Here is a 57,671-nt window from a genome sequence, read left to right on the forward strand (position 1 = left end):
GCCTCTGGCGTCTGCCAGCGGTAGTCGTCATGCTGAGAATCAGGCAGATGCAGATCTGCCTCACTCACCTTCAGGCGGAACCCCAGCACGATGTAGTGCGTGGAGAACCCGGTGCCTGAAAAGTTATCGTCATAGAAGTGCTGCCAGACCCCGTAAAACTGGCCTGCCGCCATCGGCAGCTGCAGGCCCAGCTCCGCCAGAGTGAGACGCTCAAACGCATCGGTCAGCGTCTCATCCTTCTGCACGCGCCCGCCGGGCACGAACCAAAAGCCCTGTGCAGGACGATTGGTTCGTTTCCCCAGCAAGAACTCGCCGCGCTCGTTCTCCACGATCAAATCGATTGAGATCAGCGGAGTAGAACGCACTACCGTGGCAAAATCTTCCTGACTTAAAAACATCATTACCCCCGGAAGCGGTGCTGGTTTTCCAGGAACCACTGGTAGGTGCTGGCCAGCCCCTGCTCCAGTGACACCTCGTGATACCAGCCCAGCTGATGCAGGCGGGTCACGTCCAGCAGTTTGCGCGGCGTGCCGTCCGGCTTGGTGGCGTCAAACACCACGCGGCCTTTGTAGCCCACCACCTGCGCGATAGTCTGCGCCAGCTCGCGGATGGTGCAGTCAACGCCGGTACCGACGTTGATGTGCGACAGCATCGGCTCGGTGTTCTCCTGCCACACCTCGCGATCCAGCTCCATTACGTGAATGCTGGCCGCAGCCATGTCGTCCACATGCAGGAACTCGCGCATTGGCGTACCGCTGCCCCACACCACCACGTCCGGCGCGTTCTCGGCGGTCGCCTCGTGGAAGCGGCGCAGCAGCGCCGGGATCACGTGCGAATTGCTCGGGTGGAAGTTGTCGTGCGGTCCGTACAGGTTGGTCGGCATCACCGAACGATAGTCGCGGTTGTACTGACGGTTGTAGGACTCACACAGCTTGATCCCGGCAATTTTGGCAATCGCGTACGGCTCGTTGGTCGCTTCCAGCGTGCCCTGCAGCAGTTCGCTTTCCGCGATGGGCTGCTTCGCCATTTTTGGGTAAATACAGGATGAACCGAGGAACAGCAGCTTATTCACGTTGTGCAGGTGCGCCGCGTGAATGATGTTGCTCTCGATCATCATGTTCTCGTAGATGAAATCTGCCGGGTAGGTGTTGTTGGCAACAATGCCGCCCACTTTCGCCGCCGCCAGATACACCTGGTCAATACGTTCGTTGGCAAAGAAGTCCTGTACCGCTTTGCTGTCTAGCAGGTTCAGCTCGTCGCGGGTGCGGACAATCACCTCTACATCACCGCGCTGCTCCAGCTGGCGAACAATCGCGGAACCCACCATTCCGCGATGACCGGCGACAAAAATACGTTGTTTTGTCATTCTCAGGACTCCAGCGCGATGGCAACCTCGTAGCCATGAGACTTGAGCAGGGAGTGTTTTTTCGCTGCCTCAAGATCTTTGGCCACCATCTCGGAAACCATCTCCTGCAGAGTGGTCTCCGGTTTCCAGCCCAGGGTTTCGTGCGCTTTGGTTGGGTCGCCCAGCAGGGTTTCCACTTCAGCAGGACGGAAGTAGCGTGGGTCAACCTGAACGATAACGTCGCCCGGCTTCACGCCCGGTGCGTCGTGACCCGTCACGGAAACCACAATGCCCTTCTCTTCCACGCCGGTACCTTCGAAGCGAAGTTTGATGCCCAGCTGCGCGGCAGCCATTTCAACGAACTGACGCACGGAATACTGCACGCCGGTCGCGATCACGAAGTCTTCTGGTTTGTCCTGCTGCAGCATCATCCACTGCATTTTCACGTAGTCTTTCGCATGGCCCCAGTCACGCAGGGAGTCCATGTTGCCGAGGTGCAGGCAAGATTCCAGCCCCTGAGCGATGTTGGCGATCGCACGGGTGATTTTACGGGTCACGAAGGTTTCGCCGCGACGCGGGGACTCGTGGTTGAACAGAATGCCGTTACAGGCGTACATGCCGTAGGATTCACGGTAGTTTACGGTGATCCAGTAGGCGTACAGTTTAGCGACCGCATACGGAGAGCGCGGGTAGAACGGCGTGGTCTCTTTCTGTGGAATTTCCTGCACCAGGCCGTACAGCTCGGAGGTGGACGCCTGGTAGAAACGGGTTTTCTTCTCGAGGCCCAGGAAGCGAATGGCTTCCAGCAGACGCAGGGTGCCCATGGCGTCAACGTCGGCGGTGTATTCCGGGGATTCGAAGGAGACCGCAACGTGGCTCATCGCACCCAGGTTGTACACTTCGTCCGGCTGCACTTCCTGCAGGATACGGGTCAGGTTTGAGGAATCGGTCAGATCGCCGTAATGCAGATGGAATTTCGGGTTCGCGGAGTGAGGATCCTGGTAGATATGGTCAACACGCTCGGTGTTGAACGAAGAGGCACGACGTTTAATACCGTGTACTTCATACCCTTTTTCCAGCAGCAGTTCTGCCAGGTAAGAACCATCTTGTCCGGTAACGCCGGTGATGAGAGCGACTTTAGACATGTTTATATTCCTCTGTACTTATCAAAGTTTTTCAGTTTCAACGCGTTCGCGTATCACCACTGCGGGGTTGCCACGGCAAATTGTATTTGCCGGTAGCGATTTAAAAACGCTGCTGCGGGCACCGACTACCGTGCCATCGCCAACAGAAACACCAGGTGCAACAAAGACATCTGTTGCCAGCCAGCATTTTTCACCAATCACAATTGGCGAAGCGGTAATATCAAAATGCTGACTCATAAAATCATGGCTGCCGGTGCACAAATAACACTTCTGCGACACCACCGAATTTGCGCCAATCGTAATCTCACCCAGGGTATATAACACCGCGTCATCCCCTACCCAGGCGTAATCCCCAAGCGTTAATTTCCAGGGATAGGTAATTTTCACCGAGGGGCGAATCACTACGTTTTTTCCGATTTTTGCGCCAAAGAGACGCAATAAAAAGGCTCGCCAGCGGTACAGTATTTGCGGAGACCAGGCAAATAATGTCGCCTGAACCGCCCACCACAACTGCACCTTAATACCGTTCCCGCCCCGAAAGCCTTTCGGCACGGAGAATCCGTTAAGTTCCTGCATTAGGCTTCCTTATATTTCAGGCTTTGTTATATAAGGCTTTCGCTTTACCTGTCGTTTTCAGGCGTAAAAAATAAGACAATTCCGCCCAGAACCCCGGCACGCGTAATATTTTACGCTGCACGTTTTTTGCATCCTGGCACAATTCCAGATTATTTGAAGTTGACACACCGCCCATGGAAAATTCAGATACCAGTCCTTTAATACGACGGAATGGATAACCTGATTTGTACAAGCTGGCAGTCAGTGCATAATCTGAAGACACTTTATACTGCAAATCGTAAGGCTGTTTTTTCAGGCCCTCGACCGGAAAGAAAATGGCCTGATGGCTGGCCGGCAGGCTATGGTAGATATACCAGCCCGGCTTGGCGCTGCGCAGCACTTTATTTCCGTCACCAAAATCGAGCAGGGCATCGCCAATATACAAGGCGTCCTCTTTCTGGCGGGCGAGCTGACGGGCAAACAGAGCCACGTCGTCATGGAACACATCGCCAGAATTCAGGAAGATGGCGTAACGCCCCTGCGCCATCGCGATGCCTTTATTCATCGCGTCATAAATGCCTTTATCTTTCTCGCTGATGTAACGTAAGTTGAACTCACCGTTGAGTTTTTCCAGAAACTCAGCCGTACCGTCGTTCGAACCGCCATCAACCACGATCCACTCAAAGGTGAGGCTCGGATCGCGCGCCAGGTTGCGCAGCGAGCGCCAGGTTTTTACCACCCCTTCGTAGTTACGAAAGGCGACAGTAATGACGCTAAGAAACATAAATCACCTCATTTCGTCATACGCGCGTAATATTGAGCGCTTTGCGCAAAATAAACGGGCAGACAATCAAGAAAGCATATTCCGGGCTAAATATTGACCCCGTAAAGAACAACGATACTGGCGTAAAAAGATAAAGCTGCACGCGAAAGTTTTGGTTATCACCAAACGCGTTAATCATCATTTTGAAAACTTTAAACAGATACCAGATCGTCAACAGTACGGCGAACCACGAAAAATAAATAATTAACAGATACAGACCATTGTCTATGGTTTTACCGACATCCGCACCGTTAAAGATTCCGAATGATGCAACATATTCGTAAAGTGAGCCGAATCTTACTACCCCATCAATATGGGTTAAGGAATAACCCACCATCACCAGTGGCCCGATGATGCGATAATAGGACGAAGACCCTTCCGTTCCCAAATCTCCCAGACGTTCTGAGATGTACGGGAAGGCAAATATCACGCCAACCATAAATACCGTCAGGGAGATAATCGCCAGCGGCAGTTTTTTCTTAATCGCATCTTTGTTCAGGTACTGGAATGCCCACTCCAGGAGGTAAAACAGGATAAATGTCATTACCCCTGAGAACGATCCAGACAGAACAATTCCTGCAAGAATCATAGCATCGGTCTTGGGGGTTTTGATACCAAACTGTTTGATGCTGAGCCAAATTGAGATTAACGCCAGAGCGAAAAACGCCGGTTCAAAATAGAGCGCAGTAGTACGCTTACCACCAAACTTAATGAAGTTCAGTACATAGCTGTTACTGTATATGAGATATTTCGAAATTATCTCCATCAGGCTGCTGCCGCCAGTCAAAATAATTTGCGCCATTTCCATCGCGGCAAGCATAACAATGACCCCAACAACAATATAAAAGAACCTAAGGATTTTCTTATAATTGTGCGGGGAAATAGTTTTAAAGCGAATGCTCCACACCATGCCAATAATGATAACGATATAAACAAACAGCATGGTTGAGGTGACGTATTTGCTGGCATCCAGCGACTGACCAAAGATGTAGTTAAACGCGGTCAGACCCACCCCGAGTCCTAACGCAATCATCAGCTTCTTCAGACTGATTTTCTCAACGTAGAGTAAAAGCAGAACGGGCAAGAAGGTGACGATGGTAATCGGGAAGCTCTCTCCCAGCTGGGCAATCTTGACGTTGACCAGCAGGTAGATCAGCGGCAGCAGCAGATAACTACAGATTCTGATAGAACGAGACATACTCCTCCAGCATCTGTTGTCCACTATAGGCCTTGCGGCTGCGGTTGCGGAACGATTCCAGGTCAGTGCCAAAAACGGCCTGCGCAATCGCGGCCTTCGGCAGCTGCACCAGCGGCAGCACCTCCTGCTCCGCGAAGGTTTTTCCGCCGGATTTCTCCAGCACTTCGCGCGCGGCGTCGCTGTGGGTGGCAATGACAGGCACGCCAATAGAGAGCGCTTCGCAGAGGATCAGCGGATAGTTGTCCACGCGGGAGCTGAACACCAGCGCGTCCATCCCGTTCAGGGCGCTCATCAGCTTGCGCTTGTCGGTTTCAAATCCGTGGTTCACCACGTTCGCCCCTTCAAACGGGGAAAACTTGCCAAAGGTGTGCAGTTCAACCTTGTCGCCGAGCGCCATGATGTCGCGCACCAGCTGCTGGTTGGTTTTGCCGTCGTAGCGCAGGTCATGCGCAACAATGGCAATTTTCGGTTTGCCCGGCGTTTCGGCTACGGGCGTCAGTTCCGCCAGAATCTCTTCCGTTGCCACGTCGATACCGTTGTTAATGATCTTGCAGCGCCCTGCCCCGTACAGGCTGTTGAAGGCATCCGCCACGTGCTGGCTTGGGGAAATAAAGGTGCAGCCGAGCGAGAGCATGTCGCGGAACAGCTGACGCTTGCCCTCAACCAGCTGATGCGCGCGATCCACCTTCACAGGCGGATAATTGTTCAGCGTCGGACATTTCTGGCAGTTATCTTTCCAGCCTTCGCAGCCGTCGGTAAAGGCGCAGCGTCCGGTCACGCTCCAGTGATCGTGCAGCGTCCAGACGAATCGGGTGTCCGGCTTGTGCGCTTTCACCTTCTCACAAAACGCCACCACCTCTTCCAGATTCAGCCAGTAGCTGTGCAAAACGTGAAAATGCAGCACAACCGGACCGGTCGTGCGCGTCACGGTGCGGTAAAGGTTGTTCAGGTTGCCAAACAGATCGCGGTTAAACAGGCGGAACAGCGCGATGTTGGCAATGGAGGTCAGACGCGGGGTCTGCTTCAGCACCTGAGGATAGTTATCATGGCTAACGCTTTTCTTGCCGCCTTTGCCGTAGCCGTAAACAAAACGCGACTGTAATCCTTTTTGCAGCGCGCGCTGGTGCAGATCCAGCGCCACGCCAGCCGCCCCGCCTTCTGCGAGGCGTACGTTAAATTGCAGAATGTTCATTTAATCACCTTCACGCGGGCTTTCTCTCCCACCACCAGCGCATTGTCCGGAATGCTGTCCAGCACCACGCTACCTGCGCCAATCGTGACGTTGTTACCGATCGTGATGTCACCGATGATCACCACGTTGGCACCCAGCTCGACGTTATTGCCAATCACCGGACAGGCCAGGCTTTCTGGCCCACGGTTGCCGATGGTGACCGCGTGGCGAATAGTGAAATCATCCCCCGCCACGACGAACTTATTGATCACCACGGCATACCCGTGGTGGATGGTGAAGCGTCGGCCAATGGTGGCAGCGGCCTGAATTTCATAGCCAAAAAAGCATTCGGTAATGATGCGGTACAGCACCAGTACGGGTGCCGCCCAGATATTGTTTAAAACGTTTTTCTTACGCCACACCGAGCAAAAGTGCGCGATGCGGTACGCCAGAACCATGCAGCACGGACGCAGGCTCCAGCTGTTAGCGCGGCAATCTTCCAGAAACATTATTTCCCCCGAAGCCCGTCGGCCAGACGCTTGCCGTTACGCACGGAAAGCAGCGTCAGCAGCGTGCGCCAGTTCATGCGCTTGTTGCGGATCTGATACAGGGTAAAGAGCTGATACTTCCGGCTGGCACGGTCAAACTTGTTCTTGTGCTTGCGGTAGAAGTGGAAGTAGCCCGAGAATTTCTTCGGTGACGAGGTGATTTGCATCTCCCCGTGGTTGATGTGCAGGATCTGCGTGGCCTCTTCCACTTTCCACGGCTCGCCGTACTCCACCACCATCCGCAGGAAGATGTCGTAATCCTGCGCGGCCTTCAGTTCGGTATCGAACAGGCACTCTTTGAAGCGCCATGCCCAGGTGAAGACCTGATTACCGATAATGTTGCGCTTGTAGAACAGGCGGCGGGAGTACGGTGATTTCGGGTACAGCGGCAGGCTGGCCGGCTGCGAGTACACTTCACCCTGGCAAACGTAGTCGTTGGCATACAGGAACGCGTGCGTCCCCAGCTGCGCTTTGTGAGAGAGGAAGATGGACAGACGGTTTGGCGTCCATTCGTCATCGTCGTCAATCCCGGTCAGATACTGCCCTTTCGCCTGCATAATCGCCTGATTACGCACCGCACATGCGCCGGAGTTAATGGCGTTATGCGTATAGACCACCCGCGGGTCGTTGAGGTCAGTCACAAACTTTTGCAGCTGTTCATACGAGGAAGAGCAGTCATCAACGATGATCAGCTCCCAGTTATCGTAATCCTGTCGCAGGACGGATTTGATTGCGCGGATCGCCAGCTGCTGACGATTCCATGTCGGCATATAGATTGAAACTAAAGGGCGTTGTGTGGTCATATTTTCCCCTCACCCCGGCCCTCTCCCCAAGGGGGAGAGGGTGAAAGGCAGCCAGTGGTTATCATTACGTTCGTCCCCCAAATCCAGCACCGAACAGTCCCCTCTCCCCTTTGGGGAGAGGGTTAGGGTGAGGGGTGTGGGGTGTGTTTTGTTATTTACTGTCAGATTTATATTCGTACTCGTAATACCCGTAATCCTGGTATCCGGTCGCGCGGCGGAAGATGGAGTTCAGGATCACCCCTTTCACCTCAATGCCGTTCTGCTCGAAGCGGCTCAGGCTGGTCTCGACTTCCTTCAGCGTGTTCACCGCGTAGCGCGCCACCATCAGCGTGGTGCCTGCATGACGGCCCACCACGGCGGCATCGGTCACGGCCAGAATTGGCGGCGTATCGATCAGCACCAGGTCGTAATGCTTACTCGCCCACTCCACCAGCTCGGTGAAGCGTTCGCTCATCAGCAGCTCGGACGGGTTCGGCGGCACCTGACCACGCGGGATCAGGTCAAATTTCGGGATAGAGGTCGGTTTCGCGCTTTCGCTAATCTCCCCTTTGCCGAGCAGAATTTCCGACAGGCCGTTAACGTTGTTGGTGCCCAGCAGCTCATGGGTGTAGCCCTTACGCATATCGCAGTCGATCAGCAGCACGCGCTTGTTGGTCTGGCTTACCACCGCCGCCAGGTTGGCACAGACGAAGGTTTTACCGATTGATGGGCTAACGCCGGTCATCATCAGGACGTTGTTTTTCGCCTGCATCATGGCGAAGTGAAGGCTGGTACGCAGGCTGCGCACTGCTTCAATCGCCAGGTCAGTCGGGTTACCCACGGCCAGCAGCTGGCTCTGTTTGTAACGCTTAACCCCTTTGATGGTTTTGACGCTGTCACGCGATTTTTGCCATTCGGAAAGCGGGATGCTGGCGTACACGTTGATGCCGTGCTCTTCCAGCACCTGCGGACTTTCGATACCGCGGTTGAACAGCGAGCGCAGCAGCACACCCACGATGGAGAGCATCAGGCCGAGAATAATGCTGCCGAGAATAATCAGCGCTTTCTTCGGCTTCAGCACGCCGGGCTGGGTGATGGCAGGGTCGACGATACGCACATCACCCACCGTACTGGCTTCGGTGATCTTCAGCTCCTGCTGTTTGTTCAGCAATTGCATATAGACCTGCTGACCGGATTCCACATCGCGGGTCAGACGCACAATTTCCTGCTGCGTCTTCGGCATGGCGGTCACGCGGTTGTTCAGCTTGGCCTTCTCTTCTTCCAGCGTCTGGCGTTTTTCCAGCAGCGTGCGGTAGGCCGGGTGGCGTTTGGTGTAGAGCTTGGAGATTTCCGCCTCTTTGAAGGTCAGTTCATTGAGCTGCGCATCAATGTTCACCATCGAATCAAGAACGGATTTCGCTTCCAGCGGCAGGTCAACGGAGTCTTTGTCCTGACGATAGGCATTCAGCTTGTTCTCTGCGGCATCCAGACGGGAGCGCACTTCCGGCAGCTGTTTGGCGAGGAAGGCGAGGCTTTTTGCGGCTTCCGCAGATTTACGCTCGACGTTCTGCTCAAGGTAGTTGCGGGTAATGCTGTTCAGGATATCGCGGATTTTGTCCTTATCTTCACCGGTGAAGGTCATGCTCAGGACGCCGGTGTCCTTCCCATTTTCGGTGACGGTAAGGTTGTTTTGCAGGTTATTGATCATCCCCAGCGTGGAGAATTTGGTGACGGTAAACTCACCGCCTTCCTGGGCGTGGATTGCACTCACCATCATGCTGACGCCGTCTTTGGTCAACATCTGCCCCACTTCACCGCGCGCGCTAAGGCCCGCATCGCTGGTCAGCTGGTACTGCTTCGGACCCAGCACCGTCAGGGTAAAGGTCTGATCGCCCGCCCCTTTTGGCAGCACGAAGTCCGTCACTTTGACAGTGTCATTGCTGCGCCCCATCAGACGATCCCAGCCCGCCCCGAATATCGGGAAGGTGTTTTTGGTGACGGAGATATCCAGCCCGAGGTCGTGCACCGTTTTACCCAGTACCAGACGCGACTGGATCAGCTGAATTTCAGCGTCAGATGCGGGCGGTTTGTTCGCCAGCGCAGAGCCGATATCCTGTACCAGCGAGTTACCGGTGTTCTGTTCAATTTGCACCAGCGCGTCAGCGCTGTAGATAGGCGTCGCGAACAGCGTATAAACGATCGCCGCCACGGCAAACACGGCGGTGATCCCTATCACCCACCACTTCGCTTCAACAACGGTGCCGACCAGGCGACCAATATCGATTTCATCACTGCCCGAAGTCGGGGCGGCAGAAGGTTTTGTTTTTTCTGTCATTGTTATCCCTGCTGAGCTTTCAGTGCCTGCGCCCACTGACGGGCAGACTGGTCAAGTAAGGTATATACCGCCTCAAATGCCTCACGGCTCTTGCGATACGGATCGGGGATTTCACGCTCGCCATCCCAGTGACCAAACAGCATCACCTTGCCGCGCATCTCCGGTGCGATCTCGCACAGCGCGTGAATGTGGCGTCTTTCCATCGTGAGGATCAGGTCATATTCCCGGCACATCCGGCCTGAGACCTGACGGGCAACATGCCCGTCAAGGGAGAGGTTATGAGCCTGCGCAACGCTCGTCGCACGCTCGTCGGCCCCTTTGCCAACCAGCGCGCCAAGCCCTGCGGACTCAACCGTTAACGCTGGCTCGTACTGCTTCAGCAGCCGCTCAGCCGTGGGGGAACGGCAAATGTTCCCCACGCATACCACCAGAATTTTGTTAAACATCGCGGATTACCAGGTATGAATGTCGCGCGCCGTATCCGTCATGTAGCGAACGCCACTGATGGTTGGCAGCAACTGGTTGATCAGGCGGTTCCAGCGAGCAACCGGCGCGGTGGTAACGTAGACCACATCGTATGGCTGGAGGCGGAACTCCGTTGCCATCACCAGCGACGTCGCATCAGACATATCCAGCTGGTAGATGTTGGCAATCTTGCCTTTCGTGCCCTCGCCTTTCAGCGGACGGATAACGAAGATACCGCTGGCGTTCGACGAGGTCAGGTCGATGCCTTCCGCGTTGCCCAGCGCTTCGGTCAGGGTCATACCGCTGAAGTCCATCTTGAGGGTGCTCTGTTTCTTCACTTCACCCATCACGAACACTTTTAGATCGTCGTTGCGTGGCACATACAGAATGTCACCCGGATAGAGCAATCGGTTCTGCGTCAGGTCGCCATTCTGCATCAGCGCCTGCAGCGAAATGCGCTGCTCTTTGCCTTCGTGGGTCAGGACAACGTTGCGCCAGTCGGCACCGTCGGTTAAGCCGCCTGCGGCGTTGATGGCATCCAGAACCGTCAGCGGGACGTTAGTGATGGCCTGCTGGCCGGATTTGTTCACCTGGCCGGAGATATAGGCTTTCTGCGAGCGGAAGGCGGCGATATTAACGTCCACCTGCGGGTCAGCGATGTACTGCGCTAAGCGGCCGGTAATATCACTACGGATCTCGGCCAGCGTCTTGCCAACCACATGCACTTTGCCGATGTACGGATAGAACATCGTGCCATCAGACTGAACCCAGTTACCGGTGTCGCTTGAGCTGCGGTACTGGCCCGCTGGGGTCGTCAGTTCCGGGTGGTCCCATACGGTCACGTTGATCACGTCACCCGGTCCTACGCGGTACTGATAAGAGGCGATTTCCTGGTCCAGCGACATATTCGGCTGGGCAACATTGGGACGCGGGCGTAATTGTTCCACCAGACGTGGGGTCAATGGATAAACATTCACCATTTTGTCGAGGTCAAAATCGGCGTCCTGCTGTTTGATCACATCCTTGCCCATAGTTGACATATTGCTGCCGGGAAAGACCGTGCAACCACTCATCAAGGTCACAGACACCAATAATGGCATCAATTTCATTTTGGATTTCATCATTGATTATTTATCACTTTGGCAGAGTAATTATCCTGTGCAATTTAAATAAGCGCGGGTCGTTTTGGCATTCAGAATGCAGTTAAGCAATTAGAAATATAACTGGCATCAGTCCTAAAAAAAGCTTATTCATCCATTGGCTATTGACAGAATAATCGAGGCTGATTCACACGCTTTCAGGCACGCTACCGCCCTTGGCTTTCAGTTACCAATCCACTGACTAAACAATGTGTTATGGATAGACACCCTCTTAAACAAGGTCTTATGGGGAATATTTCAGCCACGTTAAATAGCCCGTTGGCAATGAATTGCCACACCATAAGAACGAAACAAAAATAGCAACAAAGAAATTTAACATTTGATGCTGGGAGAATTGTTGCAGCTAACCTAATAGCAGGCAAGGAGACAACCCTCCTAATATCTGTTTTTAAGATTAATATTAATAGCAAAGTTTTGAGGTTTTAGGATTTTCTTTATATTGACAATATATGCGTTAAAGCCATTTACTGCGATATATCCTAAATGTGGCCCAGTGTAATTAAATCTTCTCCATTACCTTATTTACACGGCTCAATTTTTCACTCGTTTTATCCTCTCTTCTATTAAGAGAAATCTCAGCCTGGCATTGCAATTTCGGTCAGCTTTATCCATGATCGAAGTGTGACATTGCTCATATAACTGAAGGTATTGCTATTACTATGGAATGGATTGCCGATCCATCAATCTGGGCCGGGCTGGTTACGCTGGTCGTCATCGAATTAGTGCTCGGTATTGATAATCTGGTCTTTATCGCCATCCTCGCCGAAAAGCTGCCACCTGCGCAGCGCGACCGTGCGCGCGTTACGGGTTTGCTGCTGGCGATGGTGATGCGTTTGCTGCTGCTGGCCTCAATCTCCTGGCTGGTTACCCTCACCACACCGCTGTTTACGCTCTACGGCCTGAGCTTCAGCGCGCGTGACCTGATCATGCTCTTTGGCGGGTTGTTCCTTCTTTTCAAAGCCACGGTTGAACTCAATGAGCGGCTCGAAGGCAAAGACAGCGATAGCCCCACGCAGCGGCGCGGGGCGAAATTCTGGCCGGTGGTGGCGCAGATTGTGGTGCTCGACGCAGTTTTCTCCCTGGACTCCGTCATCACCGCCGTGGGCATGGTCGATCACCTCGCGGTGATGATGGCCGCCGTGATCATCGCCATCACGCTGATGGTAATGGCAAGTAAAGCGCTCACGCGGTTTGTGAACAGCCACCCGACCATCGTGATCCTGTGTCTGAGCTTCCTGCTGATGATTGGTTTCAGCCTGGTCGCCGACGGATTTGGTTTCCACATTCCTAAAGGCTACCTGTACGCGGCGATTGGCTTCTCGGTCATGATCGAATCGCTAAATCAGCTGGCAATCTTTAACCGTCGCCGTTTTCTCTCTGCAAATCAGACGCTGCGCCAGCGCACCGCCGATACGGTAATGCGCCTGCTGAGCGGGCGAAAAGAGGATGCCGAGCTGGATGCCGAATCCTCTGCGATGCTGGCCGATCACAGCGACGGGCAGATCTTCGATCCGCAGGAACGACGGATGATTGAGCGGGTGCTCAACCTGAACCAGCGCTCCGTCAGCAGCATCATGACCTCGCGTCATGATATCGAGCACATCGATTTGACGGCGCCGGAAGAGCAAATCCGCACCCTGCTGGATAAAAACCAGCACACTCGGGTCGTGGTGACGGGCGGTGAAGAGGAAGAGGAGCTGCTGGGCGTGGTGCACGTCATTGACCTGCTACAGCAGCAGCTGCACGGCGAGCCGCTTAATCTGCGCATGCTGGTACGCCAGCCGCTGGTGTTCCCGGAAGGGCTGCCGTTGCTCTCTGCACTTGAGCAGTTCCGTAACGCGCGGACCCACTTCGCGTTTGTCGTTGATGAGTTTGGTTCTGTGGAAGGGCTGGTGACGCTCAGCGACGTTATGGAAACCATCGCCGGTAATCTGCCGAATGAGGTGGATGAAATCGATGCGCGCCATGACATTCAGAAAAACGCAGACGGTACGTGGACGGCTAACGGCCATATGCCGCTGGAAGACCTGGTGCAGTTTGTGCCGTTGCCGCTGGATGAGAAGCGTGAGTATCACACCATTGCGGGTCTGCTGATGGAGTATTTACAGCGTATCCCGCAGCCGGGGGAAGAGGTTCAGGTGGGTGAGTACATGATTAAAACGCTTCAGGTTGAAAGCCACCGCGTGCAGAAGGTACAACTGATACCGCTACGCAGTGAGGATGAGATGGATTTTGAGGTGTAAAAAACCCGGGTGGCGCTTCGCTTACCCGGCCTACGGTGTCTGGTTTTTGTAGGCCGGGTAAGGCGTAGCCGCTACCCGGCACCACTGACATCAAAGCTTATCTAACAGCTTCTTCACGTCCTTGCCGGTTTGGGAATCTTTATTGCGGTCCGCCCAGCTATTCAGCCGACGTTTTGCTTCGTCTTGCAGATGCTTACGCAAGATCTGATCGACCTGCAGGCTGTAATTCAGCGCCTGCCATTTACCGTAAACGTTCAGCGGGATCGGCGTCTCTTTCAGGAAATCGATAAGCTCGCCTTCGCCTTCCCATCCGGAAAGCACGCGAACGTTAAACCGCGTATCCGCCGTCTCTTTCACTAAATCCAGCTTGCCCTCACCCGTCAACGACAGCAGAGAAGATGTTCCCTGCATCTCGTCCAGGGACAGCTTGCCGTTATCCAGGGTCAGCTCACTGGTAAAGTTATCGAGACGCGTTGCGCTATCGTAGTTTTCCTGCGCTTTGACATTGCTGCTGCGCTCTACCGCCTGTTGCACCAGCTGCTGGAAGTTGAGGCCTTCCATTCGGGTGTCTTTCAGCTCAACGTGCGCCTGACCCTGCCAGTCGCGGCGAAATGCCTCCGCGTCAATCTTCGTGCCGGAGAAATCCCCCGCCAGCGTCAGCTGCCCCGTGAGGTCAATCGGATAATTGAAGGCTTTGAGGATCGCGCCGATCTCAATGTTTTCAAGGCGTGGCTGGAATTCGGCGCTGGCCACATCTTTGCGCACGTCCAGCGTACCCGGCAGCGACATGTACCCCGTCCCCATCTTGCCGCTGAGTTCAGAGATCACCAGCAGGCCGTTATGGTTGAACATCTGGCTGCTGACGTCGGTGAAATCAATACCGCGCCAGCGTACGCTGTTGGCTTTCAGCAGTATGTCGGCGGAAAATCCGCGCAGACCGTTGTAATTGGGCTGATCGAGATTTGAGGAGATCACCGGACGCGGTTTCGCGGCCTGGCTTTGCCCTGTCTGCGCGACATCGCCGTCAGCCGCAGCGTTCGGCTGCGGTGGCAGCAGGTTTTCCAGGTTCAGCTTGTCGAACTGCAGGTCAAAAACCCATTTCGGTTTTTCAGCAAGCGAGACGCTCGCCTGCCCTTTCAGGGTACTGTCGTTGGCCTGCAGGTTGAGCGCGTTTAGCTCCAGCTGCTTGTTTTCTTCATGCCAGACGGCCTGCAGCGTACCCTGACCGGTAATCCCTGCTGTCGGCAGGTCTGCACCCGTCAGCTGCCAGTTCAGCTGCTGGACATCCGCCGTCAGACGATGGGGATAGTCCGACGCGTTCACGTTAGCGTTCATGGAGAGGTTCAAATCGCGCTGATCGCGGTTGACCCGCCCGGAGAACTCCACGGTGGCGATATGGTTGGCGTCCTGCTCCATCTTGAGGTTGATGTTGCGCACGGTGACCTGCTCGTCACCTTCATGCTGGAAGACCAGCACGCTGTCGGCCACTTTCAGGTTACCAATATCGAACGACCAGCCGGTATCAGACGGCTCATCCGGTAAGGTATTTTCGCGTGGTGCGACGGGGGCATCCGCTTTACGCACTGCCTCAGTTTGGGGAGTCAGCTGGATCACCGCCCCTTTCAGCATCACCTGGTCAACCTGAAGCTGATGCGAGAAGAGCGGGATCAAAGCCACATCAAGGCGCATATTGTCTGCCGACACCAGCGGCTGAGACGCCCCTGGCGCGGTTAACGACATACGCCCCGAGAGAATGCTGAGTTGCGGCCAGACGTGCCAGCGCAGCGGCCCGTCCAGCTTCAGTTCATACCCGCTGCGTGCTTCGACCTGCCGCACCATATAAGCACGGAAATCATTGGGGTTAACCAGCAGCACCAACGCAGAAAGGCCAGCCACCAGTACCACCAGCAAAATCATCAGCGTTGTCAGAACTCTTCTCATGGCATCCTCAGTGAACGAACAATCAGTCTTTATCAATACGACTGGCAACCGCACCCTGCTGGTCGCGATATTTCGCGTCCTGACGGCGGTTGTAAGGACGATCTGCCGGGCCCGTCAACGGCTCAAAGCTCAACGCGCCAATCATCATGCCCGGGCGCAGCGCCAGAGGCAATTTACCGGCGTTGAAGAACTCCAGTACGATGCGGCCAGACCAGCCGGGATCGATACGATGAGCGGTAACGTGAACCATCAGGCCCAGGCGCGCCAGCGAAGAGCGGCCATCCAGCCAGCCCACCAGATCGGCAGGCAGCGTCACCGACTCAAAGGTCACTGCCAGCGCCAGCTCACCGGGATGCAGATAAAACGCCTCGCCCTCATCAAGGACGATTTCGTCACTCATCACGCGATCGAGCGCGGCGCTGACTTCATCTTTCGGCCCGCTGAGATCGATAAACGGTGCCGTGTGGCCGCTGAAGGTGCGGAATTTATTCCCCAGGCGCACGTCAACGGTGACACCGTTAATGCGCTCTACCGGCGGACGCGGGGTGATAGACAGGCGGCCTTCATCCAGCCAGGCTTCTATATCGCGGTCACAAAGACGCATGGCACTTTCTCCTTTCGTGCATCGTGCCCCGCAACCGTAGGGTCACAGGGCAAAACCAGGTTATCTCTGAACGGTACACAATTCGCGCGGCTTATTCAAAAAACTGGCTGATTTTCGCTTTTAAGATATCAATAGCAATACGGTTTTTACCGCCACGAGGTACGATAATATCGGCGTATTGCTTAGATGGCTCGATAAATTGCAGGAACATTGGACGCACGGTTTTCTGGTATTGCGCCATGACGGAGTCCATGGAACGACCGCGTTCGTTAACGTCGCGCTTGATGCGGCGCATCAGACAGATATCCAGCGGGGTATCGACGAAAATGGAGAAATTCATCGACTCACGCAGACGCGCATCCGTCAGCAGCAGGATGCCTTCAAGGATAATGACTTTTTTCGGTTCAATGTGAACCGTTTCCTGCGTGCGGGTGTGTTCTACGTAGCTGTAGACCGGCAGTTCAATGGCCGTACCGTTTTTAAGCGACTGAAGATGCTGGAACAACAAGCTGTGATCCATCGCACTGGGGTGGTCGTAGTTGGTTTTGACGCGCTCTTCCATCGAAAGATGGGATTGGTCTTTGTAATAGCTGTCTTCGGGAATGACGCCGATGTGCTCATCACCGACTTGTTCACGCAATTCGCGATAAAGCGTACTGGCAATTAGACTCTTACCTGAAGCCGATGCGCCGGCGATGCCTATGATGACGCACTGATGAGACTTATCAGTCATAAATTTAGCGACCTGATTAACCTGGATGTTAAGGAAGGACGACGCCGGAGCGTCAAACGCGGCAATTATAGGGATTTCGCGGGCGTGATACCAGTCGAAAGCGCAGGTTATGCGAGACTGCCTGAAAAGTCTCTTTTTACTCCCTGAGTGAAATTTTAATGCCTGCTTTTTCGGCGTTCACCCGGAATTTTTCCCGGAGTAACTATTTAATAAGTCTATGATGTCAAAATCTGAGCAGTCAGCATATGATTTGTAAATTGTTTGTACTAGCATAAACGAAATTAATCCTTTCACGCGCCCGGACCTCGCTCCTGACGGCATGGCGTCCCTGGATAGAGCGGTAATGAATAAACAATACCAACGGGTTTTGGTTACCACCCCACATCCTTTATTACGACTTGTCTGCCTGGGCCTGGTCACCTTCATTTTTACCCTATTTTCACTCGAGCTGACCCGCTTTGGTACGCTGCTGGCACCGCTGTGGTTCCCGACGTCCATCATGATGGTGGCCTTTTATCGCCACGCCGGGAAAATGTGGCCGGGCATTGCGCTGGCCTGTTCGTTCGGCAATATTCTGGCCTCGTGGATGCTGTTCTCATGGGGTTCCCTAAACCTCGCCTATACCTTTGTGAATATTATCGAGGCGTGCGTTGGGGCGTTACTGTTACGCAAACTCCTCCCCTGGTACAACCCGCTGCAGAACCTTAACGACTGGATCCGCCTGGCCGTGGGCAGTGCGTTGATCCCGCCTCTTGTGGGCGGGGTACTGGTTTATTTACTGGTACCGAGCACTGAACCCCTGCGTAATTTCCTCATCTGGGTGTTGTCGGAATCCATCGGCGCGCTGGCGCTGGTGCCACTAGGACTGCTGTTTAAACCACACTACCTGCTGCGTCACCGTAACCCGAAACTGCTGCTGGAAACGCTGGTGACAACGGTGATAACGCTGGTTCTCTGTTGGGCGGCGATCACCTGGCTCCCGTGGCCTTTCACCTGCGTCATCGTTCTGCTGATGTGGAGCGCCGTTCGCCTGCCGCGAATGGAAGCCTACCTGGTATTTTTAGCCACTATCATGATGGTCTCCCTGATGATGGCAAGAAATCCGGCATCCATAACGCCGCAGAATGTTATCGTTGCGTTCAACGCCCCCTGGCTCCCCTTCCTGATGATGCTGCTGCCCGCCAACGTCATGACGATGGTGATGTACGCGTTTCGCGCCGAACGCAAGCACATTACCGAAAGCGAAGAGCGTTTTCGTAATGCGATGGAGTATTCCGCCATCGGTATGGCGCTGGTGGGGATCGAAGGCCAGTGGCTGCAGGCCAACAAAGCGTTATGCAATTTCCTTGGCTATAGTCAGACGGAGCTTCAGTCCCTCACCTTCCAGCAGTTGACCTGGCCTGAGGATTTGAACACCGACCTGGAGCAACTTGAGCAACTGGTAAGCGGCGAAATTAATACCTACACGCTGGAAAAACGCTATTACACCCGTAACGGCGAGGTTGTCTGGGCGCTGCTCGCCGTCTCCGTTGTCCGTCATGCTGACGGCACGCCGCTCTATTTTATCGCCCAGATTGAAGATATTAACGACCTGAAACAAACCGAGTGGGTCAACAAACGCCTGATGGAGCGCATTACGCTCGCCAACGAAGCGGGCGGGATTGGCATCTGGGAGTGGGATCTGGAGCCGGATATTATTAGCTGGGACAAGCGGATGTTCGAGCTTTACGAAATCCCGCCGCACATCAAACCAACCTGGCAGCTCTGGCATGACGCCATGGTGCCAGAAGACCGGGAGCATGCTGAAAAAGTGCTGCGCGATTCATTAATCGCAAGGCTGCCGTTTAAGCTGGAATTTCGCATTCGGGTGAAGGACGGCATTCGCCACATTCGTTCGCTGGCCAATCGGGTGCTGAACAAGCAGGGCGAGGTGGAACGCCTGCTCGGCATCAATATGGATATGACCGAGGTGAAGCAGCTTAACGAAGCGCTGTTCCAGGAAAAGGAGCGTCTGCATATTACGCTCGACTCCATCGGCGAAGCGGTGATCTGTACCGACATCGACATGAACGTCACCTTTATGAACCCGGTCGCCGAGAAGATGAGCGGCTGGCCGCAAACCGAGGCCATCGGGCAACCGATCCTGCGCGTGCTGCACATTACCTTTGGCGAAAATGGACCGTTGATGGAGAACATCCACAGCGGCGATATGTCACGGTCCGATATCGAACAGGACGTGGTGCTCAACTGCCGCAACGGCGGGAGCTTTGACATTCACTACAGCATCACGCCATTAAGTACCCTGGACGGGCACAATATAGGCTCCGTCCTGGTCATTCAGGACGTGACCGAGTCGCGCAAAATGCTGCGCCAGCTGAGCTATAGCGCCTCCCATGATGCGCTAACCCGGCTCGCAAACCGCGTCAGTTTCGAGAACCATCTCAAACGCCTGCTGCAAACGGTGCAGGAGACGCACCAGCGTCATGCGCTGGTGTTTATCGATCTCGATCGCTTCAAAGCCGTTAACGATACGGCAGGTCATGCCGCGGGCGACGCCCTTCTGCGGGAACTCTCATCCCTCATGCTGACCATGCTGCGCTCCAGCGATGTTCTGGCGCGGCTGGGCGGGGATGAGTTTGGCCTCCTGCTGCCGGACTGCAATCTCGAAAGCGCGCGCTATATCGCGGGACGGCTGATTAACACCATCAATAACTATCACTTCACGTGGGAAGGACGGCTGCACCGGATCGGCGCCAGCGCGGGTATCACGCTGATTGATGAGAGTAACCATCAGGCGGCGGAAGTGATGTCTCAGGCAGATATCGCCTGTTATGCCTCAAAAAACAGCGGACGTGGTGTGGTAACGCTCTACGAGCCACAGCAGGAGCGGATCCACAGCAACCGCAGCATGATGTCACTGGACGAGCAGTGGCATATGATCAAAGACAATCATCTGATGATGATTGCCCGCAGCGTCGCCTCCCCGCGCATTCCGGAAAGCGCCAGCTTCTGGCTGCTGTCGCTCCGCCTGTGGACCAGCCAGGGTGAAATGCAGGAAGAGCATGCCTTCCGCTCAGGTCTGGCGGAGCCTGAACTGCTGCACGCCCTCGACAGGCGGATCTTCAACGAGTTCTTCCGTACCTTTGCCGCGCCCGTTGCCGCAAAAGGCATGGGCGTTGCCCTTCCGCTCTCGGAAGCCGGATTAGCCAGCGTCACGCTGGTGGATGAACTGCTCGATTTGCTTGAGAAAAGCCCGCTGCCCGGCCGTCTGCTGCATCTGGTTATCCCGGTTGACGTGGTGCGCAACCCGGATGAAAACGCGCAGCGTAATTTGCAAAAACTCCGCCATGCGGGCTGCCGCGTGGTGTTAAGCCACGTGGGACGCGATATGAATGACGTTAACCACCTGAGCCCCAACATGGCTGATTATCTGATGCTGGATACCGACGTGGTTAACAACGTTCACGGCAATTTGATGGACGAAATGATGGTGACCATTATCCAGGGGCACGCTCAGCGTCTGGGGATGAAAACCCTGGCGGGACCCTGTCATCAGCCGATCGTCATGGATACGCTTTCAGGCATTGGTATCGACTTCATCTACGGCGATACCATCGCTGAAGCGCAGCCGCTGGAGCTACTGCTGAATACCAGTTACTTCGCCATCAATTAAGGGTGACCAGCCGTCGGTATACCAGATGTGTAACAGCGCATAGGAGCGCCACGGCTGCCAGCGTTCGGCATAGCGACGGATTTGCGCGGGCGTCATGCCCGCGAAGCGCTGCTTAATCAGATAATCATCCGGCAGAAAGACATCTTTCGCCTGCCAGCCGCGCAGGGCCAGATAGTTTGCCGTCCAGCGACCAATTCCCGGCCGCTGCTGTAGCGCCTTCATTCCGGCCTCAATGTCCGCGGGCGGGGAAAGCGGAAACGTCCCGTCGATCGCCGACTGTGCCAGATGAATCAACGACTCCGCCCGCTTTACCGGCATGCCTAAGGCTTTCAGCGCCATCGGATCCGCTGCGGCCAGCGCGTCCGGCGTGGGGAAACAGAGATAGCCCGGACAATCCGCCACCGGTTCGCCGCACAGCGCCACCACGCGCGACGCCAGTTTCGCCGCCATCGCCACGCTCACCAGCTGTCCGAGAATGGCCCGAACGCCCTGTTCGTAGGCATCCATTGCCCCTGGCAAACGCAAGCCCGGCCGCGCGGCACCGAGATCGCCCAGCGTATCCGCGATGAGCTGTGGGTTACAGGCGAGATCGAACAGGCGCGCTATACGTTCAAGGCAGGTCTGCGCAACCGGGATAAGTCCCGGACTGAGCGTCACGACCAGCGTATGGGCCGCGGTATCTGGCGTCACGCGAAAGACACCCCGATGACCATCGCAGGCAAAACTGCGCTCGTAGTAGTCGCCCGTGACGGTTTCAATGCCCGTGACCGCACGCGCGCCAAGAAAGCTAAACATCCACTGCCAGTCGTAAGGGGGTTGCCAGGTCAGGGTGTACATCGTCTCTCCTTTTGGGTTCTCCACAGCATAAACGGAAAGGTCCTGTTTCGCCTTGCTTTCATATTCCTGTTGTCGCCATGAAGACATTTCGTTAAAGTCTCGCCCCTTCTCACTGGCATGGGGATTTATCGTGTTTATTGGATTCGACTACGGTACGGCAAACTGCTCGGTTGCAATTATGCAAAACGGACAACCGCAGCTCCTGAAAATGGAGAAAGAGAGCACGCTGCTGCCGTCAATGCTCTGCGCGCCAACGCGCGAAGCGGTCAGCGAATGGCTGTTCCGCCATCACCAGGTTCCCGCTACCGCAGCGGAAACCCAGGCGCTGCTGCGCCGTGCGGTCAGCTTTAACCGTGAAGAAGATATCGACGTTACGCCATCCAGCGTGCAGTTCGGCCTCTCCTCGCTCGGTCACTATATTGAAGATCCGGAAGAGGTTTACTTCGTCAAATCACCGAAATCCTTCCTGGGTGCCAGCGGCCTGAAGCCGCAGCAGGTGGCGATGTTTGAAGATCTGGTGTGCGCCATGATGCTGCACATCCGCAATCAGGCGCAGACCCAGGTGCCGGATGCCATCACCCAGGCGGTGATTGGTCGCCCGATTAACTTCCAGGGGCTGGGCGGCGATGAGGCCAACCAGCAGGCGCAGGGGATCCTTGAGCGTGCGGCGCACCGCGCGGGCTTCCGCGACGTGGTGTTCCAGTATGAGCCCGTTGCCGCCGGGCTGGATTTTGAAGCCACGCTGACGGAAGAAAAACGCGTATTAGTCGTGGATATCGGCGGGGGTACCACGGACTGCTCGCTGCTGCTAATGGGGCCAGAGTGGCATAACCGTCGCGATCGTGAAAACAGCCTGCTGGGGCACAGCGGGTGCCGCGTAGGCGGTAACGATCTGGATATCGCGCTGGCATTTAAGAGCCTGATGCCGCTGCTCGGCATGGGCGGCCAAACGGAAAAAGGCATCGCCCTGCCGATCCTGCCGTGGTGGAACGCGATTGCCATTAACGACGTGCCTGCGCAAAGTGATTTTTACAGCACCGCGAACGGCCGCTTCCTGAACGACCTGGTGCGCGACGCGCAGGACGCCGACAAGGTCGCGCTGCTGTATAAAGTGTGGCGTCAGCGCCTGAGCTACCGCGTGGTACGTACTGCGGAAGAGAGTAAAATTGCGCTTTCCGACCGCGCAGAACATGCGGTCTCGCTGCCGTTTATCAGCGACGATCTGGCTACGGCGATTTCGCAGGACGGGCTGGAAACCGCACTTGCTCAGCCGCTGCAGCGCATTCTGGAACAGGTGCAGCTGGCGCTGGAAAACGGCAAAGAGAAGCCGGACGTTATCTACCTGACCGGCGGTAGCGCCCGTTCGCCGCTGATCAAGAAAGCGCTGGCGGAACAGCTGCCGGGCATTCCGAATGCCGGTGGGGATGACTTTGGCTCCGTTACCGCAGGGCTTGCGCGCTGGGCGCAGGTGATGTTTAGGTAGTGCTGCTGTGCCNACAAAATCCTCGAACCGTAGGCCGGGTAAGCGAAGCGCCACCCGGCTAAAAAGATCGCCACACTCAGACCATTCCTGACAGTCTTCCATATTTCCTCCATTTTTCCGCTGTGTTAGCTGACTAAACTAGTATCATTCCCCGAAGTGTTTCAGGATGAGAACGTATAACGATGAAAGGCAGTAACAAATCCCGCTGGGCAATCGCCGCTGGCGTCATTGTGGTGGTCCTTGCCGCCGCCTGGTACTGGCACAGCCAATCCGCTAACGCCCCGGTACCCGCCGGTGCCAGGAGCGCGTCGCAGGACCCAGCCGCCGGAGGCCGTCGCGGTATGCGCGGCGGTGCGCTGGCACCGGTACAGGCGGCAACGGCGGTGAACAAGGCCGTTCCTCGCTATCTTACCGGCCTCGGGACCATTACCGCCGCCAACACCGTGACGGTGCGCAGCCGCGTCGACGGTCAGCTTCAGGCCATTCACTTCCAGGAAGGGCAGCAGGTCAAAGCCGGTGATTTACTGGCGGAAATCGACCCGAGCCAGTTCAAGGTTGCCCTCGCCCAGGCGCAGGGCCAGCTCGCGAAAGACAAAGCCACCCTCGCCAACGCTCGCCGCGATTTAGCGCGCTACCAGCAGCTGGTGAAAACCAACCTCGTGTCACGTCAGGAGCTGGACACCCAGCAGTCGCTGGTCAGCGAAACGCAGGGCACCATCAAAGCCGACGAAGCCGCCGTCGCCAGCGCACAGCTGCAGCTGGACTGGAGCCGCATTACCGCGCCGATTGACGGACGCGTGGGCCTGAAACAGGTCGATATCGGCAACCAGATCTCCAGCGGCGACACCACGGGCATCGTAGTCATCACCCAGACTCACCCTATCGATTTGGTCTTTACCCTGCCGGAAAGCGAAATTGCCACCGTGGTGCAGGCGCAAAAAGCCGGAAAGGGGCTGATGGTGGAAGCCTGGGACCGCACCAACAAGCAGAAGCTGAGCGAAGGTACTCTGCTCAGCCTGGATAACCAGATCGACACCACCACCGGCACCATCAAGCTGAAGGCGCGCTTTAACAACCAGGACGATGCCCTCTTCCCGAACCAGTTCGTCAATGCGCGAATGCTGGTCGCGACCGAAGAGAACGCGGTGGTGATCCCAACGGCTGCGCTGCAGATGGGTAACGAAGGTAACTTCGTCTGGGTACTGAACAGCGACAATAAAGTCAGTAAACATCTGGTGAAAACCGGGATTCAGGACAGCCAGATGGTGGTGATCGCCGCCGGGCTTTCCGCTGGCGACCGTGTGGTGACAGACGGCATCGACCGCCTGACCGAAGGTGCAAAAGTGGAAGTGGTTGAACCGGCGAAACAGGGAGCGAAAGCCTGATGCAGGTGATGCCACCAGGCTCTACAGGTGGGCCTTCACGCCTGTTTATTTTGCGCCCTGTCGCCACCACGCTGTTGATGGTAGCGATCCTGCTGGCCGGGATTATCGGCTACCGATTCTTGCCCGTGTCGGCGCTGCCGGAAGTGGATTATCCAACCATTCAGGTGGTAACGCTCTATCCGGGTGCCAGCCCGGACGTGGTGACGTCCGCCATTACCGCACCGCTGGAGCGCCAGTTTGGGCAGATGTCTGGCCTGAAGCAGATGTCCTCGCAAAGCTCCGGTGGGGCATCCGTCGTGACGCTGCAGTTCCAGCTGACGCTCTCGCTGGACGTCGCCGAGCAGGAGGTACAGGCCGCCATCAACGCCGCCACCAACCTGCTGCCGTCTGACCTGCCTAACCCGCCGGTCTACAGCAAGGTGAACCCGGCGGATCCGCCGATCATGACGCTCGCCGTCACCTCCTCCGCCATGCCGATGACGCAGGTGGAAGACATGGTTGAAACACGCGTGGCGCAGAAAATTTCGCAGGTCTCGGGCGTGGGCCTCGTTACGCTGGCAGGCGGCCAGCGCCCGGCCGTTCGCGTGAAGCTGAACGCGCAGGCCATTGCCGCGCTGGGCCTGACCAGCGAAACCATCCGCACTGCCATCAGCAATGCTAACGTCAACTCGGCGAAAGGCTCGCTGGACGGCCCAACCCGCGCCGTGACGCTTTCCGCCAACGACCAGATGCAGTCTGCCGATGAATACCGTCAGCTCATTGTGGCCTACCAGAACGGTGCGCCGATCCGTCTGGGCGACGTGGCGACAGTTGAGCAAGGGGCGGAAAACAGCTGGCTGGGGGCGTGGGCCAACAAGCAGCAGGCGATCGTGATGAACGTGCAGCGCCAGCCTGGCGCGAACATCATCGACACCGCCGACAGCATTCGCACCATGCTGCCGCAGCTGATCGAAAGCCTGCCGAAATCGGTCAGCGTGAAGGTCCTTTCCGACCGCACCACCAACATTCGCGCGTCGGTTACCGACACCCAGTTTGAGCTAATGCTGGCGATTGCGCTGGTCGTCATGATCATCTACCTGTTCCTGCGCAACGTCCCGGCAACCATTATCCCTGCCGTCGCCGTGCCGCTCTCGCTGGTCGGCACCTTTGCGGTGATGGTGTTCCTCGATTTTTCGATCAACAACCTGACGCTGATGGCGCTCACTATCGCCACCGGGTTCGTGGTGGATGACGCCATCGTCGTTATCGAGAACATTTCGCGCTACATCGAAAAAGGTGAGAAGCCCTTAGCCGCCGCGCTGAAGGGCGCGGGCGAAATCGGCTTTACCATCATCTCGCTGACCTTCTCGCTGATTGCGGTGCTGATCCCGCTGCTGTTTATGGGCGATATCGTCGGACGTCTGTTCCGCGAGTTTGCCGTGACGCTGGCGGTCGCCATTTTGATCTCCGCCGTGGTCTCGCTGACCCTGACGCCGATGATGTGCGCCCGCATGCTGAGCCACGAGTCCCTGCGCAAACAAAACCGCTTCTCGCGCGCCTCCGAGCGCATGTTCGAGCGGATTATTGCCGCCTACGGTCGCGTGCTGGCGAAAGTCCTGAACCATCCGTGGGCAACGCTCGGCGTGGCGCTGGGTACCCTGGCGCTCAGCGTGATGCTGTGGATTTTCATTCCGAAAGGCTTCTTCCCGATCCAGGACAACGGCATTATTCAGGGCACGCTTCAGGCCCCGCAGTCGGTCTCGTTCGCCAATATGGCGCAACGCCAGCAGCAGGTCTCTGAAATCATTATGAAGGACCCGGCGGTGGAGAGCCTGACCGCCTACGTGGGGGTGGATGGTACCAACCCGTCGCTCAACAGCGCGCGCCTGCAGATCAACCTCAAGCCGCTGGACGACCGCGACGACCGCGTTAACGCCGTCATTGAGCGTCTGCAAAACGCCGTCGCGCGGGTGCCGGGCATTGAGCTTTACCTGCAGCCCATTCAGGATTTAACCATTGATACCCAGGTCAGCCGCACGCAGTATCAGTTCACGCTACAGGCCACGACGCTGGATGCCCTCAGTACCTGGGTGCCACAACTGGTGGAAAAACTGAAAGCGCTGCCGCAGCTCTCCGACGTCAGCAGCGACTGGCAGGATAAAGGGCTGGCGGCGTACGTGAACGTCAACCGCGACACCGCCAGCCGTCTGGGCATTACCATGGCGGACGTGGACAACGCGCTCTATAACGCCTTTGGTCAACGCCTGATTTCCACCATCTACACCCAGGCGAACCAGTATCGCGTGGTGCTTGAGCACAACACGGATAACACGCCGGGCCTCGCCGCGCTGGACTCGGTGCGCCTGACCAGCAAAGACGGCGGGATCGTGCCGTTAAGCGCCATTGCCAGCGTGGAGGAGCGTTATACCCCGCTGGCGATCAACCACCTGGATCAGTTCCCGTCCACCACCATTTCCTTTAACGTGCCGGACGGATACTCGCTGGGCGAAGCGGTAGAGTCCATTCTGAGCGCCGAAAAAGAACTCAGCTTCCCGTCCGATATTCAGACCCAGTTCCAGGGGAGCACGCTGGCGTTCCAGGCCGCGCTGGGCAACACCGTCTGGCTGATTGTCGCCGCGGTGGTCGCGATGTACATCGTCCTCGGCGTGCTTTATGAGAGCTTTATTCACCCGATCACCATCCTCTCTACCCTGCCGACCGCAGGCGTCGGAGCACTGCTGGCACTGATGCTGGCGGGCAGCGAGCTGGACGTCATTGCCATCATCGGCATTATCCTGCTTATCGGTATTGTGAAGAAAAACGCCATCATGATGATCGACTTCGCCCTTGCCGCCGAGCGCGAGCAGGGGATGTCGCCGCGCGATGCCATCTTCCAGGCCTGTCTGCTGCGTTTTCGTCCGATCCTGATGACGACCCTCGCCGCCCTGCTGGGCGCGCTGCCGCTGATGCTCAGCACCGGCGTCGGTGCTGAGCTGCGCCGCCCGCTGGGGATCGGCATGGTTGGCGGTCTGCTGGTCAGCCAGGTGCTGACGCTCTTTACCACGCCGGTGATTTACCTGCTGTTTGACCGTCTGGCGCTGTGGACCAAAAGCCGCTTCCCGAAACGTGAAGAGGAGGCGTAAGTGAAGTTTTTCGCCCTCTTCATTTACCGTCCGGTGGCGACGATTTTACTTTCCGTCGCCATCACCCTATGCGGCGCGCTCGGCTTCCGGCTGCTGCCGGTGGCCCCGCTGCCGCAGGTGGATTTCCCGGTGATCATGGTCAGCGCCTCGCTGCCCGGCGCGTCGCCGGAAACCATGGCCTCGTCGGTCGCCACGCCGCTGGAGCGTTCGCTCGGACGCATTGCAGGGGTCAACGAGATGACCTCCAGCAGCTCGCTGGGCAGCACGCGCATTATTCTGGAATTCAGCTTCGACCGGGATATTAACGGTGCCGCCCGCGACGTGCAGGCGGCGATCAACGCCGCACAAAGCCTGCTTCCGAGCGGTATGCCGAGCCGACCGACCTATCGTAAAGCCAACCCGTCCGACGCGCCGATCATGATCCTGACGCTCACCTCGGACACCTACTCGCAGGGTCAACTGTACGACTTCGCCTCTACACAGCTGGCGCAGACCATCGCTCAGATTGACGGCGTGGGTGACGTTGACGTCGGCGGCAGCTCCCTGCCCGCCGTGCGCGTGGGGCTGAATCCGCAGGCGCTGTTTAATCAGGGCGTGTCGCTGGACGACGTGCGTTCCGCCATCAGCAACGCCAACGTGCGCAAACCGCAGGGGGCGATTGAGGACGGCAGCCACCGCTGGCAGCTCCAGACCAATGACGAGCTGAAAACCGCCGCGGAATACCAGCCGCTGATTATTCACTACAACAACGGCGCGGCGGTGCGCTTAAGCGACGTTGCCAGCGTCACCGATTCGGTGCAGGACGTGCGTAACGCCGGGATGACCAACGCCAAACCGGCGATCCTGCTGATGATCCGCAAGCTGCCGGAAGCCAACATCATCCAGACGGTCAATAGCATCCGCGAGCGCTTGCCGGAGCTGCAGGAGACCATTCCGGCGGCCATCGATCTGCAGATTGCACAGGATCGTTCCCCGACCATTCGCGCCTCGCTTGAAGAGGTGGAGCAGACGCTGATCATCTCCGTGGCGCTGGTGATCCTGGTGGTGTTCCTGTTCCTGCGCTCAGGCCGCGCGACGCTGATCCCGGCGGTGGCGGTGCCGGTATCGCTGATTGGCACCTTTGCCGCCATGTACCTGTGCGGCTTTAGCCTTAACAACCTGTCGCTGATGGCGCTGACGATTGCCACCGGCTTCGTGGTGGATGACGCCATCGTGGTGCTGGAGAATATCTCCCGCCATCTTGAAGCGGGCGTGAAGCCGCTGCAGGCGGCGCTGCAAGGGACGCGCGAGGTCGGTTTTACCGTGCTCTCCATGAGCCTGTCGCTGGTGGCGGTGTTCCTGCCGCTGCTGCTGATGGGCGGGCTGCCGGGCAGATTACTGCGCGAGTTTGCCGTCACGCTCTCCGTGGCGATAGGTATCTCGCTGGTTATCTCGCTCACGCTCACGCCAATGATGTGCGGCTGGATGCTCAAACGCAGCAAGCCGCACACCCAGCCGCGCCGTAAAGGCTTTGGTCGTGTCCTGATGGCGATGCAGGAAGGCTACGGAACATCGCTGAAGTGGGTGCTAAACCATACGCGGCTGGTCGGGCTGGTGCTTATCGCCACCATTGGCCTGAACGTCTGGATGTATATCACCATCCCGAAAACCTTCTTCCCGGAGCAGGATACCGGCGTGCTGATGGGCGGTATTCAGGCCGACCAGAGCATTTCGTTCCAGGCAATGCGCGGCAAGCTGCAGGACTTTATGAAGATCATTCGTGAAGACCCGGCGGTAGATAACGTCACCGGCTTTACCGGCGGGTCGCGCGTCAACAGCGGGATGATGTTTATTACCCTCAAGCCCCGCGACGAGCGAAATCTGACAGCGCAACAGGTGATTGACCGCCTGCGCGTGAAGCTCGCCAAAGAGCCTGGCGCGAACCTGTTTTTGATGGCCGTTCAGGATATCCGCGTCGGCGGTCGTCAGGCCAATGCCAGCTATCAGTACACCCTGCTCTCGGATGATTTAGCCGCCCTGCGCGAGTGGGAGCCGAAGATCCGTAAAGCGCTGGCCGCCCTGCCGGCGCTGGCCGACGTGAACTCGGATCAGCAGGACAACGGCGCGGAGATGGCGCTCACCTACGACCGCGAAACCATGTCGCGGCTGGGCATTGACGTGGCAGCGGCTAACAGCCTGCTGAACAACGCTTTTGGTCAGCGCGAGATTTCTACCATCTATCAGCCGATGAACCAGTACAAGGTGGTGATGGAGGTTGACCCGCGCTACACCCAGGACATCAGCGCGCTGGACAAGATGTTTGTCATCAACAGCGACGGCAAGGCCATCCCACTGTCGTACTTCGCCAGCTGGCAGCCGTCGAATGCGCCGCTGTCGGTTAACCATCAGGGCCTTTCGGCCGCCTCGACCATTTCGTTTAACCTGCCAACCGGCTCGTCGCTCTCAGAGGCCAGCGATGCCATCAATCGCGCCATGACGCAGCTTGGCGTGCCATCTACCGTGCGCGGCAGCTTTGCCGGCACGGCGCAGGTGTTCCAGGAAACGATGAACTCGCAGGTGATTTTGATTCTGGCGGCGATTGCTACGGTTTATATTGTGCTGGGCGTGCTGTATGAGAGCTACGTTCACCCGCTGACCATTCTCTCGACGCTACCGTCGGCGGGCGTGGGGGCGCTGCTGGCGCTGGAATTGTTCGGTGCCCCGTTCAGCCTCATCGCGCTCATCGGGATTATGCTGTTAATCGGCATTGTGAAGAAAAACGCCATTATGATGGTCGACTTCGCGCTGGACGCCCAGCGCAACGGCAATCTGACGCCGGAAGAGGCGATCTTCCAGGCCTGTCTGCTGCGTTTCCGCCCGATCATGATGACCACCCTGGCGGCGCTGTTTGGCGCGCTGCCGCTGGTGATATCGGGTGGAGACGGTTCTGAACTGCGTCAGCCGCTGGGGATCACCATCGTCGGCGGGCTGGTAATGAGCCAGCTGCTGACGCTGTACACCACGCCGGTGGTCTATCTGTTCTTTGACCGCCTGCGGCTGCGCTTTTCACGTAAAAAGAGAACCACGGTGACCGAGTAAATGACCGACCTCCCCAACAACGTTCGCTGGCAGCTGTGGATAGTCGCGTTCGGCTTCTTTATGCAGTCGCTGGATACGACCATCGTTAATACGGCCCTCCCCTCAATGGCGAAAAGCCTGGGAGAGAGCCCGCTGCACATGCATATGGTGATTGTCTCCTACGTGCTGACGGTAGCGGTCATGCTGCCTGCCAGCGGCTGGCTGGCGGACAAAGTGGGCGTGCGCAATATCTTTTTTACTGCCATCGTGCTGTTTACCACCGGATCGCTGTTTTGCGCCCAGGCCAACACCCTCGACCAGCTGGTGATGGCGCGGGTGCTGCAGGGCGTCGGTGGCGCGATGATGGTGCCGGTCGGGCGGCTAACGGTGATGAAGATTGTGCCGCGCGAGCAGTATATGGCGGCGATGACCTTTGTGACGTTACCCGGTCAGGTGGGGCCGCTGCTGGGCCCGGCGCTGGGCGGGATTCTGGTGGAGTACGCCTCCTGGCACTGGATTTTCTTAATCAACCTGCCGGTGGGCATCATCGGCGCCATCGCCACCCTGACGCTGATGCCGAACTACAAAATGCAGACGCGACGCTTTGATTTCTTCGGCTTTATCCTGCTGGCGGCGGGCATGGCCACGCTCACGCTGGCGCTCGACGGGCAAAAGGGGCTGGGTATTTCGCCCATGACGCTGGGGATGCTGGTCGTTATCGGCATCACCGCCATTCTGTGGTATCTGTGGCATGCTCGCGAGAATGACAAGGCGCTGTTCAGCCTGAATCTGTTTAAAAACCCCACCTACCGTCTTGGTCTGTTCGGCAGCTTCGCCGGGCGTATTGGCAGCGGGATGCTGCCGTTTATGACGCCCGTATTCCTGCAAATTGGCATGGGTTTCTCACCGTTTCACGCGGGTCTGATGATGATCCCGATGGTGCTCGGCAGCATGGGGATGAAGCGTATCGTGGTGCAGGTGGTGAACCGCTTTGGCTACCGCCACGTGCTGGTCGCCGCCACGCTGGGGCTGGCGCTGGTAAGCCTGCTGTTTATGGCCGTGGCGCTGATGGGCTGGTATTACGTCCTGCCGCTGGTGCTGTTTTGCCAGGGGATCATCAACTCCATGCGCTTCTCGTCGATGAACACCCTGACGCTGAAAGACCTGCCGGACGAGCTGGCGAGCAGCGGCAACAGCCTGCTGTCGATGGTCATGCAGCTTTCCATGAGCGTTGGCGTGACCATTGCGGGCTTGATGCTCGGCATGTACGGGCAGCACCATCTCAGCGTGGACACGCCCGTTGCGCATCAGGTCTTTTTATACACCTATCTCAGCATGGCGGTGATTATCGCCCTGCCCGCCGTCATCTTCGCCAGAGTCCCGAATGACACCACAAAGAACGTCGTGATCCGACGCGGCAAAAGGAGTGCACCATGAAATTCTGGCGTCCGGGTATTACCGGCAAACTGTTTGTGGCGATTTTTGCCACCTGTATCGTCCTGCTGATCACCATGCACTGGGCGGTGCGGGTCAGCTTTGAGCGCGGGTTTATTGACTACATCAAGCACGGCAACGAACAGCGCCTGCAGGGGTTAAGCGATGCGCTGGGCGAGCAGTATACGCAGCATGGCAACTGGCGGTTCCTGCGCAATAATGACCGATTTATCTTCCAGATCCTGCGCTCGCTGGAGCACGATAATGACGACGACCGCCCGGGTCCGGGCATGCCGCCGCACGGCTGGCGCACCCAGTTTTGGGTGATAGACCAGGACATGCGCACGCTGGTTGGGCCGCGCGCACCGATACCGCCGGACGGCACGCGGCGCGCCATCACCGCTAACGGCGCCACGGTGGGCTGGGTGATCGCCTCGCCGGTGGAACGCCTGACGCGCAATACCGATATTAACTTTGACCGCCAGCAGCGTCAGACCAGCTGGCTGATTGTCGCCCTGTCGACGCTGCTCGCCGCGCTCGCCACGTTCCCGCTGGCGCGCGGTTTGCTCGCCCCGGTGAAACGGCTGGTAGAGGGCACGCACAGGCTGGCCGCCGGGGACTTTACCACCCGCGTCGACACCCGCAGTCAGGACGAACTGGGCAAGCTGGCGCAGGACTTTAACCAGCTCGCCAGCACGCTGGAGAAGAACCAACAGATGCGCCGCGACTTTATGGCCGATATTTCCCACGAGCTGCGCACCCCGCTGGCGGTGCTGCGCGGCGAGCTGGAGGCGATTCAGGACGGCGTGCGTCAGTTTACGCCCGAATCCGTGGCCTCGCTGCAGGCGGAAGTGGGTACGCTGACCAAGCTGGTGGACGACCTGCACCAGCTCTCCATGTCCGACGAAGGCGCGCTCGCCTACCAGAAAGCGCCGGTCGACGTGATTAACATTCTGGAAGTGATCAGCGGCGCCTTCCGCGAGCGCTTTGCCAGCCGCAACCTGAAAATCGACCTCTCCCTGCCGGACAGCGCGGTGGTGTTTGGCGATAAAGACAGGCTGATGCAGCTGTTCAATAACCTGCTGGAAAACAGCCTGCGCTACACCGACAGCGGCGGCGGGCTGCATATTTCCGGCAGGCAGGAAAACGGACGCTTCGCCCTCACCTTCGCGGATTCCGCCCCCGGCGTGCAGGATGCGCAGCTGGAGAGACTGTTTGAGCGGTTTTATCGCACTGAAGGATCGCGCAACCGCGCCAGCGGCGGCTCCGGGCTGGGGCTGGCGATTTGCGTCAACATCGTCGAAGCCCACAACGGCACCCTCCGCGCCGCCCATTCGCCTTTTGGCGGGGTTAGCATTACAGTAGAGTTACCTCTGGAACGGGATTTATCGAGAGAAGCATGACCGAGTTACCGATTGACGAAAACACGCCACGCATTTTGATTGTGGAAGACGAGCCTAAGCTTGGGCAGTTACTGATCGACTATTTACGCGCGGCAAGCTATGCCCCGTCGCTGATTAACCATGGCGATCGGGTGTTACCCTACGTACGCCAGACGCCGCCGGACCTGATCCTGCTTGACCTGATGCTGCCGGGTACTGACGGCCTGACCCTGTGCCGCGAAATTCGTCGTTTCTCCGACGTGCCCATCGTGATGGTGACCGCCAAAATAGAAGAAATCGACCGCCTGCTGGGACTTGAAATAGGCGCAGACGATTATATCTGCAAACCCTACAGCCCGCGTGAAGTGGTCGCCCGCGTGAAAACCATTCTGCGCCGCTGCAAGCCGCAGCGCGAGCTTCAGGTGCTCGACGCCGAAAGCCCGCTGATTGTCGACGAAAGCCGCTTCCAGGCAAGCTGGCGCAGCAAACTGCTGGACCTGACGCCTGCGGAGTTCCGCCTGCTGAAAACCCTCTCCCACGAGCCGGGAAAAGTGTTCTCCCGCGAACAGCTGCTGAACCACCTGTATGACGATTACCGCGTCGTGACCGACCGCACCATCGACAGCCATATTAAAAACCTGCGCCGCAAGCTGGAGGCGCTGGATGCCGACCAGTCGTTCATTCGCGCGGTGTATGGCGTGGGGTATCGCTGGGAAGCGGATGCCTGCAGGATTGTGTAACATATCCCCTCTGAAACCCGCCTCTGGCGGGTTTTTCTTTTCTGGAATCAATCCATGAATCAACCATACTCTTTTTACCGGTTCGCTTATTTATAACTGGTGCTGATAATTTTACCTTCGATAAAGGAGTACCTATGTCTGGTTGGTTCGAATTAAATAAAAGCAGCGATGGTCAGTTCAGGTTTGTGCTGAAAGCTGGCAACGGTGAGATCATTCTTACCAGCGAGCTTTATACCAGCAAAAGTGCGGCTGAAAACGGCATTGCTTCCGTACGCACAAACAGCCCACTGGACGAGCGCTTTGAAAAGAAAACGGCCTCGAACGGTAAGTTCCATTTCAATCTAAAGGCGAGCAACCATCAGGTGATTGGCAGCAGCCAGCTTTATGCAACGGAACAATCGCGTGATAAGGGCATAGCCTCGGTCAAAACCAACGGGTCTACCCAGACGGTAAAAGACAACACCTGACGGCACGAAGCACGCCGGGAGCGCGGTGACGCGACCCGGCGCTTTACCTCCCTGCCCCACAGCGCTACAATGCCCGCCCTTAAAGTGAGGGATCTCCCCTTACCGCTGCACCAGGTGCACGCGGATCTGACCTGTCATCAGAACGAGAACAATCATGTTTAAACCGGAACTCCTTTCCCCGGCGGGAACGCTGCAAAATATGCGTTACGCTTTCGCCTATGGTGCCGATGCGGTGTACGCGGGCCAGCCGCGCTACTCGCTGCGCGTGCGCAACAACGAATTCAACCACGAGAACCTGCAGCTCGGTATCAACGAAGCGCATGCCCTGGGCAAAAAATTCTACGTGGTGGTGAACATCGCGCCGCACAACGCCAAGCTGAAAACGTTCATCCGCGATCTGAAGCCGGTCGTGGAGATGGGGCCGGACGCGCTGATCATGTCGGATCCGGGTTTAATCATGCTGGTTCGGGAGCACTTCCCGGAGATGGATATTCACCTCTCCGTGCAGGCCAACGCCGTCAACTGGGCGACGGTGAAGTTCTGGAAGCAGATGGGGCTAACCCGCGTCATTCTGTCTCGCGAGCTTTCCCTCGAAGAGATTGAAGAGATCCGCACCCAGGTGCCGGATATGGAAATCGAGATTTTCGTCCACGGTGCGCTGTGCATGGCCTACTCCGGCCGCTGCCTGCTGTCTGGCTATATCAACAAGCGCGACCCGAACCAGGGCACCTGCACCAACGCCTGCCGCTGGGAATATAACGTCCAGGAAGGCAAAGAGGATGACATCGGCAACATCGTGCACAAGCACGAGCCGATCCCGGTGACCAACGTTGAGCCAACGCTGGGCGTCGGCGCGCCAACCGACAGCGTGTTTATGATTGAAGAAGCCAAGCGTCCGGGCGAGTACATGACCGCCTTTGAAGACGAGCACGGCACCTACATCATGAACTCCAAAGACCTGCGCGCCATCGCGCACGTCGAGCGTCTGACCCAGATGGGCGTGCACTCCCTGAAAATCGAAGGCCGCACCAAGTCCTACTACTACTGCGCACGTACCGCGCAGGTGTACCGCAAAGCCATCGACGATGCTGCCGCCGGTAAACCGTTCGATACCAGCCTGCTGGAAACGCTTGAAGGCCTGGCGCATCGCGGTTATACCGAAGGCTTCCTGCGTCGTCACACGCATGACGACTACCAGAACTACGAGCACGGCTACTCCATTTCTGAACGCCAGCAGTTTGTCGGCGATTTCACCGGCGAACGCAAAGGCGCGCTGGCGGCGGTAGCGGTAAAAAACAAATTCACCAAAGGCGACAGCCTGGAGCTCATGACCCCGCAGGGGAATATGAACTTCCGCCTGGAGCATCTGGAAAACAAAAAAGGCGAAGCGATCGAGGTTGCCCCGGGCGACGGTCACGTCGTCTGGCTACCGGTCCCTGAAGAAGTGGAGCTGGAGTTTGCGCTGCTGATGCGCAATTTCGAGGGTGAAAACACCCGTAATCCGCACAGCAAATAGTCAATCAACGGGATTTTTTCGCGCTGGGATAATTCTTAGAAACGGATCACATACCGCTTCGTTCAATACGGGTATTATCCCCAGCGCTGAAAAACATAACCCATAAATGCTAGCTGTACCAGGAACCACCTCCTTAGCCTGCGTAATCTCCCTTACGCGGGCTTATTTTTTGCCTTCTCTTTCTTCAATCCAGGCGATAAGTTCGGCGATTTGCTCCTCTGAAAACACCGCGATGCCATGTTCTGCGAGCAGCGATGCCGCAACCCCCATGCCCGTCTTGCGTATACCGCCAAAAGAACCGTCATAAATAACCTGGCTGCCGCACGTTGGGCTGCCGTCAGTTAACAACGCGGCGCTACAGCCCGATTCCAGAGCGGTACGCAGCGCGAGCCAGGCTGCAAGCTGGTATTGCTCAGTCACATCCAGCCCTGTATTTTCGATTATCCTGGCTTGCCCATGCATCACGTCTTTACCGTCAGCAGAGATAATCTCTGCCGGTGGACGGGGTACAGGCAATCCGGCAGCAAGCTCAGGACAGTGGATAACCAAACGTTCTTCCTGTTGCCAACGAGCGAGTTGCTCGTTCATTCGGGATTTTTCACTACCGTTATAACGGACTTTGAAGCCCATCAAACATGCGCTTACCAGAATTTTATTTATCATCGCTTTTCTGTGATTACATTCATCTCATCGCCGAATTGTAACGCGCTTTCTTGCCTTTTTTGTCCCTTTCATCCTGTTCTTACCCGCTTTTTTCCTCTCTGCTATACACTCTAACTAACGCTAAAAAAGGGAGCAGCGCGGATGGCAACCTATCCAGACAGTTTATTGATTCTCAACGGCAAAAGTGCGGGCAACGATGTGCTTCGCCAGGCCATTACCGAATTACGGGAAGACGGTGCGCACATTCACGTGCGGGTGACGTTTGAAAAAGGCGACGCGGCACGGTACATCGATGAAGGCATCCGGCTGGGCGTCAAAACCATTATATCCGGCGGCGGAGATGGCACCATCAATGAGATCGCCTCCGCGCTTATCGACCTGTCGACGACAGACCGCCCGGTGATGGGGATTTTGCCGCTTGGCACGGCTAATGATTTTGCCACCAGTGCCGGGATACCGGAGGACTTAGCGAAAGCGCTGCAGCTGGCAATCCTGGGTAAAGCGACCGCCGTAGACATTGCGCAGGTGAATGATAAAACCTGCTTTATCAATATGGCAACGGGCGGCTTCGGTACGCGCATTACCAGCGAAACGCCGGAAAAGCTAAAGGCGGCGCTGGGCGGCGTGTCATACCTGATCCATGGCCTGATGCGCATGGACACGCTGAAGCCCGACAGCTGTGAAATCCACGGTGAGAACTTCCACTGGCAGGGCGACGCCCTGGTGATTGGCATCGGCAACGGGCGTCAGGCGGGCGGCGGGCAGCAGCTTTGCCCGGAAGCGTTGATTAACGACGGCCAGCTCCAGCTGCGCATTTTCACCGGAGACGGCCTGCTGCCTGCGCTGTTCACCACGCTGACGCAGCCAGAGGAAAGCCCAAACATTATTGCCGGGAAATCCGCGTGGTTTGAAGTGAATGCCCCACACGGGATGACCTTTAACCTCGACGGGGAACCGCTGAGCGGGACGCGGTTCCGCATTGAGGTGTTGCCCGGTGCGCTGCAGTGCCGTTTGCCGCCGGACTGCGCACTTTTGCGCTGAGGTTTTGTCGGGTGGCGGCTAAAAACCGCACAACCCTAATACACCGCCACCTCTCGCGCCATCTCGCGGGAATACTGCTGGCTGGCATTGACCAGCATCCGCGTATAGTCGGTTTTGGCCTGTCCTGCCACCAGCGCGTCGACGGTCAGGCTTTCGAGGATTTTGCCGTACTGCATCACCGCCACCTTCTGGCACAGGTGGGCAATCACGCCCAGATCGTGCGTCACCATCAGGTAGGTCAAATTTGACTCACGCTGAAGCTCCGCCAGCAGGTTGAGGATCTCCGCCTGCACGGAGACGTCCAGCGCCGAGGTCGGCTCATCCAGCAGCAGCACCTGCGGCTCCAGAATCAGCGCTCTGGCAATCGCCACGCGCTGACGCTGGCCGCCGGAAAGCTGGTGCGGATAGCGGTCGCGAAAGGCCCGGTTTAGCCCGACCTTATCCAGCAACGTATGAATACGTCTGTCACGGTCTTTTATGCCGTGGATCTGCAGCGGCTCCTCCAGAATATCCCCGATGGTGTGGCGCGGATGCAGCGAGCCGTACGGGTCCTGAAACACCATCTGCACCCGACGACAGCGTTCCTGACTGATACGCTTTTCCAGCGGCCTGCCGTCAATCGCCAGCTCACCGTCCCAGTGGGTAAACAGCCCGGCCAGACATTTCAGCACCGTGGTTTTGCCCGAACCGGACTCCCCCACCAGGCCATAAATCTCGCCCGCCTTCACGCTGATATTCACATCGTCCAGCACCTGATTGCGCTTCTCGCCCTCGCCAAACGCCAGGTTGAGGTGGTTTATGTCGATCATCTCTGCTCCTTACTCGGTGAGCCAGCTGGCCTGACGCTGTAATACCGGCAGCGTCGGACGGCGATGGTTGATTTCCGGCAGCGCGCTGATTAAACCCTGCGTGTACGGATGCTTCGCGTTGTGCAGATCCTTCGCGGCAATCGACTCCACCACGCGCCCGGCGTACATCACCAGCACCCGGTCGCAGAAGCTGCGCACCAGGTTGATGTCGTGACTGATAAAGATCAGCCCGAGCCCGCGGGACTGCACCAGATCGTCGAGCAGGCCGAGCACCTGTAAACGCACCGACACGTCCAGCGCCGAGGTCGGTTCGTCGGCAATCACCAGCTCCGGGTCGGTGATCAGCATCATCGCGATCATGATGCGCTGCCCCTGCCCGCCGGAAATCTCGTGCGGATAGAGGTGATACACGCGCTCCGGCTGGCGAATGCGCACCACGTCAAGCATCTCCAGCACTTTGGCTTTCGCTTCCGCTTTACGTCCCGGATGGTGCGTCAGCCAGGCTTCCGCGATCTGATCGCCCACGCACACCACCGGGTTCAGCGAGTATTTCGGGTCCTGCATGATCATCGAGATACGCTTGCCGCGAATGCTGCGCATCTGCGCCTCGCTGACGGCCTGCAAATCAACCTCGCCAAACTGCATGCGCGCGGCGCTGATTTGCGCTTTTGCCGGGTGCAGCCGCAGCAGCGCCCGCCCGACGGTGGATTTGCCGGAACCGGATTCGCCGACAATCGCCAGCTTCTCGCGCCCGAGCTGGAAAGAGACGCCGCGCACCGCATGGGTCACCGCGCCGCCGTTGATGAAATCGACGTGGAGATCGCGCACGTCGAGCAAGGGGTTATTCGCTGCGAGGATCGAGGATGTCACGTAGGCCATCTCCTAAGAAGTTGAACGCCAGGCTGTTAATCAGGATCGCCAGTCCCGGAATAGTCACTACCCACCAGCACTCCATCATGTAGGTGCGACCGCTGGAGATCATCGCCCCCCACTCCGGCTCCGGCGGCTGTGCGCCAAGGCCGAGAAAGCCCAGCCCGGCCGCGGTGAGGATGATCCCCGCCATGTTCATGGTGATACGGATAATCACCGACGGCAGGCACAGCGGCACGATGTGGCGCCACAGCACGCGCACCGATGACGCCCCCTGCAAACGCACGGCGGAGATAAAATCGGCCTGACGCAGGGAGAGCGTTTCGGCACGCGCCAGACGGGCTATCGGCGGCCAGGCGGTAAGCGTAATGGCAATGACGACGTGCTCCAGCCCCGGCCCCAGCGCCGCCACAAACGCCAGCGCCAGCACCAGGCTCGGGAAGGAGATAAAGATATCGGTCACGCGCATCAGCACGGCATCCACCTTGCCGCCGAAATAACCTGCGGTCACCCCCAGCAGCAGCCCCAGCGGGCCGACGGTCACGGAGACCAGCAGCACGATATAGAGCGTGATGCGCGAGCCGTACACCAGGCGGCTGAAGATGTCGCGGCCAAACTCGTCGGTGCCAAACCAGTGCTGCGCGTTCGGGGCGACCAGCGCGTTATTAAGGTCCTGTACCAGCGGATTGTATGGCGCGATCAGCGGCGCAAAGGCCGCCACAATTAGCAGCAGCAGGATAATCCCGCCGCCGATGGCGGTGAGCGGGTTGCGCGCCATCTTGCCGACAAAACCGGCGGCGCGGCCCAGCGTACGCTTGATACGCTGGCGGCGTTCGGACGGCCCCGCCCCCAGCGGCGTATCCAGAGAAACGGTCATGATTTCGTCCTCGGGTCAAAGAGTTGATACAGCATGTCGGAGAGCAGGTTGAGCATTACGAAGATAACCCCCACCAGCAGCACGCAGCCCATGACCGCGTTCATGTCCCCGAGCAGCAGGCTGCCGGTGAGATACGAGCCGAAGCCCGGCCAGGAGAAGACGGTCTCAATCAGCACCGCCCCTTCCAGCAGCGAGCCGTAGGCCAGCGCCACCACCGTCAGCAGCTGTACGAGGATATTGCGAAACGCGTGATTCCAGATCACCTGACGTTCGGTTAAGCCTTTTACTCGCGCGGTGATGATGAACTCCTGCGACAGCTGCGCCAGCATAAAGCTGCGGGTCATGCGGCTGATGTAGGCCAGCGAGTGGAAGCCGAGCAGCGAGGCCGGTAAAACCAGATGGTTAACGGCGTTCCAGAACACCGCGCCGTTCCCGGCCAGCAGCGCATCCACCGTCATAAGTCCGGTGCGACGTGGAACCAGACCCTCCAGTCCGAGATCCAGACGTCCCGCGCCCCCCACCCAGCCAAGCCAGGCGTAGAACAGCAGCAGCCCCATCATCCCGACCCAGAAAATGGGCGTGGAGTAACCCGCGAGGCTGATGATGCGCACCACGTAGTCGGAAACGCTGTTGCGACGCGCCGCCGCAAGCACCCCAAGCGGGATGCCTAAGCCCGCGCCGACGATTATCGCCATCGTCGCCAGCTCAAGCGTCGCCGGGAAAACGCGCAGGATATCGGCGGTCACCGGTTTGCCCGTCAGCAGCGCGTTGCCCAGATCGCCGTGCAGAAGGTTACTGAGGTAAATGCCGAACTGCGTCAGCAGAGATTTATCGAACCCCAACTGGTGATAGACCTGCTGGTAGGTGCTGTGGTCGGCATCCGGGCCAACAATCGCCAGCACCGGGTCGACGGGCATAACGCGGCCAATGAAAAAGGTCAACAGCAGCAGGCCGAACAGCGTTACCAGCACCTGCGTGAGCCGCTTTGAGAAGCGCCGGGTCCGGGAGCCGGGCGCGAGGATCGCCACGCTCATTTTTCACCTCCGGTTTTGTAGACGTCGCGCAGGAAGGTCGTGGCCGACGGGTGCGACTGAAAGTTCTTCACCTCGTTACGCACCACCACCGAATCCACCATCTGCGACAGGGGGATCATCGCCGGGATCAGCGCGTCGTAGCGCACCTGGATCTGCTGGTAGTCGGCGACCTGTTTCTTCGGATCGCGCTCCAGCAGGGCCTTGTCGATCATCTCGTTGAGCGGCTTATCGTAAAAACTGGTGCGCCAGCCCTGAAAATTGGTCAGCCGGGCGTCGTCACTGTTGTCCGGGTTATAGACCAGCGCGCGCAGGCTGGAGTGCGGATGTGGCTCTACCCCGCTGCCCCCGCGCCCGACCAGCATGTCGAACCTGCGCTCGCGCATTGCGCCGTAAATTTGGTTCCCGGTTCCGGTGATGATTTTGGCGTTAATCCCCGCCTGCATCAGCGTTGACTGCACCGCAATGGCAATGTTCAGGAACGGCTGATCCGCCAGCACCCTCAGGGTCGTATCAAATCCGTCCGGATAACCCGCCTCTGCCAGCAGCTTTTTGGCACGAGGGATATCGAGCTTATACCCCGGGTCCGGCAGCGTTGATGGCATACCCGCCTTGATGGGGCGCTGGTGCAGCACACCGTAGCCCGGCATGAGCGCTTTATTGATGCCCTGATAGTCAATCAGGTAGCGCACCGCTTCGCGCACCTTCGGGTTAGCGAAATGGGCCTCCTTCATGCTCATCGCCACGTAGTAGACCGTGCCTTTTTGCACGGCTTCCACGGTGAGCTGGGGGTCTTTACGCAGGGCGTTGATGTCCGCCACCGCCATATTGTTGGCAATGTCGAGGTCACCCTTTTCAATCATCAGGCGCAGGGTTTGCGACTCCTGGAAATGGCGCAGCACCACGCGGCTCATCTTCGGCGCGTCGCGCCAGTAGTGCGGGTTACGCTGCATGCGCAGCACGTCCTTCGCCTGCCAGGTCTCCAGCATAAACGGGCCGGAACCGGCTTCGTTGGTGGTCAGCCAGCGGTTGCCCCAGTCGTTGTTGACCGCGTGCTGCTGCACCGTTTTGCTGTCGAGCACGCCGAGGTTGCCGAGCGCGCCAAGGGAGTAAATCACCAGCTGCGGGTCGTTGGCCTTTGGCAGGACAATCTGCACCGTGTTCGCATCGGGTGCGCTGATGTGGCTATCGATGTTTTTCTTTGAAAATCCGTAGGATTTCCACACCGACGCCTGCGCAAGGTTGAGGTGCAGCAGGCGGCGCATCGACCAGACCACGTCCTCCGCCGTGAGCGGGTTGCCGGAGTGAAACTTCACGTCATCGCGCAGATGGAAGGTCAGAGTTTGACGGTCCGGCGAAATATCCCATGACTTTGCCAGCGCGGGCCTGACGTTGGTGAGTTCGTTCGGATCCAGCTCCACCAGCGAATCATAGAGATTGACCACAATGCCAACCACTTCGTTACCGGTCATTGCCGCCGGGTCGAGGGTCAGGAGGTTGTTCATATTCATGCCGATGATGAGCTGGTCGGGCGGCGTTTTTGCGACTGCCGCACCGCTCCCCATCATCAGCGAGAGCGCGAGCAAGCACGCCCCGGCTAAAGGAGATCGTTTCATGTATATATCGCCTGTAGGGTACGTTTTTATCTGTCAGTCGTGGCTGACGGTATTGGCTTCGATATATGCAAAATTAATGTCTTCGCCCAGTCCCGGGCGGGTCGGCAGGCTGACCATGCCGTGCTCGTCCATCGGGTCGACCAGGCTGTTGAGGTACGCCGCCGGTTTGTCGTAGTCGAGGAACGGGTGCAGCAGGCCGCGCTCGTACCAACGGCAGTTTTTGATGGCACCAATCACCGCCAGACTCGCCGCGCCGTTGCCGTGTACTTCGCAGTCCATCCCGAAGGCTTCCGCCAGGTTCGCCACCTTCAGCGTTGGAGAGATGCCGCCCACGCCGTTGGCGCCCGCGCGCAGGATGTCGCACGCCTCGGCTTTGATCCAGTCCGCGCGGCTGTGGTGTTTTCCGCCCAGGCTTTCCGGGCCGATAATCGGGATCGACAGGTTTTCCGCCAGCCAGGCGTAGGAAGCCATGCTCTCCTCCTCCATCGGCTCTTCGAACCAGGCGAAGTTGAGTTTTTCCAGCTCCTTGCCGATGTACAGCGCCTCGGTGCGGCTGTACCAGTGGTAGCCGTCGATCATGAGATCGATATCCGGGCCAACCGCTTCACGCACGGCGGCGCAGGCTTTGACGTCCATCTTCGGGTTGGGGGCAAAGGAGACCGGCGGCATCCAGGTATGCAGCTTGATGGCCTTGTACCCGCGCGACACCAGCGTCTCGGCAAAGCTGGCGTACTCTTCCGGCGTGGATAAGCCACCCGGCAGATCGTCACCGCACATGGTGCTGCCGTAGGCCGGGACCTTGTCGCGATAGCCGCCCAGCAGTTTCCAGACCGGCATGTTGAGCTTGCGGCCAATCAGATCCCAAAGCGCCTGTTCAACGAAGCCCAGCGCGCGCTCGGTCAGCTGATGCGCGCTACCGCGCTGCCAGTGCGCCAGATCCTGCCAGATGCGCTCACGGTTGAACGCGTCCTGGCCGACCAGCACCTTGCGAAAGAAGGTGTTGACCACAAAGGGGCGCACCACCTCCGGCGGCGCGAAGGAATACCCTTTGGTGCCATCGTCTGCCGTAATAGAAAGCATCGCCATTTTAGCCATGCTCTCAGGCCCCGGATGCGAATGCCCGGCAGCGTCGGAAACCCGACGCGTCGGGTACTGGAAGACGGTGACGTTTACAGATTCAATTTTCATTATCAGTCCTTAAGACGACAGAGGTTCAGCGCGATTCGAATTTTGAAAAGCTGTTTCGAAACTAACTTTAAGCGCAAAATTCGTCCGCTGCCTTAGACAGATTCCGCTAAGCACTGACCTTTTTTTGTGCATATGCACGGGAAGGAGTGATAGTTTTCACAAAAGGAAGGGGAAGTGTGAGGTGGATCGGGAGAAATAAAATGCGGTATTTATTGCCCCTCACCCCGACCCTCTCCCCAAAGGGGCGAGGGGGAAAAGATCGCACCGTGCGGTCCCCTCTCCCCTGTGGGGAGAGGGTTAGGGTGAGGGGAAATGCTTAAGCAATCGTCACTTTACTGTCCAGATAGACGTCCTGAACCGCATTAATCAGCTTCACGCCGTCGGCCATGGTTTTCTTAAACGCCTTACGGCCAAGGATCAGCCCCATGCCGCCCGCGCGTTTGTTGATCACCGCCGTACGCACCGCGTCTGACAGGTCAGTATCACCGCCTGCCGCGCCGCCTGAGTTAATCAGCCCTGCACGGCCCATATAGCAGTTCGCCAGCTGGTAGCGCACCAGGTCGATCGGGTTGTCGCTGGTCAGCTTGCTGTAAACGCGGTCATCGGTGTAGCCGAAGTTCACCGCCTTATAGCCGCCGTTATTTTCGGCCATTTTCTGCTTCACGATATCCGCGCCGATGGTCGCCGCCAGATGGTTCGCCTGGCCGGTCAGATCGGCGGACACGTGGTAGTCCACGCCGTCTTTCTTGAACGCGTTGTTTCGCAGATAAGCCCATAGCACCGTCACCATGCCCAGCTCGTGCGCGCGCTCGAATGCAGCGGAGATCTCTTCAATCTGACGACGAGACTGCTCGGAGCCAAAGTAAATGGTCGCTCCCACTGCCACCGCCCCCATATTGAACGCCTGCTCCACGCTGGCGTACAGGGTTTGGTCATATTCCGTTGGGTAGCTCAGGGTTTCGTTATGGTTCAGTTTGACGAGGAACGGAATGCGGTGGGCATAGCGACGCGAGACGGAGGCCAGCACGCCGTAGGTCGATGCCACGCAGTTACAGCCCGCCTCAATCGCCAGTTCGACAATGTTCTTCGGATCGAAATAGAGCGGATTCGCCGCGAAGGAGGCACCAGCAGAGTGCTCAACGCCCTGGTCTACCGGCAGAATGGAGAGATACCCGGTGCCGCCCAGTCGCCCGGTGTTATAGAGCGTCTGCATGTTTCGCAGCACGGCAGGCGGACGGTTGTTGTCCACCATCACGCGGTCCACGTAGTCGTGCCCGGGCAGGTAGAGCTGGTCAGCTGGAATGGTCATACAACGATGCTGTAAGAGGCTGTCGGCGTCTTTGCCAAGCAACTGCGCAATATCAGTCATAGTGATGCTCCCGTAAGTCCGACGTCGAGTCGGAGCGTGTGATCCAAACCCACATTTTGCAGGCAGACTAAGCCTGGTACCGACTTAACAGATTTTCCACCGTCTGCAACTTTTTTAAGCACAATCTGCTGGCTCGTTTCATGTACAACAATTTTGTTACACTGATCAAACATTCACCTCAAAGGTATTTAAAAGGTATTATTAAGTGGTATGTTAAAGGCGTACCCTCACTGACATGCAGGATTAAAAAATGAAAACGAAAGTCCAACTGTCATTCATGATGTTTGTTGAATGGTTTATCTGGGGCGCCTGGTTTGTGCCGCTGTGGCTGTGGCTGAGCAAAAGCGGTTTTACCGCCGGGGAAATCGGCTGGTCTTATGCCTGTACCGCGATTGCCGCAATCCTTTCACCGATTCTGGTCGGCTCGCTGACGGACCGCTTCTTCGCCGCCCAGAAAGTGCTGGCGGTGCTGATGTTCGCCGGTGCAATTCTGATGTACTTCGCCGCACAGCAAACCCAGTTCAGCACCTTCTTCCCACTGCTGCTGGCCTACTCCCTGACCTATATGCCGACCATCGCGCTGACCAACAGCATTGCCTTTGCCAACGTGGATGACGTCGAGGCAGACTTTCCGCGCATCCGCGTGATGGGCACTATCGGCTGGATCGCCTCAGGCCTGGCGTGCGGGTTCCTGCCGCAGATGATGGGCTATAGCGACATTTCCGATACCAATATCCCGCTGCTGATGACCGCAGCCAGCTCCGCCCTGCTCGGCGTCTTTGCCCTGTTCCTGCCGAATACGCCGCCGAAGAGCACCGGCAAGCTGGACTTTAAGGTGATGCTGGGGCTGGACGCGCTGATCCTGCTGCGCGACAGAAACTTCCTGGTGTTCTTCTTCTGCTCGTTCCTGTTCGCCATGCCGCTGGCCTTCTACTACATTTTCGCCAACGGCTATCTCACCGAAGTCGGCATGAAAAACGCCACCGGCTGGATGACGCTGGGCCAGTTCTCCGAAATCTTCTTTATGCTGGCGCTGCCGTTCTTTACCAAACGCTTTGGTATTAAGAAGGTCTTGCTGCTGGGGCTTATTACCGCTGCCATCCGCTACGGCTTCTTTGTTTACGGCGGTGCGGAACAGTACTTCACCTACGCCCTGCTGTTCCTCGGCATTTTGTTGCACGGCGTAAGCTACGACTTCTATTACGTGACCGCGTACATCTACGTGGACAAAAAAGCGCCAGCGCACATGCGCACCGCGGCGCAGGGCTTGATTACGCTGTGCTGTCAGGGCTTTGGTAGCCTGCTGGGTTACCGCCTGGGCGGCGTGATGATGGAAAAAATGTTCGCTTACAAAGAGCCGGTGAATGGGCTGACCTTCAACTGGGCCGGAATGTGGACATTTGGTGCAATCATGATTGCCGTGATTGCCGTGCTGTTTATGCTGTTTTTCCGCGAATCGGATAAAGAGATCACCGCAATTGAGGTGGTTGATGGCGATACCGCGCTGACACAAGGGGAAGTTAAATGAAACAAGAACGTGTTCTCGGTGCCCTTTACGGGCAGGCGTTAGGGGATGCGATGGGCATGCCGTCGGAACTGTGGCCGAGAAAGCGCGTCAAGGCGCACTTCGGCTGGATCGACCGTTTCTTACCCGGCCCGGCGGAGAATAACGCGGCCTGCTATTTCAACCAGGCCGAGTTCACCGACGATACCTCGATGGCGCTCTGTCTGGCGGATGCGATTATCGAGTGCGACGGGCAGATTAACGCGGACGTTATCGGCAAGCATATTCTTCGCTGGGCGCTGGATTTCGACGCGTTTAATAAGAACGTGCTCGGCCCCACCTCGAAAATTGCCCTCAACGCCATTCGCGACGGCAAGCCGGTGAGCGAACTGGAAAACAACGGCGTGACCAACGGGGCGGCGATGCGCGCCTCTCCGCTGGGCTGCCTGCTCCCGGCCACGCGTCTGGAGCATTTTGTTGAGCAGGTGGCGCTGGCCTCCAGCCCGACCCATAAATCCGATCTCGCCATTGCCGGTGCGGTGGTGATTGCCTGGTCGATTTCCCGCGCCGTCGACGGCGAAAGCTGGCAGAACATCGTTGATGCCCTGCCGGGGATCGCCCGCTTTGCGCAGGAGGCGAAAACCACCACCTTCAGCGCGTCACTCGCGGCACGTATTGAACTCGCGCTGAAAACCGTACGAGAAGCCAACGGGATTGAGTCCGCCAGCGAGCAGGTGTATCAGCTCGTGGGTGCCGGAACCAGCACCCTCGAATCCGTTCCGGCGGCCATTGCGATGGTCGAACTGGCGGGAACCGACCCAAACCGCTGCGCCATTTTATGCGCCAACCTGGGCGGCGATACCGACACCATTGGCGCAATGGCCACAGCAATCTGCGGCGCATTGCACGGCGTGCAGGCCATTGACCCGACGCTGAAGGCCGAACTCGACGCCGTTAACCAGCTCGATTTTGGTCACTACTGCGAAAAACTCCTGCACTATCGGGAGCAACGGGAGGGCATATGACTTCTTTGGCTCAGCGCCTTGAAACCTTGCACGCCACGCGCCCGGTGACGGTGCTTGGCGCGGCGGTGATAGACGTCATCGCCGACGCTTACGCCCTGCCCTGGCGCGGGTGCGATATCGAGCTTAAACAGCAGGGCGTCAATATCGGTGGCTGCGCGCTCAATATCGCCATCGCCCTGAAACGGCTCGGCATTGCGGCGCAAAATGCCCTGCCCGTCGGCCACGGTGTGTGGGCGGATATTATTCGCAACGCCATGGCGAAGCAGGATCTGCACAGCGCGGTGGAAGCCGATACGGGCGATAACGGCTGGTGTCTGGCGCTGGTGGAGCCAGACGGCGAGCGCACCTTTATGTCCTTTAGCGGCGTGGAGAACCAGTGGCAGCAGCGCTGGCTGGATGCGCTTCACGTTCCGCAATACAGCCTGGTCTATTTATCCGGCTATCAGCTGGCCTCGCCGTGCGGTGAGCTGCTGACGCGCTGGCTGGAGGGGTTGCAGGACGTGACGGCATTTATCGATTTCGGTCCCCGCATCGCGGATATCCCCGACGCCCTGATGGCGCGGATTATGGCCTGCAGACCAATTGTGTCGCTCAATCGCCAGGAGGCGGAGCTTGCCGCAGAAAGACTGGGTGTTGAAGTGGAAACCCTCGGCACGCAGTGGCAGCAGCGTTTCGGTGCCGCGCTGATTGTGCGCCATGATAAAGACGGTGCCGCGTGGTATGACGGTGACGTCTCGGGCGTCGTTTCGGCATTTCCGGCTACGGTTGTGGATACCATTGGCGCAGGCGACAGCCACGCGGGCGGCACGCTTGCCGGGCTGGCGGCGGGATGGTCGCTGGCAGAGGCCGTTCTGCTGGGGAATGCCGTGGCGTCCTGGGTGGTCAGCCATCGCGGCGGCGATTGCGCACCGACTCGCGACGAATTACTCCTCGCACACAAAGACGTATAGATCGCTGCGGCAGTAGCTGATGCTGTACTCAATCGGCCGGTGCTGTTGGTCAAGCGCAACCTGCTTGATCACCAGCACCGGTATTTTTTCGTCCATCTTAATGTGCGCCTGAAATTCGCTGTCCGGCATACGGGCGCTCACGCGCGAACGGGTGCGCTGCGGGAAAATATTCTGGCTGCGGAAGTAATCGTACAGCGAGACGCCAATCGCATCGGGGTCGTGGATAAATCCCGTCGGCACCCAGGACTCCTCAATCGAGACGGCGTCATCGTCAACGTAGCGAATACGCTTGAGCAGGAAAACCTCGCTCTCGGGGGGAATTGAAAGATGGTTCGCCACCTCTTCGGGACACTTCACCACCCGCTTGTTGACCCACAGCGTATTGGGTTTTTGACCGCGCAGGACCACCTGTTGAGAGAACCCGCGCGCCTCTTTCAGCGAATACTCGAAGATGTTATTGATTTGCGTGCCATAGCCACGGGAGCGCGTGACCACGCCCTCTTCCTCCAGCGCCTGCATCGCTTTACGCACGGTAATGCGCGACACGCCGGTTAACTGGCTCAGATCGCGCTCGCCGGGCAAAATATTCCCGTGCTCCAGCATGCCGCTTCGCACCGCATTTTTTACCGTTTCGGCAAATTTCAGGTACAGCGGCGTGTTGTCCGGCGCGGCGATCCGTTCATTCAGTTGAGCGATTAACCGTGTATGCGCTTGTTCCATCTCTGTTTTCTCAGGCGTGGTGTTTCCTGCCAGTATACTGGGTTACCACCACGCATGAAAATGATGAACCGGCCCAATACCGTGACCCACTTCCAGAGTATCGGCTTTTGCCAGCGCCGCGGAGAGCCAGATTTTAGCTTCACCCACCGTATCGGCCCAGCTGTCATGCCGTGGACGCAGCGCAGCCAGCGCGGCAGAGAGCGTGCAGCCCGTACCGTGGGTGTTTTTCGTCTGCACGCGCGGCGCGGTAAAACGCATTTCGCCGTCGCGGGTAAAGAGCCAGTCCGGGCTTTCGGCATCATCAAGATGACCGCCCTTCATCAGCACCGCGCCGCAGCCCATCGCCAGCAGCGCGTTCCCCTGCGCTTTCATTTCACGTTCGTTTTGCGCGTGCGGGGCACCCAACAGCGCGGCGGCTTCCGGCAGATTGGGCGTGATCAGCGCCACCTGCGGCAGCAGCTTTGTGCGCAGCGTCTCCACGGCGGAGGCGGAGAGCAGCGGGTCGCCACTTTTCGCCAGCATGACGGTATCCAGCACCACGTTTTGCACCTGATAACGCTTAAGCCGCTCGGCCACCGCTTCCACAATGTCCGTTTCGGCCAGCATGCCGATCTTAGTGGTATCAATGCGCACGTCGCTGAACACCGAATCCAGCTGAGCGGCAACAAAATCCGGCTCGATACGGTAGACCGACTGCACGCCGCGCGTGTTTTGCGCCACCAGCGCGGTAATGACGGAACAGCCGTATGCGCCAAGGGCGGAGAAGGTTTTCAGGTCAGCCTGGATACCCGCGCCGCCGCTGGGATCGGTACCGGCAATGGTCAGAGCGTTAATCCGCTTCATGCCTGCTCCTCCAGCGTGTAGAGCGCATCCAGGAACGCGCTGGCAAAACTGCCCGGGCCACGAGACTGCGCAACAGCGATTGAGCCAGCTCGCTTCATCCATCCGCAGGCGGCCGTGACGTTATCCAGCCGGTCGCCCGGCAGCGAGCAGCTCGCCGCGACGACGGCGGAGAGCGCGCAACCGGTGCCCACCACGCGCGTCATAAGCGGGTCACCGCCCGTTACGGTGCGCGTGCGCTGTCCATCGGTGATGTAATCCACTTCTCCCGTGACCACGACAATTGCATTCGTCTGACGCGCCAAAGCCTGAGCGGCAGGTACCGCGCTGGCTGCGGTGTCGGTGGTATCAACGCCGCGCCCGCCCGCGCTCATCCCGGCAAGGGCAAGGATTTCAGAGGCGTTACCGCGGATCGCGACTGGTTTCAGAGCGAGGATTTGATGGCAAAAACGGGTACGGAACGCGAGCGCGCCAACGGCAACCGGGTCAAGCGTCCAGGGCTTACCCGCCGCCACCGCGCGTTCAATCGCCCGACGCATCGACTGGGCGCGCGGTGCGGTCAGCGTGCCAACGTTAATCAGCAGCGCATCGGCGATGTCAGCAAACTGCTCGGCCTCTTCGGCCTCAATCACCATCGCTGGCGATGCGCCAAGCGCCAGCAACACGTTGGCCGTGAAGGTCTGTACAACATCGTTGGTCATACAGTGCGTGAGCGGGGAACGGGTTCGGAACTGATGTAAAACGTGTAAATCGAGCAGGTCAGGCTGCATGGGTTCGCTCCTGCCTTGCGTGAAGAAGCGATGACCGGGAAGGCATCTGACTTCCCTACGCTGGCATTATCCAGATCAGGTAATACGGGTATTTCTCAGCCTTCACAAAGAAGGGCACCCCGAGTCAAAATACTTATAAAACAATTAATTACAGATCAATAGTGTGTGAGTGTTTAGTGTAACCGGGGCCGTAGGCAGGGTGCAAGATTTTTCGATTAACCGCATCTGGAATAGCTGAATCACACACGGCAAGGGCGAACACCAAAGACTAATAGTACCGAAAGGTATTAGTTACAGCGATGATAAGAAGCAACACAGTTGATACGTATAAGAAGTTAACGATTCTCTTTTATCTTTCCAGTTATACCCCTCTCTCTCATGGATTATTCCTAAAACGTAAATTTTAATCACCGCGATTAATCAGCGCGCATTTTAATGTTTACTTTCAATTTTAAAATCTATTCATTTCAAATGAAATGTATCATTAAATAACGCTACTACCTAAGTAGTAAAATAAAATCCCTAAAAAAATGAAATAAAATTCCATTCCAATCATAAACTTAACTAAAACCTTTTCCTGACAAAAATTAACTCACTGATAAACAAAGAAAAATTAAATACACACTACAACAGACCACTTTAGCCATTAATGCTTTACTTGACCTAAATCAATAATTTTAAGCGCGAATTATCTATAGTTCAGCACCGTCACATAAAACAAATAGATGTTTCTTTACAAAATTTAACATACTTGAACTTACTTTTTTTGCTCTGCCAGACCAAACGTTAGTAATAACACTATCGTTTATTTTATCTATAGAATATTGCGAGTCTTTACAATGAAATCCCTTAATAAATCAGTGATTGCTGTTGCTGTTTTTGGTGCTCTTTTTGCTGGTTCAATGAAAATTTCTTATGCTGCTGATTTCGCCACTGATGCAAATGGCTCTACTCAATGGGCGGAAAACATTCAAGGTCAAGTAGATGGGCTTTCTAATGATGATTATCTAAACGGTGAATCAATCAAAGCCGCTCAAACTACAGCTACTAATGCAGAAGGTAAAGCTGATAGCGCGATTAGTGTAGCTAGCTCTGCTCTTAGTCTGGCTGGTAGCGCTAAAACTGATGCTAAAACCGCTCTTGATGCTGCTGACACTGTAGGTCAAAAACTAACCACTGTTGGTAACGCTCTGCAAGGTGAGATTAATCAAGAGAAAATTGATCGTGATAACGCCGATCACTTAATTATGACTACTGTTGATAATCATGATGTGCTGCTTAGTGATCATGAAACACGTATTGCTGCACTCGAAAACCAGCCTACCCCGAAAGATGGTATTGATGGTAAAAACGGGATCGATGGTAAAGATGGGGCTACAGGTGCGCAAGGTGTACAGGGTTTACAGGGCTTGAAAGGTGATACAGGCGCACAAGGTGTAGCGGGTGTTGCTGGTAAAGATGGTGTTGATGGTAAAGCAGGTAAAGACGGCATAGACGGGAAAAACGGCGTTAACGGGAAAGATGGTAAGAATGGGTTGAATGGGTTGAATGGTAAAGATGGTGTGAGTGGTAAGAACGGCGCTAACGGCGTTACGACCACCATCACTAAGAAAGAAGTTGATACTAAAACTATCAATCTGGTTAAGTCACTTAATACACAAACTACAGCACAAGCTAAAGATCTGAAAGCTGTTCAACAAGTATTTTCACAAGCACAATCTTCAAGCAATGCTCAATTCAAAAACCTGAAGGATGAAGTCGACGACAACAAGAAAGAAGCGCGTGGTGGAGTAGCCTCTGCCGTTGCGATTGCATCAATGCCACAGGTCGAAAAAGATCAGGCTATGATGTTCTCTGCTGGTGTAGGGTCATTTAAGAATGAGCAAGCTATCAGCGTTGGCGCTTCTTTCCATGCCGGTGAACATACAGTGATCAAAGCTGGCATTAGCGATTCGACAAATAACGATCTTGCTATGGGCGCGGGTATCGGGATCGGTTTTTGAATAAAACACCGCTGATACATATATAACCCGCTCGTCTCTGGTAAGAATATCGATGATAGCAAAAAACATGTCCAGATATATATTCATCTCAGCCGTGCTGTACCTGATGCTAATTGGCGTCGGGATTTGGATAGGCGTGATGTATTTATCTTATTATCTGTGTAGTTTATAAGGTATAAAATGAAAAAATTAATTATTACCGTGGCGGGTATATTTATGCTTGCGGGGTGCGTATCGCCCGATCAGCGCATCGCAAACTGCACGGCGAAAGGCGTAAGTTATGACACCTGCTATTTGTCCGAACAGCAAAGACAGCAAGGCATTAATAACGCTTCGCTCTCTGCCGCTTATGCGAATGCGGCAAGAGCGACAGAAAATGCACATAAACATGCTCACCACCACTAAGGTTTTATAATGAAAGCACAGTTAACAGTGATGACTCTGTTGTTCGCAATCGCTGCGACCCCGGCACATGCGATTAACGCCCACTATCGCGCACAGCTGGAGCGTTCCGGATGCACCCAGATAAGCGAAGGCGATGGCTCTTGCGATATCACTAAAACGAAAGCGGAAAACGCGGCGCAACACGACCAAACGACGACCGTTCACGATCCGATGCGTGCGGCCACATTTTCGTCACCGACCGTTAATGCCACGATTTCCAACGGCTTTTTTAGTGCGACCATTAATGGCAAAAAGGCCACCGTCAAACGTTTGAATGCGGCGTTCTATGAGATTCATGGTAATGACGTTGTTATATCGTTTAGCCTTGATGAGAACGGTATTGCCGATGCCTCCTGGAATAAAACTAAGGGTCGTGACCACGGCATTTTGCAGGTCAGGCAGAAATAACGTGCTCAAGGAGGCCATGCGCCTCCTTTTTCCACAGCGAAAAGCACGATTTGTCACACTCTTTTCTCTACTTTTACAGTTCTGACAACCCCATCATAAGCGGCTGTTTTTATTGTGCATAAAGTGCAACTTTCTTTCTGGAAACGGGGATAACCCTCCCCCTGTGCCCTCTGTCACAAAACAGTAAACAAATTAACCATTGAGCCCCGTGGCAAAAGGCTCTATATTGGCGGCGTTTTTTTCAGGCCCCCATCTGTTTTTTAACTTTTTATTCAATCGTGGCTCATAACGAAGCGGCGGTTGTAGGAGTGATATGATGACGGATAAAGTCCGTATTGACACCGTAGATGCCCACAAAAGCAACGAAACCTATCTGGCCCGTCAGGCCGAGTTTGAATCTAACGTCAGGAGTTATCCGCGCAAACTGCCTTTAGCGATCACTAAAGCAGAAGGCGTGTGGATCACCGATGCTGATAATAAAGAATACCTTGACTGTTTAGCAGGCGCAGGGACCCTTGCGCTTGGCCATAACCATCCTGATGTGCTGAAAAGCATCCAAAATGTCATTACCAGCGGCTTGCCGTTACATACCCTGGATCTGACTACGCCTCTGAAAGACGCGTTTTCTGAATACCTGCTCTCTCTGCTGCCTGGTCAGGGCAAAGAGTACTGCCTGCAGTTCACCGGTCCATCCGGTGCTGACGCCGTTGAAGCGGCGCTGAAGCTGGCGAAAAAAGTGACCGGTCGTAGCGGTATCATCAGCTTCTCTGGTGGTTACCACGGTATGACCCACGGCGCACTGTCCGTAACCGGCAACCTGTCTCCGAAAGAAGCGGTTGACGGTATGATGCCAGAAGTTCAGTTCATGCCTTATCCGCACGAGTACCGTTGCCCGCTGGGTATCGGTGGTGAAGCGGGCGTGAAAGCGCTGACTTACTATTTCGATAACCTGATCAACGACGTTGAAAGCGGCGTGCGTAAACCTGCAGCGGTGATCCTGGAAGCCGTTCAGGGCGAAGGCGGCGTGAACCCGGCTCCGGCTGAGTGGCTGCAGCGCATCCGTAAAGTGACTCAGGAACACGGCATTCTGCTGATCCTCGACGAAGTTCAGGCTGGCTTTGCCCGTACCGGTAAATTCTTCGCCTTCGAACACGCGGGCATTGAGCCAGACATCATCGTGATGTCTAAAGCTGTCGGTGGCGGTCTGCCGCTGGCCGTGCTCGGTATCAAAAAGCAGTTCGATGCATGGGCGCCAGGCCACCACACCGGTACCTTTCGCGGCAACCAGCTGGCGATGGCAACCGGTCTGACGACGCTGAAAATCCTGAAAGACCAGAACATCGCAGGCAAAGTGGCTGCACAGGGCGAATGGCTGAAAGGCCAGCTGAAAGAGATGGCGAAGCGCTACCCGGTTATCGGACACGTTCGCGGTCTGGGCATGATGATCGGTATTGAGATCGTTAAACCAAACGAAGCGGCTGACCACATGGGTTGCTTCCCTGGCGACGGCGAGCTGTCTGCACTGATTCAGAAGAAGTGCTTCGAAGCCGGTCTGATTCTGGAGCGTGGCGGTCGTAACGGTATCGTTCTGCGTCTGCTGCCGTCTCTGCTGATCAGCGACGAAGAGCTGAAAATCTTCCTGGATAAATTCGAGCAGGCACTGCTTGCTGCGGGCGTTCGCCCGGCGTAACCGGAGTTGTTGATTACGATGTCTGATTCAAACCCAATTTTGTTCTCCTCTGCGCAGAGCATTGAAGCTTACCAGCAGGCGATTGAACAAAGCACTCAGGCTGTGATGCAGTGGCTGAAACAGCCTGAGATGTACCAGGGCAAAACGGTCGCGGAACTGCGCGACCGTATTAAACTGGATTTCAACCCGAAAGGGCTGGGCAACGAAGCGGCGATTGAACGCGCCGTGGAGTTCTTCCTGAAAGACAGTTTGTCCGTTCATCACCCGCAGTGTGTGGCGCACCTGCACTGCCCAAGCCTGGTCGTAAGCCAGGCGGCGGAAGTGCTGATCAACGCCACTAACCAGAGTATGGACTCCTGGGATCAAAGCCCGTCCGCAACCATTATCGAAATCAAACTGATCGAGTGGCTGCGTACCCGCGTGGGTTATCAGGCTGGCGACGCCGGTGTCTTCACCAGCGGCGGCACCCAGAGCAACCTGATGGGCCTGATGCTGGCGCGCGATGCGTTCTTCGCGCGTCTGGGTCACTCCGTTCAGCAGGATGGCCTGGTAGGCGATCTGCGCAAAATTCGCGTGCTGTGCTCCGAGAACGCCCACTTCTCTGTGCAGAAAAACATGGCGCTGATGGGTCTGGGCTACCAGTCCGTGGTGCAGGTGAAAACTGATGAATTCTCCCGCATGGATCTGACCGATCTGGCGGCGAAAATTGAGCAGTGCAACGCGAACGGCGAGCAGATTCTGGCGATCGTCGCGACGGCAGGTACCACCGATGCCGGTGCTATCGACCCGCTGCGTGCCATTGCAGAACTGGCGGCGAAACAGAACATCTGGGTACACGTTGATGCGGCCTGGGGCGGCGCGCTGCTGATGTCCGAGCAGTATCGTCACTACCTGGACGGCATTGAGCTGGTGGATTCCATTACCCTGGACTTCCACAAGCAGTTCTTCCAGACCATCAGCTGCGGCGCGTTCCTGCTGAAAGAAGCGCGTCACTATGAGCTGATGCGCTATCAGGCGGCTTACCTGAACTCTGAGTTCGACGAAGAAGCGGGCGTGCCTAACCTGGTGTCCAAATCTCTGCAGACCACCCGTCGTTTCGACGCGCTGAAGCTGTGGATGAGTCTGGAAGCGCTGGGTCAGGAGCAATATGCGGCGATCATCGATCACGGTGTGACCCTGGCACAGCAGGTTGCGGGCTACGTGAAAGAGCAGTCTGCTCTGGAGCTGGTGATGCAGCCACAGCTGGCGAGCGTGCTGTTCCGCTTCCGTCCTCAGGCGCAGATGGATGATGCAGGCATCGCCCTGCTGAACCAGAAGATTGGTGATGCGCTGCTGGAATCTGGCCGTGCTAACGTCGGCGTGACCGAGCATAACGGTATCACCTGCCTGAAGCTGACCCTGCTGAACCCAACCGTGACGCTGGAGGACGTAAAAGTTCTGCTGTCTCTGGTTGAGCGTACTGCACAGGAAGTTCTGGCTAAGTAATGCTTATCCCTCTCCCGTTCGGGAGAGGGTATTTTCCCCTGCCCTATCCCTCAGTGTGTCCTCAAGGTTTCAACCATTAGCGTAAAGCACGATTCGATAAGCGTCGGTAACGGCTGTGGCGCACGCATCAATGCCACCGTTCGGGCAAGTGCCGGTTGCTGAAGATGAACCACCTTAAGCTGCGGATCCTGAAGATGCGTGGTATAGAGTTGCGGCAGTATCGC

At 56.9% G+C, this 57,671-nt stretch carries 48 protein-coding genes and 1 riboswitch (2 of these 49 running past the window's edge); of the genes, 20 read left to right on the top strand and 28 right to left on the bottom strand.

Features of this window, described 5'->3' with window-relative positions; genetic code table 11:
• From ACTJJA_RS12995 to ACTJJA_RS13050, 12 genes are all read right to left on the bottom strand, one after another.
• Positions 1-398 carry the 5' portion of a GDP-mannose mannosyl hydrolase gene (locus ACTJJA_RS12995; RefSeq protein ID WP_148400094.1) on the bottom strand. 82 nt of this gene lie to the left of the window's left edge, so only the first 398 of its 480 coding nucleotides appear in the window; it begins with the start codon at positions 396-398; its stop codon lies beyond the left edge, outside the window.
• Between the two features lie 2 nt (positions 399-400).
• Positions 401-1,366: a GDP-L-fucose synthase gene (fcl, locus tag ACTJJA_RS13000; protein ID WP_440668365.1), complete on the bottom strand. Its 966-nt coding sequence runs from the start codon at positions 1,364-1,366 to the stop codon at positions 401-403.
• A gap of 2 nt (positions 1,367-1,368) precedes the next feature.
• Positions 1,369-2,490 carry a GDP-mannose 4,6-dehydratase gene (gene gmd / locus ACTJJA_RS13005; protein WP_010431938.1) on the bottom strand — a complete coding sequence of 374 codons (1,122 nt, stop codon included), beginning with the start codon at positions 2,488-2,490 and terminating at the stop codon, positions 1,369-1,371.
• A 21-nt stretch (positions 2,491-2,511) separates the two neighbouring features.
• The gene (gene wcaF / locus ACTJJA_RS13010; protein WP_010431937.1) at positions 2,512-3,066 is read right to left on the bottom strand and encodes a colanic acid biosynthesis acetyltransferase WcaF; all 555 of its coding nucleotides are present in this window, start codon (positions 3,064-3,066) and stop codon (positions 2,512-2,514) included.
• 16 nt (positions 3,067-3,082) lie between these two features.
• Positions 3,083-3,829, bottom strand: a complete 747-nt coding sequence (wcaE, locus tag ACTJJA_RS13015; protein ID WP_089598071.1) for a colanic acid biosynthesis glycosyltransferase WcaE — start codon at positions 3,827-3,829, stop codon at positions 3,083-3,085.
• A 16-nt stretch (positions 3,830-3,845) separates the two neighbouring features.
• Entirely contained in the window at positions 3,846-5,066 is a 1,221-nt protein-coding gene (gene wcaD, locus ACTJJA_RS13020; RefSeq protein WP_089598070.1) for a colanic acid polymerase WcaD, read from the bottom strand.
• A complete protein-coding gene (gene wcaC / locus ACTJJA_RS13025) occupies positions 5,041-6,258 on the bottom strand; it encodes a colanic acid biosynthesis glycosyltransferase WcaC (RefSeq protein WP_174339811.1) in 1,218 nt (405 codons plus the stop codon). The genes wcaD and wcaC overlap by 26 nt, the downstream gene beginning before the upstream one ends.
• Positions 6,255-6,746, bottom strand: a complete 492-nt coding sequence (wcaB, locus tag ACTJJA_RS13030; RefSeq protein ID WP_042715911.1) for a colanic acid biosynthesis acetyltransferase WcaB — start codon at positions 6,744-6,746, stop codon at positions 6,255-6,257. The genes wcaC and wcaB overlap by 4 nt, the downstream gene beginning before the upstream one ends.
• Complete coding sequence (gene wcaA / locus ACTJJA_RS13035; RefSeq protein ID WP_089598068.1) at positions 6,746-7,588, bottom strand: colanic acid biosynthesis glycosyltransferase WcaA; 843 nt, start codon at positions 7,586-7,588, stop codon at positions 6,746-6,748. The genes wcaB and wcaA overlap by 1 nt, the downstream gene beginning before the upstream one ends.
• Before the next feature lie 151 nt (positions 7,589-7,739).
• Positions 7,740-9,902 carry a tyrosine-protein kinase Wzc gene (gene wzc / locus ACTJJA_RS13040; protein ID WP_089598067.1) on the bottom strand — a complete coding sequence of 721 codons (2,163 nt, stop codon included), beginning with the start codon at positions 9,900-9,902 and terminating at the stop codon, positions 7,740-7,742.
• 2 nt (positions 9,903-9,904) lie between these two features.
• Positions 9,905-10,348 carry a low molecular weight protein-tyrosine-phosphatase Wzb gene (wzb, locus tag ACTJJA_RS13045; RefSeq protein WP_010431923.1) on the bottom strand — a complete coding sequence of 148 codons (444 nt, stop codon included), beginning with the start codon at positions 10,346-10,348 and terminating at the stop codon, positions 9,905-9,907.
• A gap of 6 nt (positions 10,349-10,354) precedes the next feature.
• On the bottom strand, positions 10,355-11,491 hold the full coding sequence (locus ACTJJA_RS13050; protein WP_063144532.1) for a polysaccharide export protein: 1,137 nt from the start codon (positions 11,489-11,491) through the stop codon (positions 10,355-10,357).
• Positions 11,492-12,186: 695 nt separating this feature from the next.
• On the opposite strand from ACTJJA_RS13050, the gene ACTJJA_RS13055 reads away from it, so the two are divergent.
• Complete coding sequence (locus ACTJJA_RS13055; RefSeq protein WP_440668370.1) at positions 12,187-13,770, top strand: TerC family protein; 1,584 nt, start codon at positions 12,187-12,189, stop codon at positions 13,768-13,770.
• A gap of 90 nt (positions 13,771-13,860) precedes the next feature.
• Here ACTJJA_RS13055 and asmA read toward each other — a convergent pair whose 3' ends face one another.
• The 3 genes from asmA to udk form a co-directional block, all read right to left on the bottom strand.
• Entirely contained in the window at positions 13,861-15,711 is a 1,851-nt protein-coding gene (gene asmA / locus ACTJJA_RS13060) for an outer membrane assembly protein AsmA (RefSeq protein WP_440668372.1), read from the bottom strand.
• 22 nt (positions 15,712-15,733) lie between these two features.
• Positions 15,734-16,315, bottom strand: coding sequence for a dCTP deaminase (gene dcd / locus ACTJJA_RS13065; protein WP_006176323.1), 582 nt, complete (start codon positions 16,313-16,315; stop codon positions 15,734-15,736).
• Between the two features lie 91 nt (positions 16,316-16,406).
• Complete coding sequence (gene udk / locus ACTJJA_RS13070; protein ID WP_010431898.1) at positions 16,407-17,048, bottom strand: uridine kinase; 642 nt, start codon at positions 17,046-17,048, stop codon at positions 16,407-16,409.
• Positions 17,049-17,391: 343 nt separating this feature from the next.
• On the opposite strand from udk, the gene ACTJJA_RS13075 reads away from it, so the two are divergent.
• Positions 17,392-20,721, top strand: a complete 3,330-nt coding sequence (locus tag ACTJJA_RS13075) for a diguanylate cyclase (protein WP_440668374.1) — start codon at positions 17,392-17,394, stop codon at positions 20,719-20,721.
• Here ACTJJA_RS13075 and alkA read toward each other — a convergent pair.
• Positions 20,686-21,558 carry a DNA-3-methyladenine glycosylase 2 gene (alkA, locus tag ACTJJA_RS13080; RefSeq protein WP_440668376.1) on the bottom strand — a complete coding sequence of 291 codons (873 nt, stop codon included), beginning with the start codon at positions 21,556-21,558 and terminating at the stop codon, positions 20,686-20,688. The genes ACTJJA_RS13075 and alkA overlap by 36 nt on opposite strands.
• A 130-nt stretch (positions 21,559-21,688) precedes the next feature.
• On the opposite strand from alkA, the gene yegD reads away from it, so the two are divergent.
• The 9 genes from yegD to trhP all read left to right on the top strand — a co-directional run bounded on the left by yegD (position 21,689) and on the right by trhP (position 36,144).
• A complete protein-coding gene (yegD, locus tag ACTJJA_RS13085) occupies positions 21,689-23,041 on the top strand; it encodes a molecular chaperone (protein WP_440668378.1) in 1,353 nt (450 codons plus the stop codon).
• Between the two features lie 182 nt (positions 23,042-23,223).
• Entirely contained in the window at positions 23,224-24,426 is a 1,203-nt protein-coding gene (locus ACTJJA_RS13090; protein WP_440668379.1) for an MdtA/MuxA family multidrug efflux RND transporter periplasmic adaptor subunit, read from the top strand.
• Entirely contained in the window at positions 24,426-27,548 is a 3,123-nt protein-coding gene (locus ACTJJA_RS13095) for an MdtB/MuxB family multidrug efflux RND transporter permease subunit (RefSeq protein ID WP_440668381.1), read from the top strand. The genes ACTJJA_RS13090 and ACTJJA_RS13095 overlap by 1 nt, the downstream gene beginning before the upstream one ends.
• Positions 27,549-30,626 (top strand): multidrug efflux RND transporter permease subunit MdtC, encoded by a 3,078-nt coding sequence (gene mdtC, locus ACTJJA_RS13100; RefSeq protein WP_440668383.1) that lies wholly within the window; start codon positions 27,549-27,551, stop codon positions 30,624-30,626. It begins immediately after the preceding gene.
• Positions 30,627-32,042: an MFS transporter gene (locus ACTJJA_RS13105; RefSeq protein WP_440668385.1), complete on the top strand. Its 1,416-nt coding sequence runs from the start codon at positions 30,627-30,629 to the stop codon at positions 32,040-32,042.
• The gene (gene baeS / locus ACTJJA_RS13110) at positions 32,039-33,442 is read left to right on the top strand and encodes a two-component system sensor histidine kinase BaeS (protein ID WP_089599856.1); all 1,404 of its coding nucleotides are present in this window, start codon (positions 32,039-32,041) and stop codon (positions 33,440-33,442) included. Before ACTJJA_RS13105 ends, baeS begins: the two co-directional genes overlap by 4 nt.
• Positions 33,439-34,161: a two-component system response regulator BaeR gene (gene baeR, locus ACTJJA_RS13115; protein ID WP_010433713.1), complete on the top strand. Its 723-nt coding sequence runs from the start codon at positions 33,439-33,441 to the stop codon at positions 34,159-34,161. Before baeS ends, baeR begins: the two co-directional genes overlap by 4 nt.
• Before the next feature lie 134 nt (positions 34,162-34,295).
• Positions 34,296-34,628: a YegP family protein gene (locus tag ACTJJA_RS13120; protein WP_440668388.1), complete on the top strand. Its 333-nt coding sequence runs from the start codon at positions 34,296-34,298 to the stop codon at positions 34,626-34,628.
• Positions 34,629-34,782: 154 nt separating this feature from the next.
• The gene (trhP, locus tag ACTJJA_RS13125) at positions 34,783-36,144 is read left to right on the top strand and encodes a prephenate-dependent tRNA uridine(34) hydroxylase TrhP (protein ID WP_440668390.1); all 1,362 of its coding nucleotides are present in this window, start codon (positions 34,783-34,785) and stop codon (positions 36,142-36,144) included.
• 162 nt (positions 36,145-36,306) lie between these two features.
• Here the strand turns inward: trhP and ACTJJA_RS13130 are convergent, their stop codons facing one another.
• Positions 36,307-36,807: a DUF523 domain-containing protein gene (locus ACTJJA_RS13130; RefSeq protein WP_440668392.1), complete on the bottom strand. Its 501-nt coding sequence runs from the start codon at positions 36,805-36,807 to the stop codon at positions 36,307-36,309.
• Positions 36,808-36,948: 141 nt separating this feature from the next.
• Here ACTJJA_RS13130 and yegS point away from each other — a divergent pair, with 141 nt between their 5' ends.
• Entirely contained in the window at positions 36,949-37,848 is a 900-nt protein-coding gene (yegS, locus tag ACTJJA_RS13135; RefSeq protein WP_440668394.1) for a lipid kinase YegS, read from the top strand.
• Between the two features lie 35 nt (positions 37,849-37,883).
• Here yegS and ACTJJA_RS13140 read toward each other — a convergent pair whose 3' ends face one another.
• From ACTJJA_RS13140 to fbaB, 7 genes are all read right to left on the bottom strand, one after another.
• Positions 37,884-38,657 carry an ABC transporter ATP-binding protein gene (locus ACTJJA_RS13140; protein WP_440668396.1) on the bottom strand — a complete coding sequence of 258 codons (774 nt, stop codon included), beginning with the start codon at positions 38,655-38,657 and terminating at the stop codon, positions 37,884-37,886.
• Between the two features lie 9 nt (positions 38,658-38,666).
• On the bottom strand, positions 38,667-39,527 hold the full coding sequence (locus ACTJJA_RS13145) for an ABC transporter ATP-binding protein (protein WP_214597953.1): 861 nt from the start codon (positions 39,525-39,527) through the stop codon (positions 38,667-38,669).
• The gene (locus ACTJJA_RS13150; RefSeq protein WP_420985453.1) at positions 39,499-40,404 is read right to left on the bottom strand and encodes an ABC transporter permease; all 906 of its coding nucleotides are present in this window, start codon (positions 40,402-40,404) and stop codon (positions 39,499-39,501) included. Before ACTJJA_RS13150 ends, ACTJJA_RS13145 begins: the two co-directional genes overlap by 29 nt.
• A complete protein-coding gene (locus ACTJJA_RS13155; protein ID WP_237844376.1) occupies positions 40,401-41,438 on the bottom strand; it encodes an ABC transporter permease in 1,038 nt (345 codons plus the stop codon). Before ACTJJA_RS13155 ends, ACTJJA_RS13150 begins: the two co-directional genes overlap by 4 nt.
• Positions 41,435-43,051, bottom strand: a complete 1,617-nt coding sequence (locus ACTJJA_RS13160; protein WP_440668399.1) for an ABC transporter substrate-binding protein — start codon at positions 43,049-43,051, stop codon at positions 41,435-41,437. Before ACTJJA_RS13160 ends, ACTJJA_RS13155 begins: the two co-directional genes overlap by 4 nt.
• 33 nt (positions 43,052-43,084) lie before the next feature.
• Complete coding sequence (locus tag ACTJJA_RS13165; protein ID WP_440668401.1) at positions 43,085-44,239, bottom strand: mandelate racemase family protein; 1,155 nt, start codon at positions 44,237-44,239, stop codon at positions 43,085-43,087.
• A gap of 316 nt (positions 44,240-44,555) precedes the next feature.
• On the bottom strand, positions 44,556-45,608 hold the full coding sequence (gene fbaB, locus ACTJJA_RS13170) for a class I fructose-bisphosphate aldolase (protein ID WP_010433688.1): 1,053 nt from the start codon (positions 45,606-45,608) through the stop codon (positions 44,556-44,558).
• A gap of 250 nt (positions 45,609-45,858) precedes the next feature.
• On the opposite strand from fbaB, the gene ACTJJA_RS13175 reads away from it, so the two are divergent.
• Genes ACTJJA_RS13175 through ACTJJA_RS13185 form a run of 3 tightly spaced genes read left to right on the top strand, consistent with a single transcriptional unit; the run spans position 45,859 to position 49,087 of the window.
• Positions 45,859-47,136, top strand: coding sequence for a nucleoside permease (locus ACTJJA_RS13175; RefSeq protein WP_089599315.1), 1,278 nt, complete (start codon positions 45,859-45,861; stop codon positions 47,134-47,136).
• Positions 47,133-48,137, top strand: a complete 1,005-nt coding sequence (locus ACTJJA_RS13180; RefSeq protein WP_421510743.1) for an ADP-ribosylglycohydrolase family protein — start codon at positions 47,133-47,135, stop codon at positions 48,135-48,137. The genes ACTJJA_RS13175 and ACTJJA_RS13180 overlap by 4 nt, the downstream gene beginning before the upstream one ends.
• Positions 48,134-49,087, top strand: a complete 954-nt coding sequence (locus tag ACTJJA_RS13185) for a PfkB family carbohydrate kinase (RefSeq protein ID WP_440668404.1) — start codon at positions 48,134-48,136, stop codon at positions 49,085-49,087. Before ACTJJA_RS13180 ends, ACTJJA_RS13185 begins: the two co-directional genes overlap by 4 nt.
• Here ACTJJA_RS13185 and ACTJJA_RS13190 read toward each other — a convergent pair.
• From ACTJJA_RS13190 to thiM, 3 genes are read right to left on the bottom strand one after another with little or no spacing between them, the layout of a single operon-like run.
• Positions 49,061-49,807 carry a GntR family transcriptional regulator gene (locus tag ACTJJA_RS13190; protein WP_010433675.1) on the bottom strand — a complete coding sequence of 249 codons (747 nt, stop codon included), beginning with the start codon at positions 49,805-49,807 and terminating at the stop codon, positions 49,061-49,063. The two genes, ACTJJA_RS13185 and ACTJJA_RS13190, sit on opposite strands and share 27 nt — an antisense overlap.
• Before the next feature lie 42 nt (positions 49,808-49,849).
• On the bottom strand, positions 49,850-50,650 hold the full coding sequence (gene thiD, locus ACTJJA_RS13195) for a bifunctional hydroxymethylpyrimidine kinase/phosphomethylpyrimidine kinase (RefSeq protein WP_089599318.1): 801 nt from the start codon (positions 50,648-50,650) through the stop codon (positions 49,850-49,852).
• Complete coding sequence (gene thiM / locus ACTJJA_RS13200) at positions 50,647-51,417, bottom strand: hydroxyethylthiazole kinase (RefSeq protein WP_440668407.1); 771 nt, start codon at positions 51,415-51,417, stop codon at positions 50,647-50,649. The genes thiD and thiM overlap by 4 nt, the downstream gene beginning before the upstream one ends.
• A 35-nt stretch (positions 51,418-51,452) precedes the next feature.
• A riboswitch (TPP riboswitch) is annotated at positions 51,453-51,549 on the bottom strand.
• 707 nt (positions 51,550-52,256) lie between these two features.
• On the opposite strand from thiM, the gene ACTJJA_RS13205 reads away from it, so the two are divergent.
• From ACTJJA_RS13205 to ACTJJA_RS13225, 5 genes are all read left to right on the top strand, one after another.
• On the top strand, positions 52,257-53,420 hold the full coding sequence (locus ACTJJA_RS13205) for a YadA-like family protein (protein ID WP_440668409.1): 1,164 nt from the start codon (positions 52,257-52,259) through the stop codon (positions 53,418-53,420).
• A 180-nt stretch (positions 53,421-53,600) separates the two neighbouring features.
• Complete coding sequence (locus ACTJJA_RS13210) at positions 53,601-53,825, top strand: hypothetical protein (protein ID WP_420985458.1); 225 nt, start codon at positions 53,601-53,603, stop codon at positions 53,823-53,825.
• Positions 53,826-53,834: 9 nt separating this feature from the next.
• Entirely contained in the window at positions 53,835-54,272 is a 438-nt protein-coding gene (locus tag ACTJJA_RS13215) for a hypothetical protein (protein WP_421510749.1), read from the top strand.
• A 313-nt stretch (positions 54,273-54,585) separates the two neighbouring features.
• Entirely contained in the window at positions 54,586-55,962 is a 1,377-nt protein-coding gene (locus ACTJJA_RS13220; protein ID WP_024908137.1) for a diaminobutyrate--2-oxoglutarate transaminase, read from the top strand.
• An 18-nt stretch (positions 55,963-55,980) separates the two neighbouring features.
• The gene (locus tag ACTJJA_RS13225; RefSeq protein WP_042718828.1) at positions 55,981-57,447 is read left to right on the top strand and encodes a pyridoxal phosphate-dependent decarboxylase family protein; all 1,467 of its coding nucleotides are present in this window, start codon (positions 55,981-55,983) and stop codon (positions 57,445-57,447) included.
• 50 nt (positions 57,448-57,497) lie between these two features.
• Here the strand turns inward: ACTJJA_RS13225 and ACTJJA_RS13230 are convergent, their stop codons facing one another.
• Positions 57,498-57,671, bottom strand: the 3' end of a protein-coding gene (locus ACTJJA_RS13230) for a LysR family transcriptional regulator (RefSeq protein ID WP_211449615.1). It continues 747 nt past the right edge of the window; the window shows 174 of its 921 coding nt (coding positions 748-921); the start codon falls outside the window, past its right edge — the gene reads right to left on this strand; the stop codon is at positions 57,498-57,500.

The sequence above is a fragment of the Enterobacter sp. 22452 genome, assembly GCF_052045065.1.
Taxonomy (GTDB): Bacteria; Pseudomonadota; Gammaproteobacteria; order Enterobacterales; family Enterobacteriaceae; genus Enterobacter; species Enterobacter mori.

What these genes read in the sequence shown, in the direction of transcription:
- ACTJJA_RS13120 (WP_440668388.1), top strand. Translation starts at nt 34,296, where the DNA reads ATGTCTGGTTGGTTCGAATTAAATAAAAGCAGCGATGGTCAGTTCAGG.
- wcaD (WP_089598070.1), bottom strand. Translation starts at nt 5,066, where the DNA reads ATGTCTCGTTCTATCAGAATCTGTAGTTATCTGCTGCTGCCGCTGATC.
- ACTJJA_RS13105 (WP_440668385.1), top strand. Translation starts at nt 30,627, where the DNA reads ATGACCGACCTCCCCAACAACGTTCGCTGGCAGCTGTGGATAGTCGCG.
- trhP (WP_440668390.1), top strand. Translation starts at nt 34,783, where the DNA reads ATGTTTAAACCGGAACTCCTTTCCCCGGCGGGAACGCTGCAAAATATG.
- dcd (WP_006176323.1), bottom strand. Translation starts at nt 16,315, where the DNA reads ATGCGTCTTTGTGACCGCGATATAGAAGCCTGGCTGGATGAAGGCCGC.
- ACTJJA_RS13180 (WP_421510743.1), top strand. Translation starts at nt 47,133, where the DNA reads ATGAAACAAGAACGTGTTCTCGGTGCCCTTTACGGGCAGGCGTTAGGG.
- ACTJJA_RS13205 (WP_440668409.1), top strand. Translation starts at nt 52,257, where the DNA reads ATGAAATCCCTTAATAAATCAGTGATTGCTGTTGCTGTTTTTGGTGCT.
- fbaB (WP_010433688.1), bottom strand. Translation starts at nt 45,608, where the DNA reads ATGACTGATATTGCGCAGTTGCTTGGCAAAGACGCCGACAGCCTCTTA.
- ACTJJA_RS13150 (WP_420985453.1), bottom strand. Translation starts at nt 40,404, where the DNA reads ATGACCGTTTCTCTGGATACGCCGCTGGGGGCGGGGCCGTCCGAACGC.
- asmA (WP_440668372.1), bottom strand. Translation starts at nt 15,711, where the DNA reads ATGAGAAGAGTTCTGACAACGCTGATGATTTTGCTGGTGGTACTGGTG.
- ACTJJA_RS13220 (WP_024908137.1), top strand. Translation starts at nt 54,586, where the DNA reads ATGATGACGGATAAAGTCCGTATTGACACCGTAGATGCCCACAAAAGC.
- gmd (WP_010431938.1), bottom strand. Translation starts at nt 2,490, where the DNA reads ATGTCTAAAGTCGCTCTCATCACCGGCGTTACCGGACAAGATGGTTCT.
- ACTJJA_RS13225 (WP_042718828.1), top strand. Translation starts at nt 55,981, where the DNA reads ATGTCTGATTCAAACCCAATTTTGTTCTCCTCTGCGCAGAGCATTGAA.
- yegS (WP_440668394.1), top strand. Translation starts at nt 36,949, where the DNA reads ATGGCAACCTATCCAGACAGTTTATTGATTCTCAACGGCAAAAGTGCG.
- alkA (WP_440668376.1), bottom strand. Translation starts at nt 21,558, where the DNA reads ATGTACACCCTGACCTGGCAACCCCCTTACGACTGGCAGTGGATGTTT.
- ACTJJA_RS13155 (WP_237844376.1), bottom strand. Translation starts at nt 41,438, where the DNA reads ATGAGCGTGGCGATCCTCGCGCCCGGCTCCCGGACCCGGCGCTTCTCA.
- wcaE (WP_089598071.1), bottom strand. Translation starts at nt 3,829, where the DNA reads ATGTTTCTTAGCGTCATTACTGTCGCCTTTCGTAACTACGAAGGGGTG.
- thiD (WP_089599318.1), bottom strand. Translation starts at nt 50,650, where the DNA reads ATGAAGCGGATTAACGCTCTGACCATTGCCGGTACCGATCCCAGCGGC.
- wcaA (WP_089598068.1), bottom strand. Translation starts at nt 7,588, where the DNA reads ATGACCACACAACGCCCTTTAGTTTCAATCTATATGCCGACATGGAAT.
- wcaB (WP_042715911.1), bottom strand. Translation starts at nt 6,746, where the DNA reads ATGTTTCTGGAAGATTGCCGCGCTAACAGCTGGAGCCTGCGTCCGTGC.
- ACTJJA_RS13075 (WP_440668374.1), top strand. Translation starts at nt 17,392, where the DNA reads ATGAATAAACAATACCAACGGGTTTTGGTTACCACCCCACATCCTTTA.
- ACTJJA_RS13165 (WP_440668401.1), bottom strand. Translation starts at nt 44,239, where the DNA reads ATGAAAATTGAATCTGTAAACGTCACCGTCTTCCAGTACCCGACGCGT.
- udk (WP_010431898.1), bottom strand. Translation starts at nt 17,048, where the DNA reads ATGACTGATAAGTCTCATCAGTGCGTCATCATAGGCATCGCCGGCGCA.
- thiM (WP_440668407.1), bottom strand. Translation starts at nt 51,417, where the DNA reads ATGCAGCCTGACCTGCTCGATTTACACGTTTTACATCAGTTCCGAACC.
- ACTJJA_RS13175 (WP_089599315.1), top strand. Translation starts at nt 45,859, where the DNA reads ATGAAAACGAAAGTCCAACTGTCATTCATGATGTTTGTTGAATGGTTT.
- ACTJJA_RS13050 (WP_063144532.1), bottom strand. Translation starts at nt 11,491, where the DNA reads ATGATGAAATCCAAAATGAAATTGATGCCATTATTGGTGTCTGTGACC.
- wcaF (WP_010431937.1), bottom strand. Translation starts at nt 3,066, where the DNA reads ATGCAGGAACTTAACGGATTCTCCGTGCCGAAAGGCTTTCGGGGCGGG.
- ACTJJA_RS13055 (WP_440668370.1), top strand. Translation starts at nt 12,187, where the DNA reads ATGGAATGGATTGCCGATCCATCAATCTGGGCCGGGCTGGTTACGCTG.
- ACTJJA_RS13090 (WP_440668379.1), top strand. Translation starts at nt 23,224, where the DNA reads ATGAAAGGCAGTAACAAATCCCGCTGGGCAATCGCCGCTGGCGTCATT.
- ACTJJA_RS13185 (WP_440668404.1), top strand. Translation starts at nt 48,134, where the DNA reads ATGACTTCTTTGGCTCAGCGCCTTGAAACCTTGCACGCCACGCGCCCG.
- ACTJJA_RS13095 (WP_440668381.1), top strand. Translation starts at nt 24,426, where the DNA reads ATGCAGGTGATGCCACCAGGCTCTACAGGTGGGCCTTCACGCCTGTTT.
- ACTJJA_RS13190 (WP_010433675.1), bottom strand. Translation starts at nt 49,807, where the DNA reads ATGGAACAAGCGCATACACGGTTAATCGCTCAACTGAATGAACGGATC.
- baeS (WP_089599856.1), top strand. Translation starts at nt 32,039, where the DNA reads ATGAAATTCTGGCGTCCGGGTATTACCGGCAAACTGTTTGTGGCGATT.
- ACTJJA_RS13215 (WP_421510749.1), top strand. Translation starts at nt 53,835, where the DNA reads ATGAAAGCACAGTTAACAGTGATGACTCTGTTGTTCGCAATCGCTGCG.
- baeR (WP_010433713.1), top strand. Translation starts at nt 33,439, where the DNA reads ATGACCGAGTTACCGATTGACGAAAACACGCCACGCATTTTGATTGTG.
- ACTJJA_RS13130 (WP_440668392.1), bottom strand. Translation starts at nt 36,807, where the DNA reads ATGATAAATAAAATTCTGGTAAGCGCATGTTTGATGGGCTTCAAAGTC.
- ACTJJA_RS13140 (WP_440668396.1), bottom strand. Translation starts at nt 38,657, where the DNA reads ATGATCGACATAAACCACCTCAACCTGGCGTTTGGCGAGGGCGAGAAG.
- fcl (WP_440668365.1), bottom strand. Translation starts at nt 1,366, where the DNA reads ATGACAAAACAACGTATTTTTGTCGCCGGTCATCGCGGAATGGTGGGT.
- wcaC (WP_174339811.1), bottom strand. Translation starts at nt 6,258, where the DNA reads ATGAACATTCTGCAATTTAACGTACGCCTCGCAGAAGGCGGGGCGGCT.
- wzb (WP_010431923.1), bottom strand. Translation starts at nt 10,348, where the DNA reads ATGTTTAACAAAATTCTGGTGGTATGCGTGGGGAACATTTGCCGTTCC.
- wzc (WP_089598067.1), bottom strand. Translation starts at nt 9,902, where the DNA reads ATGACAGAAAAAACAAAACCTTCTGCCGCCCCGACTTCGGGCAGTGAT.
- ACTJJA_RS13210 (WP_420985458.1), top strand. Translation starts at nt 53,601, where the DNA reads ATGAAAAAATTAATTATTACCGTGGCGGGTATATTTATGCTTGCGGGG.
- ACTJJA_RS13160 (WP_440668399.1), bottom strand. Translation starts at nt 43,051, where the DNA reads ATGAAACGATCTCCTTTAGCCGGGGCGTGCTTGCTCGCGCTCTCGCTG.